The organism is Clostridioides sp. ES-W-0016-02, assembly GCF_020641035.1.
Lineage (GTDB): Bacteria > Bacillota > Clostridia > Peptostreptococcales > Peptostreptococcaceae > Clostridioides.
Genome location: NZ_CP061361.1, coordinates 2554813 through 2612483, shown reverse-complemented (window position 1 = coordinate 2612483; position 57671 = coordinate 2554813). Strand labels below are relative to the sequence as shown.

Below are 57671 nucleotides of genomic sequence, written 5' to 3'. Positions count from 1 at the left end.
ATACAATCAATGGAGACATAATATTTATAGATATGCTGGTATAGAGCCTGAAAAAGCTATAAAAGATTTGATAGACTCAACAATGAAGTATATAGGTGGAAAATATTATTGGGATAGATGCAAAATACCACATCTTGAGAGAACCTTAAAACTTTTTTTATGGTATGCAGAAATGAGTATATTGTGTAATTCAGAGTATGAAGTTGTATATATAAGAGAAGATTGTAAGATTGATTATTCTAATAAAACATTAGGAAATTTAGAAAAAAATATATTACATATTGACAATTTAGAATTGACAGATGATTTTGTTCTATCAAGTAAGAAAAAGGGTGTAAGTTCCAAGTTAAAATTTAAAGTCAATCAAGAATTTGATTTACAACTAAAATTTAAAGCATATATGGAAAACCGTGGTGTTTTAGAAATACATATAGGAGAAGAAATTTATACGTTCTTAGGGGATGAAAAACCTTCTTATAATATAGATTTAAAAATTCCAAAAGAAGTTAAAGACGTAGAGATTTTATTTTTTTATGATAATGAGGAATCTTTTATAGATATAGCTGCTTTTAGAATAAAAGATATGTTCAATAAATCAGTTAAGATAAAATATATTGGAAAACTTGGAAAAACAAATAAAACTGTAGAATATTTGATAAATATGTTAAATATTGCAGGTGAGTCTATAGAAGATACACAAGTTAAGTTAGGAATTCAAAATTCAGTACAAGTTGCATATGCACTTGATACATTTAAAGATTATATGTTTAAACATCATAATAATAAAGAAAAAGGTAAGCGAAGAGTAATTAAAAAATAAAAATTATTTAAAATACTATCAAAGATAATCGAAGGGAAGAAATGTTATGGTAAATTATCAAATTCAATATAAAGAAAAAGTAAATCAAAATGAACTATCTGGACCACCAAATGAAGCAAATGAATTTTGGAGAGTTGTATGTGACATGCCAACTTTACAATCAGCAATATCAACTACCAAATCACTAGTGAAAAAATATGGGTATGAAAATTTTCAGATATGTAAAGTGACTAGTATAAGGGTTGAAGTTCATGCAGAGTAAAAAAAAATTAAATAAAATATCTACAGGATATATATTTAGTGAGGAATTTAATGGTACCATGAATCCTCTGTGGGATGTATTTCCAAGTGATAACAATAGAATCACCTTTACAGGTGATTCTATTAAAATACTTGAAAATGATGATAAAACAGAATTATTGATACCATGTCCCAAAGAATCTGGATATGTATTTCAAACATATATAAGGTATGAACCAAAAGAATCTAATGGTAATGGTGGTTGTATAATAAAGTCTATTACTGAAAATTATGTAGAATGTGAATTATCATCAGAAATCGAATCAATATATTATTCATATTTAAAAGTAATATATTCTGATAATTTTGTATTAAACCTTAGAGCATCAAAAGATGGATTAAATTGGGAAGATTTTGGAAGTACAAAATTGTTAGATTCTAACTCAATAGGATATTATCTAAATGACAGTAAAGATACATTAGAAATATTTAATTGTGAAATGTATAAGAATAACTTTATAACATTTATAGGAATTGATAAAACACAAAATATCAAAATATATGACGAAAATAATAAAGAAATAGTGACAGATGTAGATATGAAATATACTGAAGATTCAGTTATTGTTGATTTATCATCAAAACTTTTTCCAATAAATCATGTAAAGGTAGAAGTTGAAAGTGGAGGAAGATTATCTGATACTATAACTATAGACAAGTTGTATGGTGGAGATGTATATTCATTTGAACCAGAAATTAGATTTATTGTCAATGAAGCTAATATGGATAATGGTGACTTTGATTTAGGACTAGTACAAGGTAAAGATAGAGTTTATGAGTTACAAGTAGTAAATGCAGGTGATTTTACTAAAACTGGAACCTTAAAAATAGTTGGAGTTTCTAGTTATGATAGGGGAGATAGTATGGCTTACTTGATGCCATATGGGGATTCAAGTGGAAGTTCTGAATTATTTAAAGAGTTGGACATTACTTTATTGCCTGGAACTACAAGTAAATTTTTGATTAAGATAATAAAGGACTCTAGTTGTATAACAATTGATGATAAATATAGTTTTAATATTATATTTATGTAAGGTGGTATGGTAGATGGGTGTAAGAATAAAAAGATATGGAAAAACAGAATATTTAAATGACCATAACCAATTAAAGAATACTGATATAGAGGACCAACATCCAATAAAAGCTATTACTGGATTGAATGAAAAACTAGATGATATAGATAACAATATAAGTATTAATATAGATGATATAAGAAATAACAGAAATGATATAGATATTATTAATAAGATGATAGAAAATGGTGAGATTGGTGGGAGTTCTAGTGGTGTATCTGATATAACTCCATTAGTTGAAAGAGTAAAAGTATTAGAGCAAAATGTAGTTATACTAAATAACAATAATTTAGAACTAAAAGAATTTGTGATTAGTGTATTGAATGAAGTAAATCGTTTAGAAGATGAACTTGTGAAAACAAAGCTTATTGTAGACGAATATCATAAAAATACTAATTTAAGTAAAAATAGTTTCACTGATACTTTGATAAATGACGATTACATACAAAATCTAATTGATTGTAAGATTGATATAAATAATGATAATGTTACATAAAGTGAGGTGATGATATGCAAGGAGTAGATTTAGGATATAAGAATGTAGAAGGAGATGAAATATCTTTTCCAAATGTAACTATAAATGCTAATATAACTGGCAAAGTAAGTTCTGTTATAGAAATAAAAGATGGCTTTAAAGATGGTTTTGAACTGGAATATATTTTAAATGGTAAAAAGATAAATAAAAAACTTACAAATAATATTTATATAATAACAGAAGAAGAAGTGACTAAGCTTCAGGAGGTTTTAAGAACTTTAAAAATAAAATCAACTGATGATTTCAACGCTTCTATTTACTTGTCATTTGTACCAGAGGGAACAACTGCTAAAGCTGATCAGGAAAGTTATGGCAAAAACGTTGCAAGTAATGTTTTAGATAGTAATGAAGATACTTATTGGCAAGCTACATCTAACAATCAGGGTGTTGATGTGATTTTTAGAGAAAAGAAATTTATAGAGTCTGTTACAGTATGTCTACAAGATGAACTTTTAGAAATCTGGGGAGAAAATGAGAATGGTACATTTGTAAAATTAGCTACAAAAAATGGTAGCGATAGTAGCATAATTAAAAATATTGTTGTAGATATACCTAAAAATGAATATAAACATTTATTTTTTAAAACAGTTACATTTACTGAAGGATGGTCTGATATTAGAGATGTATATATAAATGAAGCAAGAGTAGATTTTAGTTTCAAATATAAAAAAGAAGAAATTAGTTTAGGTGATAAAAAGGCAGAGGGAGATAAGATTATATTTCCGAATGCATGTGCAAAATTCAATGGTAAATGTGGATTAAAAATAGAATATTTAGGTGTAAATTATGATGTAACGACAGAATATGAAACAAGCAATAACAAAGTAAATAGCAAAGATAAGGTAGTTTATATAGAAGAACATAATGAAAATGAAATAAATGAAATACTAAAAACTATAAAAATAAAAGGATATAAAAAATTTAATGTAAAGATAACACTAATTAAGAATAATGATGGTTATATACCTTTTGGAATTGTGGCTACAGCCAATAGTGTTTATAGTGATAATACTCCAGATAAAGCAATAGATGGAAATATAAATACAAGATGGATGTCTTCAACTTATGAAGCAATTTTCAGACTAGAATTCAAAGAAGCTACAAATATAAATAAAGTACAAATGAAAGTAAGTGCATCTCCAGCATCACAAAATAATTATGTAATTAAATCTGGAACAACAATAATAGGTCAAAAAACGTTAGTAGTACCAAATAGTATAACTACTGTCGATATTGATGTCACAACTGCTAATTATAATAATATAAGTATAGAGTGTAGTAGTACTAGTAGTTGGATTAATGCATTTGAAGTCCTTTTAAGTGGATATACTGAAAATTTAGATTCTGATACTTGTATAATAAATGATATGCATGAAGTATATAATATACAAGGAATAGATGAACATACTTTGTTATATTTAAAAGGTGATTCTTTTAATGATTTAAGTCTAAATCCCAAAACAGTAACTGCTATAGATGTATCGATTGTTGAAGATGATTTATTTGGAAAATCGTTTAAATCCAATACTGGATTAATTCAAATTCCATCTGAAGAAATAACTTTGAATGGAAGTACAAGTTTTACAATAGAATGGTTTGAGAATTTAATATCAGTTTATGACGCAGCTATATTTAGTACTAATGAAAGACTAAAACATGGACTACTTTTAGGATATTATGAAGGAGATGTTTCAAATCTTTATTGTAGTAGCAATGGAAGTTCTTGGGATATAATTCGTCAAGGAACTTGTGGAGGAAAAACTTTTAATAAATGGATACATAAAGCTTTTTGTTATTCAAAAGAAAATCTTACTTTATACTGTTTTGAAAATGGCATAAAAACATATGAAAAGAAATTACAACAAGAATTATCTATTTACTGTGGTAATAGATTTTTATTTTTCGACGTTTGGACAAATAAAATTAATGCAAATATATCTAATATTAGAATTTCTGATGTGACAAGGTGGATAGATGATTTTGAATTGCCCTTAGAGCCGTATGATTACTCACCTAACATTGAGATAATAGAACAAACAGAACATCATATAATCTTTAATGTCTTAGCAAATACAACTACTATAAATAAGGTTAAAGTATATATAAACAATAAAATAGAAAAAGAGTATATTGATACTTTTGAAAATCTAATATTTGATATTATATATGATGAAAAATATATAATTGGAGAAAATGAAATAAAATTTGTTATAGATTACAATGAAAATAAAAATATAGAAGAAAAAGTATATCATTATAGGCAAAGAATTGATGAAAATACAATGTTCTTTCTAAACGGAACAGACATTGTTGATAGTAGCTATAATCCAAAGGTTATAAATAACAATGGAGTAACAATGTCTGATGGTGGTAAATTTGGTAAGTTTTATAATATGAAAACTGGATATTTGCAAATACAAAATTTTAATCCTCATTTTAGAAACTTTTCAATAGAGTTTTATTTGAAATTTAATGATAATAGTACACAAGATATATTATTTGATACTAGAGTTTCTTCTTATAACAAAGGATATTTAATTTATACAGAATCTAAAAAATTAAGATTCTATCTTAGTGAATATTCATATTCTTCTATAGATTATTCAAACTTCGATAAAAATGTTTACCATCACTTCGCTTTTGAAATTAAAGACTATAAATATATAAAGATATACCATAATGGTATACTTAAAAAAACAGATACTTTGTCTGAAATACCACAAGAACATGCAAGTAACAACATATATATGTCAAAAAGATGTGATGGAGGTAATTATCGTTTTACCAATGAATTAAGTATGTTTAGAATCTCTAATATGAATATATACAATGAAAATTTTACACCAACAAATATTCTATATTGTTACGAACCTATATTGAAGGCAAACCAAGTATCTGAAAATCAATTAATATTATCAATAAATGATAAATCGAATGTAATGAATAAGCTTGAAATTTTTATAAATGGAACATTAAAAAAAACTATAGTAGATAACTTCGATAATATCTCTTTTAATTTATTATTAGATGATTATAGTGATGACTTTAATGAATTTGAATTGCTAATGACATTCAACAATATTAAGCGCATTATAAAAAGATTTAAAATTTATAAAAATAAAGAAAAGTTAATACTTGCAAGTAAATATTTTGAAATAAAAAATGTTTTGTTTGATAAAAAATATACTCATTTTAAGCCTTTCTTTTTAGGTCATGGTAGTGTTAATGTTTTATATTCAACGAATGATAATGAATTTACATATTGCGATATTAATAGTTTCACACAAATAAATTCAAATAACATAAGATTAATGTTTTTAATGGATTCAGATGCTGTAATTGAAGCTTATAAAATTTATCTAAAGGATTGCACTGATACAACTAACATTAACTTTAATGAAGTTTTACCTCCACCAAATAACATAGATAAATTTCCAGTAACTGGTGGTGAGGGACTTAGTAAAGAATTATTTGATGTTATAAAAAGTAATTTTGATATTTTAAACAATAAAATACTAGAAGAACAAAAATATATAAAATATATAAATGATAGAATTATCTCAGTAGAAGATAAAGTGTATGATATTGAATTTGATGTTGATGAATATCATAAAAATACTAACTTAAAACATAATCAATTAACTGATACTCTTATTAATGATAAGTATATAAAACAGTTAATAGATTGTGAGTTAGATATTAATAATGATAATGTCAAGTAAAAAAAGAAGGTGAATAAATGGCTATAGTTGGTGAACAGTTGTTACAGCCAGAAGCTGGATGGCAAAGAATTGATAACATTGATAATAATTTTAAATATATAGGATTATGGAAAAAAGATACAAGTTCAGGGCTTTATAATAACACAGGTATGTTTATACAAGAAAATGCAACAATAGAAGAAGTAAATTCTAGTTATATTACATTTGCTTTTTATGGTTCAAAAATAAGGATATTCCATACTAGATATGCTAGTCATTCTTCTAATATGAAATGTATTATAGACGATATTGAGTATGAAAATTATAATATTCATGGAGAAACTATAAGACAATATCTTGCCTTTGATAAAATAAATTTAGAAAAGAAGATTCATTTGGTAAAAATTAAAAGTGATGATGGTGTCAGATTTGATTTTGATTGTATAGATATAGATGAAGATGGATATATGATAGATTTAATTGAAACCAAACTAACGAAAAAATCTACATTAGAATCTATGGAAATAGGAGATATAATTCCTTGCAGATATACAGCGCCTATTTCTGGAAAAGTAGGATATTTTTCAGAACTTGGAAACTGTAATTGTGAAGGAATAGATGTAGATACTTCATCAGATACACCAGATGGAAAATTTTATTTTATAAAAGTTAATGATAATAAATTTATATCTGATAGAAATGTTCAAGCATCTATTTCATGGAATGAATTAAACAAAAATAAATTAACTTGTAAAATGCTTTCTCCAACTTCTTTAGTATTTAATGGTAAGTCATCATATGTAAGTATACCTATAGAAAAAATTAGGACTACTAAAGAGATAACAATAAAAATAAGAGTATATTTAGAAGACTGGACAGTTGGAGCAGAACATAGGTTTTTTAGTTGTACACAACTTGGAGGTTATGCATGTTGTTATGTTCCAAAAGATAGATATTTTAGAATAGAGATTGCTACAAATCATCCTAATTCTCCAACTTTATATTTTATTTCTGGATTTAATATTGATTCATCTAACAATGGATGGAAGACTTTTTACATACTATATAATGGAGAATCAGTTAAAATATATGATGAAATAACTTTAAAATTGAATGAAAAACGAAATGGTACTATCATATATGGAAGTACAAATCATTTGGTATTAGGTGGAGAAGCAGGAGGAGGTTTTTCTGTAGAGTCAGGTACTCGTTTAACTGGAAAAATATCAGAGTTTGTAATATGGGATAAAGCAATAGAACCAGCAACTATAGAAAATAATCTAACAGGGAATGAAGAAAATCTAATTTGTCTATTTAAATCTACTAATGCAATTGGGGATACACTTTATGATTTATCACCAACTAAAAATAATGCAACTATTTTTAATTGTATAAAAGAATATGACAATAGTAATAAATATCATTACACTATTCCAAGTGGGGGTATAGCGTATAATGATGATATAACAATATCCTTTCCAAAGAAAGCTTTAAAATCAAACGAAAATGATGACTATATTTTAGAACAAAGTTCAACATACAGTACAGGATTTCTTGCGTATTTAGCTTTCAATAAAACAAACATAGATTCTGATGACTGTTGGCATAGTAATTCTGAACCTAACCCATATATTAAAGTGTCATCAAAAAAAGATAAAATACCAGTTTCTGGATTTAGGTTAACTAACAGAAATTGTCCTGGTTCTATCCAACCTCCATCATCTTGTACTGTATATGGAAGCAATGATAATACAGTTTTCGAAAAGATATATGAAACATCAAATTTACCTTCAGGAAATAAAGCTACTTCTTATCATTATTTTAATTCACAAGTAGAATATTTACATTATAAATTCAATTTTCAGCACGCAGATTTATATATAGCTGTAGGTGAATTAGAAATGTTTAAAGAATATGAGTGCAAAGATTCATCTTCAAGCTTAATTAATAAAAATAAAGGTGGATGGCCAATAGAAAATGATTGGGATACATATATAAGAAATAGTGATTTAAAAGGAAAGATAATAGCAGGAGACAATGATATATGGAACTATCGCAATATGATTTCTTTATGTAAAGAGAAGGTTATTACAGGATTAAAAGATATTAACAATGAAAATATAGAGCCTACAAATGGGAATATATTAATACCAGTTCGTGGCAAAATTGAAGATATTGACGATTTGTCAGCAAAAAGATTTAATATATGTTTATCTTCATCTGTTGCTAAAAATACAGGTTTCAGACCTATGTTAATTGCAGAGGGAGGGATATAGTATGGCTAGTGTAGGTAGTACTTTACCAGAGCCAGAACAAGGTTGGAAAAGATATGACAACACAGACAGTAGAATAAAATATGTCAATAAGTGGACTATAAATAATAATGCTCCAACTGCTTATAACAATACAGGATGTATTACAAATTATAGACATGGTGAAAATGGGATATTAGAATTTAGATTTACTGGTACTAAAATAAGATTAATAGTTCCTGGTTCTGATGGTTCTCATACAGATAAGTGTACAGTAGAGATAGATGGTGAAAAATTTATAGCTAGCCAATGTACATCAAATCTTATACATCCTAATTATATTTATCAAATGTTATTTTTTGAAAAGCTTGATTTAACAGATAGTGTTCATACTGTTAAGCTATATATAGAACTTGGAACACCGCCACCTTCAAGTGCTCCTTATGGAGATAATTATTTAGCTTTAGATGCAATTGATGTAGATGTAAGCGAATCTCTATTGCATCATACACTAGAAGAAAATAACTTAATACAAAATATTCAAATTGGAGAATATATACCTTGTGATTACACTTATGAAGATGGTTTTTCAAACTTTGGGACAGGAAAATCAATAAATTTTATTTGTGTTGAACATAATTTAAACCAAAGTATATTAATATCAGATACAGTAATTCCAAATTTAAGCTTTGATGAAATAAATAATAAAGGATTTATTTATGGTAATTTACTAGAAAGCCAACCTTATGGAAATTATTTATGTACTATAAAGTCAATTACAGATAGTCCATTTAATGATAACTATTTCTATTCAGAATATGATAAATACGTTTTAAATAGTAGTTTAAATAACTTAATTACTGCTGGAGATAAAGATATATGGCATCACAATTTAGCATCTATAACGGATACTTTTTCTGATTCAGATAATACTAAGGTAACAATTAGAGGTGGTACAAATTCAGACTCATATAATATAGTTAATACGTCTGCTAAGAATGATGCAAGTGGCTTTAGACCAGTTCTAATTATTAAGAAATTATACTTTTATCCAGAGTTTGATATTAATTATATTTTTGGAGAATGTAATGGCATTATAAATATAGAAAATATATCATTAGATAAAATAATAGATATACCAAAAATAAAAGTAAAAATAATTAATAAAAGTAAAGATATAGAAATATTATATACAAATTTACTTGATGTAAATGAAGGGAGTTTGGATATAGATGTAATTAATACTAATTTATTAGATGGATTAAATATCTTAGAAATTATCATAGAAGATGAAAATAATTATACTTCAGAACCAAAAACTCTAAATGTGTTTAAACATTATGAAGGAATTATTCAATATGCTAAAGTGGTTGTAACTAATAATATACCCTTTGATAAAGAATATAAAAGTGTGAAAGTCAAATTAAAATCTGATGGCTCAATTATTGGTATATATACTATAGATAATACCAATTATAGTATTTTTAATATAAATTCTATTTTTGATATAAATTCTAATAATATTAATTTATTTTTACTAATGGACAAAGATACTATTATAAATGCGTATAAGATAATTTGTGAAGATGAGAAAAATCTTTCTTTTGATAATGCTGAGTTAATACCTTTGCCATCACAAGGTACTGATGAAGATACAAATTCAATAAATAAAGAAGAAGTGATAAAAATAATAAATGAAACTGTTAATCCCAAACTAGATTTAATAAATAAAAATCTAAGCTTATCTGATTTAAAAATTCAACTAAAATATGATAAAGAATTAAATCTTTCTGCTAATTATACATCTAACTATTATATAGATACTAAGCTTGATACAGTAGAAAAAGAAGGTGAATAGTATGGCTAGTGTTGGAGACGCCCTTCCTCAACCAGAGGAAGGTTGGAAAAGGTATAATGATGATTGTATAAATATATTCTATTCTGAATTGTATAAAAGAGTTCCTATGAGTTCATGTTATGGTGGAACAGGTACATATGTTAGAAATGTTCCTTATGACGAAACAGATATTAATTTTAGTTTTATTGGTTCAAAAGTAAGAATAATGTGTGACGTATGTAGCGATAGGTCTGATTTAATTGATATTAATCTTGATGGTAAAGTTGAACAATTTAGCACAAGAACTGGTAACGCTATGAATTTTTCTAAAATAGTATATGAAAAATTAGACCTAGATAATAAACTACATAATATTAAAATATCAATAAATAAAAATAGTGTTGTTGTTTATTTATTCTTTGACTGTATAGATATAGATGAAAGTGGACATATATTGTCACCAATAGAATCTAAATTGACACAACGAACATCAATAGAAGATATGGAGATAGGAGATATAATATCTTGTAGATATACTGCTTCTACTGCTGGAAAAATAGGAGATTTTTCAGAACTAGGAAAGTGCAACTGTGAGGAAATTCCAAGGGATGTATCAAGCTCAACTCCAGATGGAAAATTCTTTTTTGTTAAAGTAGATGATAATAAATTAATAGCAGATAGAAATATACAAAATAATATATCTTGGAATGAGATTAATGGTAATTTAGATATCTTTTATAGAGAAAAAGTGTTTCCTCTAAATATTTGTGAAAGTGATGAAACAGATGAATATATTTTAAAAGCAAGTAGTGTATATGAAAATAGGCATGCTTACAATGCATTTGGTAACAAAATAGGATGGCACAGCGAATTATATAACTATCCACATATATTACAAGTTAGTTTCAAAAGAAAACCTCAAAGAATAAACTCATATAAGTTTCACTTTGGAAATAACGAACAGTTTCCACAGTCAGCAACAGAATGGACGATAGAGGCTAGTAATGATGAATTGACATGGATAATTTTACAGACAGTCAAAGAAAATCCTGCTCCAAAACATGATCAAATAAAAAATTATATCTTTAAAAATGAAATTTTTTATAATCATTATAGAATAAAAATAACAAATTCAAATTCTAACTCTGGATGTGTAGCTATAAAATGTTTAGATTTTTTTTATAAAAAATTCTCTATGTGTTTACCAGATGGAGGAGTGTCTTACAATAATGATATAACAGTATCTTTTCCTAAAAAAGCTTTAAATGCAAATGAGACTGATGAATATATACTTTATGCAAGTGGGTCTCTTAGTGACGCACTTCTTACATATAAAGCATTTAATAAAACAAACATTGACTCTAATGATTGTTGGCATAGTCCTAATGAAGCAAATTCATATATAAAAATATTTTCAAAAAAAGAAAAAATAATTTCAAATGGATTTATGTTCACTAATAGAAATAGTGATTCATTCCCTCAAGCTCCTAATTTATGTATCGTGTATGGTAGTAATGATAACGAAAAGTTTGAAAAAATATATGAGTCATCAAGCTTTCCTCAAAATGCTAGAGCTGTATCTTACCATTATTTTAATTCTCAGGTAGAATATTTATATTATCAATTTAATTTTAGTGGAGCAACAGGTTATGTAGCTGTAGGTGAGTTAGAGCTGCTTAAAGAGTATGAATATAAAAAATCCTCTCCAAGTCCAATTAATAAAAATCAAGGTGGTTGGCCAACTAATAATGATTGGGATAAATATATATGGAAAAGCAATTTAAATGGAAAAATAGAGTCTGGTGACAATAACATATGGAATTATAAAAATATTGCATCTTTAACAGATAACATTGCTATTTTATCAGTTGTAGATGTATGGGGAACAAGACCAAATGGAACCTCAATTGCTGTTAGAGGATATAATGATCAATTCGTAAATGATAGTAGTCCTAAAAGGTATGGAATAATAAATAATGCCTATACGGCTTCTAATGTAGGATTTAGGCCAATATTAGTTATAGGTGGTGATGCAGAATGGCTGTTATAGGGGAACAATTACTTCAACCAGAATCAGGATGGAAAAGATATGATGAAGCAAATATACAAGCTATAATAAAAGGAACATTTTGGGGAAAAGAGAATTTCAATGGATTTTATGGAGGGTCAAGTATTTGGCTTAAAAGTATTGATAGTAGCTATAAATTTAAATTTTATGGAAATAAGTTAAGACTTATATCAGATAGAAATACAAATAGACCTCAAAATAATACTAAATTAGTAATAGATGGAGTTGAATACATTTGTAATACATATGGTCAAACAAATGGTCAAATACTTGCCATTGATGTAGGTAATTTAGAAGATTCTATACATGATGTTGTAATATCTCCAGTTAAAGAGGGTCTTGCAACTATTGACTGTATAGATATAAATTCAGATGGATATATTCTTGATTTAGCTTTAGAACGAAACAAAACCATTAATAAGTTAGAAGTTGGAGAATATATTCCATGTAATTACAGTTACTATGATGGATTTTCAAGCTTTTATACTGGTAAAGATATAAATTTTATTTGTGTTAGCCACACTGATAGACAGTCTATATTAATCTGTGACAAAGTTATTCCAGATTTATCATTTGATGAGATAAATCAAAAAGGTTTCATATATGGTAATGAGCTAGAAAATCAATCTTATGAGCATAATATTTTAAAAATACAATCCTTAACTGGAGGTTCCAATAATAATGGTTTATCTGAATATGATAAGTATATTGTAAATTCAGACTTAAATGGACTAATAACACCAGGAGACAAAACTATTTGGAATTGGGATATTTGTAGTATTACAAGTTCTATATCAGCATCTGATAATTCTAAAATAATAACTAGAGGATACTCTAGCCTTACAAACTATTCAACAAACAATACTTTCAACAATAAAGGTCCAACTTTTGGGTTTAGACCAGTATTGATTATTAAACATTTATATGTTTCTCCATCATTTGAAATAAATCAATTTGGAAATTTTGATAATTGTTTTAGTATAGCGAATATAAATTTAGATATATCAATAAAAATTCCTAAAGTAAGTGTTAGTATAATAAATACAACTAATTCCAAAACTTTTATTTCTACTGAATTAATAAATGTTGTAGATAATTCTCTAAATATAGATTATACATTTAATAAAGACGATTTTGAATTAAATAAAGTAAATGTACTAAAGATTACTTTAACCGATGAAAATGAGTTTGAAACATCTATAGAAATAAATACATTCCCTATCGAAGATAAGCTGCTTATTTTTAACAATTCAATAACCTCTACTATCATTGAAAACAAACATAATAAAGATAGAATGATTGTCTGCGCTAATATAAAGGATAATTGTATTGTATTATACTTAAATAATAATAATTACATTGAAGCAAACCTTGAAGATTATGTCAGTGTAAATAAAAATACGAAATTAAAATTTTTATTAGATAAAAATTCTGATTTAATATCTTATGGATTATCATTTATATAAAAAATAATTAATACTAAAGCGAATGAAGTATAAAAAAGGAAATCTAAAGTAAAAAATAATTATCGTGATTTGCAAATAAAATATAAATTAAAATCTACAAAATAAATATAAGTGGTAGTATATTAAATAATGTCAAGATATATAGTGTATTTAATTAATCTTGAAGAATTATAAAAAATAAAGATGATTAGAAGGAAAGAAATAATCATGAACATATCAAAAAATTTGCTTAATGAACAAGAATTCTATGGCAAAAATATCTATCTATTGGGAACTTCAGAATTTGGACCAGTAAACACTCCAATAAAAATAAATTCAATTTCTCACATGAATTCAAACTTTGGGAAAAAAGGTTCTTTAGTTGAAGCCTATAAAATTATAAAAGAATCCAAATTAGACTGTAAAGTTTATCTATGTAAAGTTACAGGAGCACATGCAGAAATTTATCTGGATGTAAAATGTGCTAATGGAGAAATAATAAAAAACAGTATACACATTAAATCAAAGTATGCAAATGAAATATATAATGATATTGAAATAATGATAAATCAAGATGACTTACGGGTAGTCTATCCAAAAAATTTAGGGGATTATGTATTAAAATATCCATATAAAAATTATCCTACTTTGTATGATTTATCAGAAGCTATAAATAAAGATTCTCAAAAGCTAAAAGGGATGATAATTTGTAGTATTTATTGTGATTCTTATATAGAAACAAAGGATTCTATAATTGAAGTAAATCAAAGTACATATAAACTTAGTGGAGGATATAATGGATTAGATTGCAACAAAAATATAATGTACAATAATTTAGATAGTACATATACTATTTTAGAAGGACTTGATGTAGATATTATTATGCCTTTAGGAGTATATTATGATGATACATTTACAGATGACAGAGAAAAAATAGATAAATATTATGACCTAACAAGAGACTATTTAACTATTAAAGATGGAGAACGATACTTGACTTTTTATGAACAATTGCTTAATTTTTGTAAAGTTCAAATGAAAACAGGTATCATAACTCATGGTGTTATTGGACTTAATCTAACTAATGAGATTTGGATAGATGAGAAAAAATATATTGCTATACTGGAATATTTTAAAAAAGTAAATGAAGTATCAAAATTTGATAAAAATTATGAACAATTGGTAAGTGTAGTAGCTGGAGATGTATATACCACATATGGTACTAACATTGTAAATGCAAGTATAGTATATGCTCCCCTTGTAGCAAGTTTAGATATTATAGCAAATACTACAAATAAGGAAGTTCCAGAATCATTTTCACTATTTAATACCTTTGATACTTCAACAATAGAAAAAATGAATGAACTTGGATATGTATCATTTAGATTTAGTCAGTTACATAGAAGGGTAGTAGTATCAAATGGAATTACAATGAGTGAGCATACAGAATATAAGTATTTATGTAATGTAAGAATGATTCAGTTGACCATGTGTTACATAAAAAAGATGTTATATTCATATATAGGTGAAAATATAGATGCTTTGTTATCATCTGGATATTTAAAAGAAAACTTAACACAATTGTTAGATGAATTAAGGGAGAGAGAACTTATAAGTGAATATATAATAAATGAACTATCTAAACGTAAATCAGGAGAATTATATTTAGACTTAAGTTTAAAGACAGTATATATGTTAGAGTATGTTAAAACCTATAGTGGTTTGAGTATAGGTAGGTGAAAAAGTGAATACAGAATCTATTCAAAATAATAAAAATATATTTATAACTAAAGAATACATTAATAACTTTGAAAAGATAGAAGAAATACTAGAATATATTTTAAAAACAGAATTAGAAGATAATTGGGGAGTAATTTCCTTTGAAACAATAAAAAAAGATGAGACAGATAAAATTATACTGCCACAAATAAATTACTGTGTAAAATTAAGAGAAATATCTAAAGGTAAGAGTTATAAGCCAATGTTGACTGATATAATTGATGAATTAGATGAAAATAAAGAAAAAACAGGTAAAGTAATTAAAGTGTATAGACAAAGTTTTGATTGCATACTAGAATTTAGATTTATAGCTAAAACACAAAAAGAATGTAGAAGACTTATGGAAGCTTTTGAGGACATAATAACATCTTACACAGGATTTCTAAAGAAAAAAGGTCTTGGGGATATTTTCTTTTTAAAAGAAATCTCAACTGAAGATAACATAAGTTTTGATGAAAATACTTCAGTTAAAACATCTGAATATTTTATACGATTAGAAAAAGTAAAAACTTTAAATGTAAATAAACTTAAAAATATAGAAATGAAATTTTCTGTAAAGGATAGAATTTAGCCAAGAATAGTATAAATTCCACTTGGTATAAAGTCTATAATATCTACAAAATTTAAAGGGGGAAAAACCTTTATGGCAAACTTAGGAAATATGTATCCTAATCTTCCAGGAATGTTAGTCGAATTTAAAGATGGTGGTTCTGCACTTAGATTTGGTTTGGATGAATATAACACTGATAGTATGTTGTTACTTGGGACAGCAGTTGATGGACCAGTAATGGAGCCTGTAGCGATAGATGATTCTTCTATAGAATTACTATTTGGTTCAGACACTAATTTAAATGGAATTCCAAATGGTTCAACATTAGTTCAATCATATAAGCAAGCTAGAGATGCTGGATGTCAAGATATAAGAGTAATGAGAATCTCTGGTACATGCGCAACGTCAAATATAAGTGCACCATCTCAAGTTGTTGAAAAAAATAAAAAGATAGATGAGGACTTATCAGTTACTCAAGGATGTGAGAAAACTGATATAAAACTAAGTGGAAAAGGGATTATTGCAAGTTCAATTAGAGTTTATGTAAAAGGAAAAGAACTACTCTCTGGATTTGTATATAATGAATTTCTTAAAAGCATATCAATAGAAAAAAATGCTTGTGATGCAGGTGTACCTGTTTCAATAGCTTATAATTATAGATATTGGGTTGAACAGAAACCAGAATATTTAACTTTGAATCGTGATAAAAAGATTTTTTTATCTAATATTCCAAATGGCGCTGCTATAGTAGTTACTTATGATGGGAAATCTATAGATAAGTATATTGAAATGAATGATAATGTCATAACAATACCATCTTTAGATGAAGGAGAAAGAGTAGTTGTAAGTTATAGGGTAGAAGTTGTAGGAGAAGAAATAGAAACTCAAGTAGATGGAAATATTTTTATGACTGCCACATCAAGTCAAAAACTACTTTTAAGTAATACTCCAGTAGATGGAACACTTACATTATATGTTGGAGGAAGTAAAGTATTAGATTCAAATTCTTTTTCAATAGATAAAAAGTCAAAAACTATAACTCTTAAAAAAGAATGTTTTCAAATGGGACAAGTAGTATCCGTAAGTTATTATATGCCAGTTAAAGAGAAGATAGAAAGAAAGATAAGATTAAAATCTAAGTTTGCTGGAGATATGTATAATTTAGGTCAAGTAAAAGTAGAAGATTTGAGAGACACTTTTGGCAATTATATAGGAAAATATGTAAAAATCATTAAGCCAGAATCTAAAATGAGTATTGGTGAAGAACCTTTAATATTATCAACTCTTGACTACTTAACTTTTGGAGCATTAGTAGATGCAATAAACAATTTACAGACAACATATTTTGCAGAAACGGATACACCAGAAGAACTTACAAAAGATTTAATAAAATCAGCTACATATTTTATAGGCGGTTCTAATGGTTTAGATATGAATAAAGAAGATATGTTTAAGGCATTATCAGGAGAAAGAGATAGAAATGGATACATAGTAAAACAAGGTGCTTATCAATTGCTTGAAAATTATAATGTAGATTGGATAGTTCCTTTAGGTGTTTATGCTGATGATAAACTATTTGACAGACATCAAGATTTTGCATATGAACTTGCTTTATTCTGTGCAGTGTTATCCTATAGAAATAAATCTACATATGGTGTAATAGCAATGAATCCATTAAAAGATACATCTCTATCAGGTGTCCAATCACACTCTAAATATTTAACACAATACAGTAATGAATTTTTAATGAAGGATGATAAAGGTACTATAATTACTGATGGTCAGGGGAACTTTATAGACCTTGGAAAGTTTATATCAGTAGTTGCAGGTCCTACACCTATAGTGGAACATAAGGTAAGTTCGCTTAGAGAAGGAAATCCAGCAGTACTTTATGCTGCGTTCAATACAAGTATTTTACCACATTCATCTCCAACAAATAAGATATTAAGTGGTGTGAAATCACTAAAATATTCTTTTTCAAATGCACAATTAAATGATATAACAGGGAACAAATTGGTTTCATTCAACTCTAAAAAATTAAAGGGTAGAACTTGCTTAAATAAGGTTTTTGTAGTAGATGCTCCAACATCTGCGAAGAAAGATAGTGTATATTCAAAATTATCTACATTAAAAGTTATGAGAGTAGTAACTGATAATATAAGGGAAGTGGCAGACCCATTTATAGGGGAAGCAAATACAATAGAACAGAGAAATGCACTAAGTGCAACAATTGCAAAAAGACTAGATGCATTATTATTACAAGGAGTTATATTAGATTATAGTTTCAATCTAATAGCAACACAACAAGATTTAATATTAGGACAAGCTAAGTTGGAAGTTGGTATAGTAGCACCACAAGAACTTAGAAAAATAACTACTATAGTAGGTCTAAAAAAATAAAAACGGAAGAAAACCATTCGTTTATATTTAATAGTTAGGAGATATCGTTATGTCAAGTCCGAATATAAACACACTAACATCATTTTCTGGTGCTGATTTGGTTGTAAGCTTTGCAAATCAAGTTATTGGAGAATTACAAAAAATATCGTGGAGTATAGAACGTGAAAAAAAACCAGTATACACATTAGGAAGCTCAGATGCAAGAAGTTTTTCAAGAGGTAAAAGAGAGATTAAAGGTTCCTTAGTATTTGCTATGTTTGACCAAGATTCTCTAATTAAATCTATGAAAAGCGTTTTAAAATCATCAGAATCTACAATATTTACAACATCAGGAAAATTAGCTATAACAGAAGAAGAAAACTTTATAAATGCAGTAGAGATGTTGAAGTGGAATATAACAGCACAAGATGCTATAAATTTAAGTAGAAACATGGATAGTAAATCTAAGTATAATGAAAGTAATCCTAAAGTAAGTGACGAAAATTTTGAAATACCTAATGGCTTTAGCCCAATAAGGGATAATAGAATAATTTATTTAGATTCTTTACCACCATTTGATATAACAATGACCTTTGGAAATGAGCAAGGTCAATGTGCATTTCAAAAGATATATGATGTTGATATAATAGATGAATCTAGTGAGATCTCTATTGATACAATTGTTTTAGAGAAAAAGTTAAATTATAGAGCTAGAAAAATATCACCACTTATACAAGGTGTATATTCAAAAGAAGAAAATTAAAATAAAACATAAAATAAAAGATGTAAATAGATAAAAGTAAAAAATTATAAGGCCTCATGTAGTAAATATTTACAGGTGTATTTTATGTATTTAAAAGCTACATGTGGTTTTTCTAAATATAAATCACAAAAGAGAGGTAAAGTAAAATGGATTTAGATAATACTTTTTACAAAGCATTTTCAAGTACAGATTCTCTCGCATTTGTTTTATTTCCAGAATCTAAGCCCATTCTTTTAGGTAGTTTAACAAGTATATCATACTCAATTCAAAGAAATAAAAAGCCAGTAACATCAATAGGAAATACAAAAGTATCTGGATATACTAGAGGACCTAAGGTGATTTCTGGAAAAATGGAATTTACTTTAATAAATCAGAATCTAATAAGTGATTTGACAAATAAGATTTCAGCTTTATCTAATAAAAAGAAGATTAGTTCAGACGAATTGCCTCTATTTGATGTAATGATAGTATCTCTAAATGAATATAAATATGTCACACAAATGATGATATATGGCATAGATATTATCAATGATAGTCAGATTATTTCTATAAATGATATTTTTATAAAAAATACAATTCACTTTGTAGCAACAGATTTAAATGATTTTATGAGTTTATCAAGTGATAAAACAGTATCAAATAATACAAGTAGTTCAAATGTATTCTCGAATTCAGTGTTTTCTTATGATTTTACTATTGAGGGATATGAATATTCTAAAAAAAGTAATTTGAAAGGCGTTAAATATGACAAATTTAAACTTTGATACTATAGATAAAAAAGAAGTAAATAAGAGAGATTATAGTACATATAAAGAAGAGTTTTATGGAAGTTCTGATGTATTAATTTATATAAATGGAAGACATAATAAACAGATATCTGCAATAAAATTTTATGTCAAAGAGCAAAGTAAACCTATCTATGGATATACATCTAGGGTATTTGATGATATAGCTGTAGGAAATAGAATAGTATTAGGATATATAAAAGTTCCTGTTAGTAATGCTCTCTCAGATACATCTAATTGTTTAGAACAAAATATAAGTATCTGTGACGACTTTATTTTAAATAAAGAAGAAAAAATATATATACCAGATTGGATATATGGATATGATTTAAGAAATCTAAATGATAATTATATATGTAAATATGATGATAACTTCTTATATAAAAATAAATGTAATTTAGATGACAATAATGTATCATTTCTTTATGATAAGTCACTATTTTATGTTGATTTTGGAAGTAAATACGATATTAGAGTACACTCTGTACAAACAGCTCTAGTGTATATGGGATATATGTATAAGGAGCTAAGCTTTAGTGAATTAAAATACGGTCATTATTGTGTATGTACATTTGATATGGTTAAGGCTTTTCAAAAAGAAAGTGGAATTATACCTACAGGAAGGTTATGTGAAAAGACTTGGAATTTAATATTTAAAAAATTATATTCTAATTATAACATCATTATTTTGAAGAATAATGAAAAAGAAATCTGTATTAAAGATATGCAAGAAGAAAATCAGTATAAATCAGATTGTAATTTAAAAGCTATAAATTCTTTTGTTTATGATGAATTAGAATGTGATTACAACTTGATAGATAATTTAATAGATGATTACAATTACAAAGAAAATAAGCTGAAATATGACTTAGAAAATTCAGACTATCAACCTTCCTTTAATCCTAATAATATAAATACGCTTAGAAAAAATAATTTTTCGATAAGTCTTATATATGGAGATAAAAAAGAAAAATATAGAAAAATAATAGGAGTATCACCTGTATCAGTAAGTCAAGAAATAGATACAACAGGAAATCCTATATACGATATATACGAATTCATAGCAAAGGATGTAATTGAAACTAATAATTAAATAGTACTTGGAGGTGAGTAAATGAATTATGATGAAAAAGAAATAGAATTATTAGCAAAACAGGCCAAGCTGGACTTAGAATCTCAATATGGAAAAAATATAGACGAAATTGATTTATATGCAGATGTTTTTAGTGAGGACAGTAAAAATGAAGAATTTCAAGGTTTAGGGCTAGAAGACACTCCATTATTTGAAGGAGGACCAGGAACAATTCAAGTACAAGCATGGAAAAAGAAGTGGTCTGGTTATGATATTTATATGATTGATATTTTAAATAAAAGGTTTATATTTAGAACGATTAACAGATTTGAATATAAGCAGTTATTATCTATTCAAAATATTGACACTTTAGAACGTGAAGAAATTATATGTCAAACAGTTACATTATGGCCAGAAGAGTATAATTGGAAAGATACTACTAAGTCCTTAGCAGGTTTACCAACTTCATATTCTGAAGTAATTATGGAAAAATCAGGATTTACAAAAGAATTTACAATAGAGGTAATATAGTATGCTTTTAATAAAAGATATTATAAATATAAAAGAAAAAACAGGATATAAAAAGTTAATTCATATTAAGTTTAGTACACATGAATATATATTTAAATTAATTAATTTAAATATATACATAAAAGCTGGTATTATTTCTGATACATATGAAGAGTTTAATGATTTTATATGCCAATCTGCATTAATATATCCTGATAAATTTGTTTTTTCAAAAAGTCCAATAGCAGGATTGGCAGATGAAATATCTAAAAGAATAGTTTATGAATCTCATATTTTAGATGAAAGTTCAATAATAGATTGTTTTGAGGAAAGTAGAAGTAAGCTTAATTCTTTTTTAGAACAGAGTAAATTATTTGTAAAAGCAGCATTTCCAGAAATTTCTCTTAAAGAAATACGAGACTGGGATTATGAAAAGCTTATGGAAATGACAGCTAAGTCTGAATATATTCTTAAATTAAGAGGCGTAGATGTGAACCTTGAATATGACAAAGATTATCCAAATAATAAGTCTAATAAAGAGTATATGAATAATCAGAATGACATAAATAATTTAAATAAGGAAAACCTAGAAAATAATTACATAAAATCTAAAAATTATCGTTTGGATTCTAATAAATTCTCAAATACAAGATGGGATAATCCAGAAAAGCTAAAAGTATTAAGGTGTAGAAATGTACAAAAATTAAATATAGGAACTAAATATGCAAATTTAGATTTTTTTAAAATAGAGAATAAAAATGATAAGGATAATATTACTAATTCAAAACATATAAAAGATAAAAAGAGAGATTACATAAGAAATAAAGATAATATCATAAATAGTACAAATAGAAAAAATTCTAAGATAAGCGATTTCTATGTTAATGAAAATTTGAAGAATTATAACGACGATATATCAAAACTTCATTTACAAATAAGAGATATTTTAAATGGAGCAGGATATAAAAATATTGATATAGACTATATTCTAGGTGGAAAAGAATCAAATATAGATTTGAATTTTTATGAAAACAGACTTGAAAAATTTAAAATAAAGATGTTAAAAATGATTGGAGATATTATAAATGAATAATTTAAATAATATTGAAGAAGCCTTTTATAAAGAAGAATATGAAAAATTTTTATTAGGGAGAAGAATAAAAGCTAAAGCATCTTTCAATAATATCAACTCTAAATTAAATGATGAATATTGTAACTTAGAAAGTAAAGATAACATAGTAGAAGATGATATTTTTACAAATAATAGTGAAGTATTAAATATGAAAATATCTGCTCAATCTCCTTTAGATACTGATATAGATTATGGTGAAAAAATTATAAAGAATCTATTTAAAAATATAAAAAATTTAAACATAAGAACTACAATACAAGACGATAGAAAAGACATAACAAGCGAGGAAATTGAAAGTGTAATATCTAAAATAATTGAGTGAATTTATAAAAGTGCTTGTGAGTTAAAGAAGGTGAGTTTATGAATAATAAGTCTAATAAGAGTTCAAACCAATCTTATTATGGAGCTATTGCTCAGGAAATAACTGATAAAGATAGTCAAGAAATAGTCAATATGCTATACAAAGAATCAACACTTAGAAACTTAGATGGTGAATATAAACCTTTAAGTTATTACGAATATATTCAATATGAACATAGGCTCAAATATAAAGACAATCTTGATAATATTTTTAGAATAGGAGACTGTTGTTTTAAAATATTACCAGAATATATAAGTATAACTTCTATAAATGATAGTGAGAGTCTTAATGAGAATAGGATGGCAAATATAGAACAATCTAAAAAACAGAATATAAGAAAAGAAATATTTGTGAACTTGACGATAAATGGTATAAATCAAGTTAATGGATATCAAGTAGAATCGCCATTTGATTTCAAATATTATGTAGATGGATTAAGAAATTTAATTTGTCAGTTTAAATATACTCCATTTGTTCCAGTTGAATGTAAAGTTGTAAATGATGCAAATAGTATAAATAATGTAGCCTTAAAGAGTATGTCAGTTGAAACTGTAGAGGGTTTTTCTGAGACTCTAAGAATCAAAATAATTATGGAAGAATTTAATGTAAAGTCTTATTTTAATAAAGATAATATTTCATTAGATAAGCATATAGATTGGGATTTGTATAGATTTTATACTCAAAAAAATCTTGAAAATTCTAACTTATCAAGTCTTAAAAAGATACAGTCACTAAACTTCACTGGTAAATTTACATTTAAAAAATTACATTTAAAAAATATTGATTTTAATAAAATAAAGAGCAAAAACATTATAATGAATGAACAATATTTTGATGAAATATTGAGTAGTGAAGAAAGTGTATATCTTACATATATCAATTTTAGTTTAAGTAATACATTTTCGAACATAGGATTAAATCATGATGAAATACCAACAAAACAATATATGGGATTTAATAAAATTGACTTTGTCTTTATATTTAAAACAAGTGATGAGAGTATAATAAAAAAATTCAACAGATTAAATAATAAAAATACAAGTTTTGAAAATGAAGATAGAGATATTATAAAAGTGGAAAATGAACTTGTAAATCTGACTGGAACAGAGTACATAACCATAAAAGATGTTCAAGTAGACACTGTATTTGGATTTTGTGGATTATACAATATAACCATTAAATGTAGAAGTTATGATATGGATAAAATTCAAAATATGAAACCAATAGGCTTTAGACCATTTAATAGAGCTATAGAAACATATGAATATGAGTACAATGAAATTCCTGAGGGGAGACTAGGTACAGAAGAGGATTTTATAGATTATACATCTAAAGGAATAGATAATAAAACTATGCAGGATATTTGTGCCTCCAAGAAACTTGTATATTTGGAAATGTATCCAAATCTCAGTCTACCAAAATATAACGAAATAGACAATGCTATACAAAAAGTAAGAAATTTTAGATTTAAAAATGGAATTAAACAAACTTCACTTGTAAAATATCCTAGAACAGATATAGTTATGGGCGAAATAGCGAGAAATGAAAAATATAGTGGTTTTGTTGAACCAGACTTTTATATTATATATCCTACTAAATCTGAATGTAATAAAATTGATACACAGTTAAAAAGCATTAAATCAGATATAGTTGTAGAGCCAGAATATAAATATGGATATGAACCACAAAACATAGGTGAATTGGATGATGAATTTGAAAGAGAATTATCTTCTGACAAACACTTAATATTTAAGAATGAAAACTTTAATAAAATACATGGAAATGAGGTTGGAAAATTTAATATCGAACAAGTAAAGCCAACTCAATCTTTTAAAGAGTTTCCTAAAAATAATCGAAATACAGTTGTAGAAAATATGCTAGTTGATGAATTTTTATATTCGCAAAAAGGTACACTCATTAGGGCATTTCCAAATTTTATATTTATGTTATGTGATGAGGGTATAGATTGCTTTGATGGACAAAAAAGTTGGACAAATTACTATATATATAAGTCTATTATAGATATAAAAATATCACAAGAAGTTGATTCTCCTATATCAAGTGCAAAAGTAATTATTCCTAATGATTTTAATAATGAAAAAAATTTAGATGGTGATAGTATTGGTATAAAAAATGACACTGTAAATATGTTTAATAAAAATCAATGTATATTATCAAAAGTGTTGGAAGGATATAAAGAAGACTCAAGAGATGAAATTAATTTAGAAATAGTGAAAAAAAGAAATAAATTAGATAGCCAAGACATTTTGAAAGAAGGAACTAGAGTACATATACGAATGGGATATGGTTCAAATCCCTCAAAATATCCAATTGTGTTTAATGGTACTATAATTGAAATGAACACTTCAAAAGACACTATTTTAATAGAGGCAAAGTCAGATGGATTAGAGCTTACAAATAGATATCTAAGTGAAGATATGAATTTTTTAAATGATAATATAGATTTAAAGAAAGATGCAAGTAATATAATATTAGATTTAATGAGTAAGAGAAGTTCTAAAATAGAATACCAAAATATTGAATATAAGGAAAAGAATCTTAAGAGTAAATATGATGTAGAGCATTTTGGCATGTATGATTTTAATTCTATAGAAGCTTACAAAAAAGTTCAGAGTGATATATCTAAAAATATGTATCTAAGTAATTATAATGGGATATACCTTAGTGATATTCACAGTGTTAACTATATAAGTGAATCAATTTATGAGTTTTTACCAATAGGTAAAAAAATATGGGACATATGTAAAATGAGCGAAAAATCTATGCCTGAGTTTGTAGTATATCCAAGACCATTCCTATTTGAACATAGATTATTTTTTGGTTTACCTATTTGGATGTACAAATTTGATATAAATAAGTTTAAAAATGATACCTATGAGTATTCTAAAGCTTTTTCGCAAATGCATATAGTAGACTTTAATGACTCAATTATAGCCAATAATATAAAAATAGATAATAACAATTTAATAACAAATACAAGAGGAATTTATAATGTATTAGGGACTTTAGAATCAACACCATTTATAACGAGTGATTACAATATGAAATGGTCAAATCAAAAAAATAAAGTATTAGACAATTCAATGATACAGAATTTTAATATATTTTCTACTTTAGAGAATGAAAATTTGAAATGCAGAGAATTATATGCAAATAACAGGCATATGTCTATAAGAAACTGTGTATCACAACTTCAAAATTCATGGCAAGAAACTTACAGTGGTGAGTTGATTATTGTGGGGAAACCACAAGTGAATGTATATGATTTAATAGCAATTAATGATTTGTTTGGAGGACTATCAGGTGTGTGCTTAGCAAGGAAAGTAACACACTCTATAAATATGAAAACTGGATTTACAACATCAATTACACCAGGTCTATTGACTGCAAACTCATTAAAATATAGTGGCATGAGTAATATGTTAAAATCATGTAATAAAATATTGTTTTCTGTAGCAAATATATTAAACAATGAAAGCTTAGTAAGTTCAAACAATACAACTGATACTTCTAAACTAACGAGACTAGATAATTATAAGAAGCTAAATAGTATATTTACTGCACAATATGAAATGTTTAATTATAAAAACTCTATAATTAGATATCCATTATATAAAGTTTAATTCATATAGGAAGTTTAACCTAGAGTGGGAGGTAATTAATATGAAGCTTAAAGATAAATTAATAGATAACATAATAGATCCATATTCAAAGATACTGTTTACAACTTCTATAGGTAAAGTAATACATTATAATATATGTAAAAATACAGCAGATGTATATGTAGAGAACATAAAAGGCAATAGTACAACTTTTTCAAATGTACCTATTCAAAATATAGGAGAAGGAGTTCATTTATCACCATTAGAAAAAGGAGATAAAGTATATATACAATTTAATAATGGTTCTATATTTCAACCGAAAATAACAGGAGTAGTAGAGAAGTCATACAAATCTCCATCAAAAAAAAGACAAACTCATATTAGAAAAGGATGTTTATTATCAAATATAAAGAGAGATTCAAGAGAAATAACTAAAAAAACGAGCGAAACTTGGCTAGACTACGCTAATAAAGATAAGTCAAAATATAAAGATTTTATGCATAAAAATCCTATTGATAATATTGTAAAAAAAATAGAAAAAAAAGGAATTTTTGTAGGTAAAGAAGTTGGTATATACCATCCTGTAAAATCTTCAATTGTAAAATTAAGAGATGATAGTAGTATAGATATATTTACAGCAACCAATGTTGGATTAAGGATAAATGCTGAAAATAGAACTATAGAAGTTTTTGGAGATTTTTCTACCAAATCAGAAAACTGGTCAATAATATCAAATAATATAAATATATGTGCTGAAGATAAAATTACTTTATCTGGAAGTGAGATAGTTATTGATACAAAAAAGATAGAGATAAATGGAGTAGATAAGAATGTTTGATTTTTGTATAACAGATAGTGGAGAGCTAATATATGATAATAATTCGAATAATTTTTTATATTTAAATTCAGATGATTTACTTAGACAAAAATGTATTTGTAGAATAAAGTCTGTAACAAAAGATTGGTTTAATGTAGATTATATAGGTTCAGATATAGAAAAGTTTTTAGGCGAATTAAATAATAAAAATACATTAGACTTAATTATAAAATCTATTGAACAAGCATTACTTTATGATGAGTTAGTTGGAGAAAATAGTTTGTTTTTTATACCTAAAATATGCAAAAATAGGATAGAATTATTAATTTTCATAAAAGAAAAAAGAAATAATAATCCAATTGTTATTAACATGGAAATTGATGTAGTTAGTGGGGTGAAAATCAAATATGATATTAATACACAATAAAAATTTTGAATCTCTGGTTAAAGAAACGGAAGTCGAACTAAATAAAATTGGATTTGACACAAGCCCTGGTTCTATAGCCAAACTTTTTTCTGATATAATAAATAAAAATATATCAGAATTTTATGATGTACTTACAATGAGCCATCTTCAAGCTTTTGTGACTACTGCTACTGGTAGGTTTTTAAATGCTATAGGTATATTAGTAGGATGCAAGAGATTATTTGAAGAATCAGATGAAGATTATAGAAAAAGAATTACTCATCAAACACTAACTTTGGCTAAAGCAAATGAAACTTCAATAAGATTAGCTGTCTTAAGTATCAAAGGTGTAAAAGATGTAATATTAAAAAGATACTCTCATGGACCAGGTAGTATGACTATTGTGCCAATAACTGAAAATATAAAAGATGAAGATTTACTTTTGAATGTAAGAGAAGCATTATTAGATATAACATCATTTGGAGAAAAGGTCATAGTAAAGTTGCCTAATTTTAAATATGTAAAGCTAAATGTAGGGTTGGTATTTTCTTCATATATAGGCGAAATAGAAAAACAAGCTATAAGAGTATCTGTAAGAGAAGAAATCATAAGCTATATAAATTCTATAAACATAGGAGAATCACTATTTATAAATGAATTGACACAGAGAATAATGCAAGTCAGTGATTCTATACTAAATTATTCTTGTAATAGTATTAAGATAAACAATAAAAATTGTTTGTTAATTAATCAGGAGTGCAGATGGGATGAAAAATTTATCGTATCTCCAGATGGGGATTCTGTAGTAATTATATAGGGGACATAATGACTGAAAACATATATTTGGAATTAATAAAGAGTGTTGTAGCAGTTACAACTGCAATTATCACTGTAGTTGGAGCTTGCTTAGGTAGAAAAAAATATAAAAAAAAGAATAAAGAACAATATAAAGCTATAAATAATCAATTAATGTTATATTCGCATCCAATATTTAAAAAAATAGAACTAAATAAAAATATTATAAAAATACATTTTACACTCGAGAATAAGGGAAAAGAAGCTGTTTTTAGAGAAATATTGATTAATCATATGGATATATTTAAGGTTCATGCTTTAAAACTATGTAAAAAAGTGGACTCTGGAAAGATAGTAGATACAGATGAATTATATACAGAAAGTGTTTATACATTAAATAATATTATTGCCGATTTGAAAAGTTTTTATAATGATAATAATCGTTATTCGCAAGAAGAAGTAAATGTACTTGATATAGTGATGGATAAGTATAATCATTGGAATTCAGATAGACAGCATGAAATAGTTGCTAGGATTCAAGAAATTTGTGTATCTGCTTTTTATCCAGATATATACAATAAGTCTATAACGGTATTTGATACATTTCTGTTTGTTATGAATGACATTATGTTTGATGCAAATAAAACATTAAATAATTTAAATGGAGACTTAGTAGGGCTAAAATTTAGAGGAGTGATTATCTAAATGCAAGAAAGCGATTTTGCAAGATATACAGAAAAAATAAGGTCAATGCTTCCCTTTTGGTTTGAAATGAAGAAAAAAACCAATAAGTCTATTGGGATTGAGTTTTTAAATATATTTGGTATAGAGTTGGATGAAATAGAAGAAATGCTACTTTATGCTTCAAAACAAATGTATATTGAATCAGCAGATGAAGAGTTTGTTGATTTGGTATATAAAGCTTTACTACCAAGTAACTTTAATATAAATAATATTTCTATGGTGTATACAAATCAACTCATACTTGAAAGAAGTTGTGATTTGTATACTTTTTTTGGAATAAAGAGAAATGAAAAAAATTTAGAAAATAACATAAAGCAGCCAGATTATTATTTTATTGATGAAAAGAAGAAAATAATTTATGTTAGAGAGGCATACGATAAAGAAGAAGATTTACCTTTTGGTAAAATAAAAATAAAGTTTAATAATAAAGAATTTTTATTTGAGCTAAGTCTACATCATGTATGGAACTTTTTTGATGAATTTGGTTCTTTAGTAGGATGCTCTAGGCTTAAAGGTGAGAAGAATCATGATTATAAATTGAGAATTCTTGATGTCTTTAAAAATCCAGCTAATTCAACAAAGCAAGGTCTTGCTAATGGAATTGCAAGAGAGCTTGGAATTAGAGAAGTAAAAGAATGGAAGAATATGGGCGAAGATTTTATTATATCTGAAAAGATGGTATTGATAAATACTATATCAATAGATAACAATATAATAGACTTAAATGATGTCTATATCACTTCTAGAGGAGAAATTCTTTTAAAGGGAAATCCTGATAAAAAAAATCAATCAGCAGTTATTTCTTTTATAAAAAATCTTGAAATGTATCAACTAGTGGATATAAATAATAAAAAATTAAATATAGAATTGTATAATTCAGATGCAACTCCAACAAGTCTATTAATTGATTATGTAACAAAGATAAAAGATGATACTTCAACTTTCTGGAATGATTTTAGATATGATGAAGATATTTGGGTAAGAAAAGATGAAGATTATGATAATAGTTTTTCATTTTTACCAACGTTTCTTGATTCCAGTATAAAAGGTTTTTCAAAATATGGATATTATAAAAAGTAGATTGGGGGTGAAAAAATGGATTTGAACTTTGAAATTAAACTTATTATAGAGAATACTGAAATAAATAAGTTGATAAGCTTTAATAAACATATAATTAAAAAAAATCTAAAGCTATACCCACACGAAGAACTTGAAGTTGATTCAAAAGAAATAACCAAGTATTTTGCTAAAGAGTTAGATAGATATAGTATTGAAAATAATATACATATAAGTAAATTAATGGTTGATGGATATGAAATAGAGTCGTTAACAGAGGGTGTATATATTTTTTTTAAAACAGAAAATACAGAATCATTCTCGCTATCTCCATCTATAGTTGCCGTATTGGAAGAAGAAAAAAATGTAATTATAAAAGAAAATAAAGTGCTAAGCTATACTAAGTTTAAATTGCCAGAAAGAGTGGAAATAGTTCCATATATGAATATTAACATAGCAAGTAGAATGAAAGCATTTCAGTCTGGGATAGGAGATTATAATGATTGTAAGTTATATAAATCAGAAGATACTACATATAAAAAGACATTTAAACTACTAAATAAAATATATGGAATAAGAGCAAGTAACAAGGTAAAATATAACACTATAAAATTTTATTATAGATATAAGATGGAAGCTAAAACTAATTACATTACTTATGATTCTAAAGTAAGTATTAGAGTAAGTGCAAGAGAGGTATCCCAAATTAGAGAAAAAATTGAAGGAGAACCATTTGGGCCAACATATAAATCTGAACTAGATTTAGACTATGTATTTGATGAGCATACTCAAGTAGCAGATATTTATTTATATAGTTTGATACCAGAATTAAAAAATAAAGATTATTCAAAGAGATATAAATTTGATATAGAAGTTTACAATATAAAAGGACCAGTAAGAATATATTCATATACACATGGATATAGGGATTTTTTAGAAGACAATAAAGCTGATGCCAACGTTAAATTTAGTGAATATGGTTATTTTGACCATAAAGTGTGTATAAAAGCTGTAGAAGTTATAAGACAAAAAGAATATATTGAAATATTTCCACCACTAGAATATGATTCGCTTGTTGGAGCCATAAATGGAGATTTTGAAGTATCAGAAAATGGAAAGAAGGATATGGTAGATACAGCTCCAGTTTTTGAAGCTTCTCTTGATGTCTATGATAGAAAATATTATTGTATAATAGAAAAATTTAGTCCAGAAGAAGCATATGTTTTATATGAGTTTGATAATCAAGTAGATGAAGAAGACTATACATTAATTAATGGAGACAAAATAAAATTTTATTCTGATTCTATAATTTCAGATTCAACTGAGTATAAGGAATTTTTAGGACAAGTTGATAGAGGAGAGTTCATAATTGATGATAATAGAAAGCATACCTATGTTTATGGTCTTACAGAATTTAGTTTAAATTCAAATGAATATAAAAGGTTTGAGCTTGTAGTAGAAGCTAGTATAAGTGATGTGATGATTTTAGATTATCCAAAAGTGCTTACTATAAGATATGGATATATTGATGATATTATAATTGTATCCTTGAGAACATTACAAAATGCTTTAGCACGTTGGTGTCCAAGTATACATAATGGATATTATTATTATAATCAAGAGGAGTATTATTTATATAATAAATGTAATATGAATGGTCAAGAAAAAATATTACAGGATACCTTTAATAAATTTAGAATACTAATTAAGATTACTTTGAATGTATCAGAGCCAACAGGGCAATTTGAAAGGTATGATATTAGAAAATTTAATAAAAAAGACTTATTACTGGATAGTTCAAAATTTGTATATAAAGATAATATGTTATGGCCAAAACCAATAAAATACTATAACGATTATTATTACGATTTTCTGGAAGAATATATTTATGAAACAACACCTTTTTTATTTAACAAAAAACCTACATCCATTCAAGAAATATCATGGATACAAAAATCCAATGAATTTAGTACTGTAGATGTATTTTATGTAGGTCATAATGATATTTATGGAGAATGGATGCAACCAGTTAAATTGATTTATGGAGAGCCCATTCCTTTAAATTTAATATTGTGTAAAGTTTTTAAATTAAGGTTTATACTTAAACCTTCTAAAATGCCCAAACTACAACATAGAGAGTTAATTTATGAATGTGAATCTGATTGGAGAAACTTTATTGATTCTTTCCTTAGTTTTAATTTTTATTATAGAGAAGAAGTATTGATGCCGTTATCGGATAATTCCATATCAATATCAATAACTAACATAATTGATTTAGGGGATACAATAGAAACCACAGAGAATTTAAAATATATAATGCCATCAATGAAGTTTGATGGAGAAGTAGAATTTTATGTACAAGATGATAATGTATTGCTTAATTTAGAAGGAAAACTAAATTCAGATAAATGGATTCAAGTAGAAAATAATACCAAGATTGAAACTAAAAGATTTGTGAGATTTAAAATTGTTTTAAAAGAGGGAGCAAAACTATATAGTTTAAACCTAAAAGTTGGAAGATATGAGTATACAGGAATGAATTTAGAGACTTTTTTACCCTCAATAGGGGATATAAAAGTTAAAGCCACTTACAATCCTACAGAATACTCATCTAAATATGAAAATATAATATCTTATAATCTACCGTATGATACTCAACCATATACAATTATAAAAAATATTGAAGAATATGCAGAAACAGTTGCAAAAGCTAATAATTTTAAACTAGAAAATATAAAAAGTATAAAATTTACTAAGGTAGATGTATATTCTGAAGAATATAATATTTTATATGATGGAGATGATAAAGTAACTAAAAAACCAATAAAAGCACAATCATTATATTTATCTGAAAGTGATTTTATAGTAGAATCAGAGCAAGATGGAATAATATTTAAAGTTCCTTACACTAAAACAATAAGAATGTCTCCAATACCACAACAATATTCACCTATTATCATATATGAAATTGGAATAGAAGAACCATATACTCAAGTATTTTTTGTGAGTGAAACAGGAGAATATTCACTTGAAAGTGAAGAAAAATTTGAATCTCTTGGGTTTAAAACTTTATACTTACAAAACATAGATATAGATGAGACAACAATAGTTATTACAATAAATGAGGTATTAATGAAGGACTATACTATTGAAAATAATGTTATAGTTTTTGAAAAAGAGGTTCCTAAAGGAAAGATAATAAATGTTAGATACAAGATTAAGAACTCTTTTATAGCTTTGTATGACTATGAAAAAGATGAAGTTGAAATAAAATTACATAAATTTGAAGAAAAGTATCCAAATAAAGTGAAGGTCTATTTTGAAACTCATAAAACATCTTCACTAAAAGAATTAAAGCATATATCACTAAATCCAATCTACAATACCCTATACAATGGATATATATACATATCAGATTATACCTTAGAACCATACTTTTTAAGGATATATTCAGAAACCAACTTTGTGTTTGCAAATGGAAAAGATGATATAAGCATCTTAATATCAGTAACAGATATGTATAATAATCCAGTTGAAGGTGCTTTTGTAAATATAGAATCTGCTCTTGGAACAATTGAAAAATTAAATGATAGAACTGATATTAATGGAATAATTCCATGTATTTATACAAGTTGGACAGGAGATTGTATAGATGTTATAAAGGCAATTGCTAATGAAAATGCTAAAGATGAAATCACTATAGTAAATAGAAAAATATAGATAAGCTACAAAAGGGGTATGTTTTATGGATATTAATAAGTTGAAAACATTAAATTATAAGATAACAAATGGGTCTAATCTTCAAGGCGTTATTTTAATAAAAGAAGGAAACATAAATTCTCTAGGAGAAGCATATAGAAAAGGTTCTATTGAAGAAGAAACTTTTTTAAAATTATCAGGAAATGTTAATTTTAGTATTTTAAATAATATAATATATTTTAATTATTATGCAAATGATTTATATATTGGAGAAGACTCTTTTGATTTTATTGTGACATTAGAAAATGGAATGACATACATTCAAACAATAGGTATTTTAATTGAACAAAAAATAGTGAGTGTAAATACAAAAGAAAGATTTATAGAAATATATTTTGATAATGAACAAGATAATAGAGTAGCTGTAAATATATCAAGTAATATTAACCAATCTATAGAATTACCAACTACAATAGTTTATAGTTCAACTGATAAAGAATTTAATATTGATAAATGTGTTGAAACTAATGATGCTATAAATAATTTTAGTGAAATAGCGTATCCTTTATATGATTGTAAGGTTGAGATAGTAACTAAAGCTACTAATGAGACCGTAAATAATGGGGCAAGTATAAAAGTCGTTAATAACGCAAATATATCATTTATAAAGAGTAAGAAATTTTTAGGTGATGAATACGGGAAAATTGTATTTAAAAACTTTGTAAATAGAGAATATAATATTGATTCACCTACAAAAGAAATTGTTTATATAGTTTGGCATGCAAGAACAATTGTAACTGAATATAAACCCAAAGATGATATTATAGTAAGTCAAAGACCTGATGTAAGTATACCTAATTTCAAGTTACCTATTATGGACTATCCACAAGCACCAAAAGATGAATCTATTTTAGAAAAAGAAGAATATGTATCTGGAGATTTATTTTCTAATACAAAAGTACATAAAGAATTTGATAATAAAGGAAATAAATCTATTAAACTTGGAAGAAATGTTCCAAATGGAGCAGTAAATTTAGCTTATTATTATAATACAACAGCCTCACTAGATGATACTGTTTCTGTAATAGAGACTAATACAAATAATGTAACATTGCATTTTGTTGAAGATTGGATTCACAGAAGAGATTTAGCTACAAAAAATGATGATTACTTTCCAGAAACTATTGAATTTACTGGTGAAAAAGGCACAGAATTAGAAGGGTATTGGGGTGTTTTATATAGAGATTTTGTTATGTGGGATGAATCTACAGTTACTGATTTTAAACCAGAGCATAAAGTTCAACATGAGGAATTTAAAGGTCTATTAGCTAAAAGAGTGCCTATAGACAAGATATACAATGATGGTGATAAGTATGGTGTTTTAAATTTGACAAACTCTATATTTGAAGCTGTAAGCTTTGTGGAAACTGAGAATGAACTTATTGATTATAACCCTAAAACTTATAATGCATATACACGATATGAAGGTTTGGTTAGAAAGTTAAAAGTATTGTATAATGGGTCAGCTAAATATAGTGGTGTTGTAAATAAAAAAGATGAAATATCAAATATACATCCAGAACAGGAAAGAGAAATAATAATGTATCCAGATGAAAGTGGTCTTTTACATAGAATTGATGGAGAATATTTGATAGATGACGATTTATTTTATATTACAAATAAATTTAAGGACAACATACCACTGTATTACAGATATAAGTTAAAGTATAAAATTTATGATAATGTCGGATTAGATATAAATGGTTTGTATAATTCAGAAAATATAAATCTCATTTCAGAAAATAATTATCCAATAGATGAAAATGAGTTTAAGTACAAGGTCTTTATAGAAAAAACTAAATATGAAAATGTCTATGATGCATATCTATATACATCATTTGTACCAACTGTAGAAAATCCTATATATGTTATGTATGATGGATTGACAGAAGAAGCTTATGGAAAAGATAGTGTAAATCCTTTAGAAACTAAAGCAGGTATACTTGAAAAGATAAGTCCAATTCAATGTTGCGATTTAGATTCATATAGAGTAAATAGGTTTCAAGATATAACAAATAAGTCTTCTATAGAGGTATTTGAATATGAAATATTGGAAGACAAAAGAAGTAAAATACAAATTGAATACATTATAATGGCGGATGAGTTAGAAATAGCTCCTATTACAAAGGAAATAATAAATAAAAAATATGCGTTATACTCAGAACTTGCTAGTTTTAAGAATGAGGACATGATTATATCTGAAAAGGATACAAATGGATATATGACAGCAAGAGAGATGTTTATGAAGTACTCATCAGTTGAAGACAGAGATAAAATAAATGAAAACTCAACTTTTAGAGTTAAATATAATCTTCAAAATTTAGATACTATGTATTCAAAAGATAAGACTTTGATATATACAGCATCAGATGGAAATGGATTTATATATGGAAGAACATATGAAGATACTGGATTTCCAGAACAAGATTCAACTACTCTTGGAGATATTAAAAATACTAATATGTTAGATAAAGATTCTATATATAAATCAGCGAATGGAAAAGTTTATAAAGGATATTCAGTAGTGTGTAGAAATATAAATCAAATTGTTGTGGGAACTCCTCTAGAAAAAGAGCCCCTAAAAGGTTGGTTTCCAACTATTAAATATGCTTATTTTAGTAAAAAATATGAAAGAATCGATAAAACAATAGAAATTATATATTCCATACCAGAATATGATTTACAGATATTTGGAAAGTATGACAAACCATATATTGACATATCTGGAGAAAAAGGAAGTTTTGTTGGAAATAGTACTATTAAGGTAAAAAATACTCCAATGTATATAGAAGTTGATAATAGCTGGAAGCCAACTAATTTAAAAGTTTATAAAATGTTAAATGATAAAGATAAAAAAGAACTTGAAATAAAAGGATTTAATTTTAAGTATGGATTTATAGAGATTAATGATTCAGTAAGTGATAATGATAAGATATTAGTAGATTATACTTATGAAGAAAAGAATCTTCATTACAGAGGCTATTATAAAAACCAAGATAAAGATAGCAAAATTATAGATTTAAATTTAAATCCAAATATGTATAGTTTTTATACAGACACTTCTAATGAACTAAATGAGATGAGAAATTCTTATGATTTATTTAATCGAACAATTCACTTTTTTTTAAAACCCATGAGAATAATAGACAGAGGCACAGGTGAGATTTTAAAGGACAACTATTTTTGTGTATACCATAAATTTGATGATCAAGAAGCTTTAGAACCATTTGACTTACATATAGGTAGAATTTTTGTGAGGCATCATACTTCATTAAAATCCACAAATTTAATAGATACTAGATTGAGAGGCGGAGGTATTATCAAAGAAATGGAAGATATACTTCGTCGAGATTTAGAGCCTGAAAGTGATTATTATTTAGATATTGGTACACTTGATGGTAAACCATATCAAGAAAACTCTGTAATTATAATAAGAATAGATAGTAAGCTTCTTTATAAAAATGGAGGAAGATTTTCTGAAGAAGATATAAAAAAAGCTGTTCAAAAGTGGGCTGCTTATGGTAGCTATCCTATTATTGAATTTGTAGATGTAATAAGTGATGATGAGTTACCTCAGACTAGCATAGAAGTCAGTAAAAACATAGATAATCAAAAACATGTAAGACCAAGTATATGGATAGAAAATGTAAACTATAATATATAACTGTATTTTAATAATTATACAAAATATATTTAAATGAAACTCGTTATAAACAATTAAATTAAAAGATTAATAACTATAATTTTAAAAATATACTACTAGATTAAATGAGGTGATTTTATTGGGTGTTTTACCTTCAGCAACATTGCTTACAAATGAATTGAAATTGCATGATTTCAAAGGTGTTAAGTTATCCGTTACATTTGGAGATGCTGATTTAAATGATGGATATTCATATGCAAAAATGAATTTTAGAGCAAGTGACATTAAATTTGATTGGTGGATAGATAAACCAAGATTAAATATTATAACAAGTGAACTGACTTTAAATGATAAAAAAGTTTGGAGTGAGTTAAATCATGGTCCTAATAGTGGATTGAATGCAGATTGCCTAGATGGGTATCATGCTGTTGATTTTAAAGATAGATTGGGATACAACCATTTTAAACATGCTGCATTGGTGTCCCATAAAAGATATATTAAAATAGCCACATTTACTCCAAGAAGAGTTGGAAATGTACCTGATTTTTCTACAGATGGTAAACTTCCATATCAGGGGATATTTGCAAATAGTCTAGTGGCTAAAATGAAAAATGAAGATTACATTGATGAATTTGTTAAATCTACATCTAATTATATCGATTACACAAAACCGAATATAGGAAAATTCGACCACACTGATATGATGACAGAAGGAATTTACAACTCCATATTTAGAGGGTCTATAACTTTTCTTAAAGAAAACAGTCCAACTACTATGGATATTCATATTGGTTTATTTGAAGACCCTACAAATACAAATAAAGATGGATGGACTTGTACAAACAAGTTTTTTTATGTATCATTACATGATGAAAAATTACCATTTTTAAATGAAGGTTTGTCTTCTGAAGAAAATTTAATAAAAGAAGATGAATTTAGAGAACAAAAAAACAATGGTGGAAAAATTAATTTTGATAAAACTATAGCTGATAAAATAGAAGATTCTATAGAAAAATCAAATTTAGAAAAAGAAAATATCTCAATGTATGCAAGTGTAACTTCACCAAGCGAAAATCATGCACATGAAAGACCTCTTGATTTAAGTGGATATAAGACTCCTCCAGACCCTAGTAAAAATGACTATAAAGCTGAACAATTTCCACCATATAAACATGAAGGGGATAGCTATCAAAAAGAGATAGATATACTAAGGTTATATCATGTGAAGTCAGATTCTACTACAGTTGATGGTGTGGAAATAGTTACTCACAAATTTGAATTATACTTAGCTATAGATGAAAAAACAGAAGTACATATACAGCCATATATGTCCAGTTCTTGTATAGTTCATCAATATCAAAGCCCAGTTACAATATCTGGACTTCCTGAGACAAATCATTTTATAAAGCCAAAGTCAATTTACGATAATAGATATTCCCATATTAGACATAGACATTATGATTATGAAGCTAGAATGGATAAGATTGATAGCGAAGTAGAGGAAATTTGGGATACTTTTGACTATTATGTTGTAATAGCTCAAGGAAGTGATAATGCTAGAAAAATTCTTATGACAGATGATAATGGAAATGTTTTTTGTTCAAATGATAATATGGAAAGGCACACTGATTATAGGAGAAATGGTTCAAGAGTTTTAGTTAGTGATACAAATAAGTGTATTAGTGAAAGTTCTGTTACAACTAGGGAACTTGCTCAACTTAAAGAGGTAAGAGCCAATGTTCAAGAACAGTTAGACGAACTAAGAGATGATATTGATGATATAAAAAGAGACATAATCAATATAGAAAATGAAATTAAAAATATTAAAAAAGATTATGTCAAAAGACGAGGAGATTCTATGTATGGAGATTTAACTATGATTCAAAATTCTAAGATAGTTATAACTGATGAAGGAAATAGAAAAATATCATTACGTGGAGATATGGAAGGTGCTCTAAATGCTGATAGTGATGGAGAGATTGACCATTTTTGTTTATATGATGAAGCTATTAAGTACACAGATCATAATAAAAAGGAGAGGGTAGGTAGACGAATATTATCATATAGGCCTCAAGATGGAAATGGTGGATGTGTGTGGTTTTTTAATAATTCTATCCGTCTTGGAGATGGATTTGGCCTACCAGGTCCTAAATTTTCATTATCTTATTGTCCTCCTGGAGACTATCCTCCATTTAAAAAACCTAAAGTAGGTGATATATGGATAAAGCATATATTGGATACAATATCAGAAAGTAAAAAAGAAGATAATGATAAATACCCTATAGGTCTTTATGTTTGTACTAAAAGTGATGATGATGGAAGTAGTGGTAAGAAATATAAAGCAGAATGGACTCCAATAGCACAAAAAAAATAGTAAGTATACTAGATAAAGGGATTGTTTTAATTAAAATTGAAACAATCCCTTTTATAGTAATCACATATCTTATTTTCGGCAAACTTAAATTGCAATATTTATTTATATAAAAAATTATTAATATAATTTAAAAAATGTTAAACAAATTGCTATATAGATAAGGTATATTAAAAATAAAAGTAAGTTTACAAAAGTAAAATGATATGCAAAAGAGGTGAGTTTATTTGGAACATCCCAAGATAAATATATGTAAATCTACAGAAGGAAATTTGTTACACTATATTTATAGATTTAAAAATATTTCATCAGAAACAGAAATAGAAGAATATATAAATAATCAAGACCCAATTATAGAAATATTAGAAGAAAATGCTGATATAGAATCGACTAACATCAAAGATTTTTTACTTAGTAGAAATGATTTTCCAAAAGGATATGATGGGTATACTGAATTTACGCTACCATTTGAAATAGTAATTCCTTTTAAAAAATTAATTGTGAATTTAAAAAATGATTTATCATCAGCACCTCAAGAAAAAATAGAAATACAATTAAGTTCATATCAAACTATATCAAGAATTTTATTTAAGAAAAGAAATAATTATAATGAATATGAAACATATAGGATTATAACAGAACAATATGAGATTGACGATACAATAAAGATTAGAAATAACAATGGATTTCTAATAAAAAAATCTAATGTGGAATATAATAAAATCACATTAGATTTTTCCATAGATATAGTTACACATATAGATATACATGCACATGGAGTGTTTGATCCAGTAGTAGCTACTATAGAAGGAAAAAATTACACATTATTTTATCAAATGAAAGAAAAGCAAAAGAATAAATATGAATATAGAGTCATAAGTAAATTTCCTAGTGGAAATATAACAGAACTATCAAATCTAGGAATTTGTGAATTATCTGAAAGTCCAGATAAAATAACTCAAATATTAGAAGTAAAAGAAGATGACCCTAAAATAACAAAATGGAAAGAGATAAAAAGAGAAAAAGCATCAAAGGATATAAATATTAATAAAGAGGATTTATACAGCAAAGTAATAAATACAATAACTAGCCAAGAAGTACATTCAGATGATTCTACACTAATAACTGATGGGATAAGATATGTAAAGTTACCAAATATATGGCATAAAGATAAAAGAGAATTATTTTATAGAAAATCTAGAGTTTTTAGAATGAAAAACATATATAAAAACATATCAACAGACTACTGTAAGCCAATAATATTTCAAGATAAATTTGAAGTATTAATTGATAAAATGGTTATCTATAGAAAAGATGTAACGAATTTAAATGAAAACGATCAGAAAAAGCCAGTTGATATAACAGATGAAAAAGTCACCATATTTAAAACATATATAAGACAAGGTGGTAAGTACTATAATGATTATATAAATAATATAGAAGATAATGGTGCAGTTGAGATGGTTGTGTTAAATTCTAGATATCCACTTTTATCAATAAAAGATTACTGTTTGTACTCAAATAAGTACAACTATACTATATATTTATATGATGAGAAAGGAAATATATCAGACCCAGTAGTGGCTGTATTATAGGTGTACATATGTATGATAATATCAATAGTCTTTCAAAAATATATACAGAAAATACAATAACTTTTTCAAGGATAAAAAATCTAAAATGTATAAGTTATAAATTGTATGTAAATGAAAAGATAGGAGAAAGATGGCAAAGTTATTTATTAGCAGAAATACCAAATCCAAAGGTTGAAGTGCTGTTGAATGAAAATAAGGTGCTAGAGTACAATTCGAATCAAAAGTGGGATGTATCTAAGGCTATAAGTGGGACAGTAAGTAAGTCTATAAAAGTGAGTGTAAATAACATAGAGCTAAATAATAGGAATTATACATTTAATTCTAAGTTTAAAATTTTATATATTCATATAGAACTTTCTCCTACAGACTTTGTTGAGATACAATATCAAGTTGATAAGATAAAATACGTGCATAAGACTTTAAATAAATGTGAATACAGTGTAGTACCTGTTTTTGATAAACAATATTTAACAGGGCAGCACTCTTTATTATAGGTGAGTTATGAGTGAAAAATTTACTAAGATTTCAAGAAAAAATATAATAGATAAACTGTATACTGATGAAGATATGATTGAAAATTCATTTGAAAAGGATATATCTTATTATTCAGATAATTTATTTTTTGATAGAGCTTTATTTAATTTTGATAATAATAGATATGCAAATTCCTTATTTATAAATGAATTTAAAAATAAGGAGTATTCTGATGTCCAAAATAGTAGTGATATAAAGTTTGATTTTGATAAAACTTGTATATATTTAAATGAAGGTAGCAGTTTTGGAGAATATAATTCAGTTGATATTTATACTCATGAACATAAAAGTTCTTCATTAAATAATTTTTTTCTGATTGTAGACCAAACTATACCAAATGGTTCGGAAGTAATCTATTATCTAGTAACTGATAAAAAAGAAGTGCTTCAGATAAGAGCAAATAATACTGTACCATATACTATACAAAAAGAAGAAGATATACCTAAAACAGTAAAAGTAAGAGCTAAGATATGGTCAAATTTAGCAGGAGAATCACCTAAAATTAATGCAATAGCACTTCTCTATAGTGATGATTTTACAGAAGCTCAAATGGGGCTAATTAATCCTGATTTAGGAAGACTCCCAGATACTGAATATCCAGAATTAAATGATGTAACAACTATATTAAGAGATTCTAAAAATGATGATAAATTGATAAAAGTAAGTAATGCAACTGAAGACATAGTACTTAATTATGCTGAAGAAGGAAATTTAGATACAATAAATATTTATGAAACTGTATCAGGAGATAAAAAAGAAGATATTTATCTTATATATGATGATTACGAAAATAGTGATAAAGAGGTTGAAAAAGTCTTGATGCAGATCATAAGTAAGAAAAAATAGTAATGTATATAGACAATATGGTGAGTTGGTGAAATATGAGAATACAACAGAAAAAAGAGAATATTTATGTAAAAGGTTTAGATAAAGTTGATGCGTACTTAATAAATATAATTCAAAGATATTTTGAATATGATGGTAAAAAAATATTAGGGTCTAAAGAGCAAATCATAGATGAGGTTATACAAAGAGTTAAAGAAGATTTAATATTACCTGAAATTCAAAATTTATTTGAAGAGTTTTTGTTAAAAAAAGGAATATCATTTGATGAAAATAAAGTGATAATAACTAATAAAGATTTAATAATTATCAATGGTCAAATAAAAGAAGAAAAAAATAATGAAGGAATATAAAATCATAATATAAACATAAGGAGGAAACTTTATGCACAGTTTTGAAAGAGATAAGTATTTCATTTCAAAAGAAAGTTTAGAAGGATATACTATGGAAAGTGGTATTATCATAGGAAAACAATTAACTAGAGAATTAGAATTAATGGATGAAAATATGTATGAAGTTCATAAATTATCTCTGTGGACTAAGTTGCTAAAAGAAGGAATTAGACCTATTAAATGGAATAAATCAGAATGGAATGGCACTAAGATAGAGTTTGAAGTAATGAAAACTAAAGAAGATGTAAAAATGGCTGTAAATGAGTTAATTAATCTATCTAATAAATGTCATGAAAAGTATAAATTAAAGGCTGGAATGTAATATGCCAAATACTTCATTGAATATAAGTAAAATAAAAGATGAGATTATAGAAGCTGTTGTAAGAGAAATAACATCCAATTGTTCTACTGATGAGGAAAGAGAAATTTTAGAAAATGAATTTGAGACAAAAATTAAAAATAATACATTGATAACGAGCTTAGATGAGCATGAAATAAGTATTAATTCTCAATCAATTAATAAGACTATGAACGAACTGTATATAGATTTACTGACTAGTTTTGGTGTAGTTAACTCAATGAGTGAGTTGATATCAAAGTATGATAGTATGAGTACATCATATATAAATAGTATAGCGACAAAGATAAATCAAATAAAAGATAAACTAGAGAGTTGTAGATATTCTACCTCATTTAAACATATGCCTAAATTTATAATAGAGAGATTTAGAAACTCAAACAATTTCGATAAAAGTAGAAGTATTCAAAAAGATAGATATGGTCAATGGATACCAGAAAAGTGTTATGTTAATTTTGATGAAAAGGAAAACATATTAACATTACCATTTTTAAAACGAGATAACATGTTAAGATATGATAATAAAGTCTCAACAGCATCTTTAAATTATAAGTTTCAGCTTGGTGAAGGATTTATAAAATCTTACAATAATGGAACATCTCTTGAAAATGCTATAGATGGAAATCCAACATCATTTTGGAGTGATACTATACTGTCAGATGCTCCATTAAGTGTTTCGTTTGAAAATAATAAACCAAAAGCTCTATATGTAAGAGATAATTATTTTTATGGAATAGACTCTGGGGCAGTTTGTGACCTTGAACTTAATTTTGAATCTATTAATAAAATAAACGAAATAAACATAACTCCATTTACAAAATATCCTATTGATATAGTTGCTATAAGATATAAAATGACAGATGATGAAGATGAAGTGTTGATAGAGTTAGTAACACCAGATAATAAAGACAAAACACTAAAAAGTGTTTTTACTAGAGATAAAGTTACATTTAGATTTCCAGAAATAATATGTAAGAGGATATACATATTATTTACACAGAAACATTATATAAGAGAAACATATGTATATAATCCAACTGAGGTAAATAAAAATTTACTTTGGTTTAATAATGAAAATGATAGAAAAGAAAAAGTAAGTAAAGCTGTATTTAAACCAGTGTACTATGATAGAGAAATGGTTAATTCTCTATGGCAACAAATGAATGATAGAATATTATCAGATTCTTATGATGAGCTACTATCTAGAATAGTTGGAAATGACAAGTTGAATCACAAGGTATTAAAATATGAATACAACTATGGTTTATATGATTTAGGATGCTATAATAATCATTTTGATAGAACTGGCTTTTATATAAGCAAATCTTTAAATTTAAATTCTAATATAAAAAGTGTACAGATAGTAACTGATGAACTACATCCTAAAAATTCACTTGGAAAAACTGTCACCGACATAGAATACTATATTACAGTATCTGATAATCCAGATGCTAAAGATTGGATTCCTATATTGCCAATGAATAAGGAGATTATAGAATCTGAACTTTTATTTATAACAGGAAGTACTAGAGCTTATTTTAGATTTGAAGCAGAAATCGTTTATAAAGTAATGAAAGATGGAGAAGAGATACCTTTAGATAGTGAAGGATTTTATATACATAAAAATCAAAAAACTGGATTTTTTTGGTGTATTCAAATATTTAATTATGATTATAATGCAGTATATAGTATAAGTTATAAGCCTGTAAGGGGCAGTGATTCTGTAGATTTTGCATCAAAGTTAGAAACAACTATAGAATCTTTTAATGGAGAAAATAAATCAAATTTTGAACTTAAATACAGTCCATTTACAGAGTCTACAGTGGATTATTGTGATGTAAAAGTGGTAGACACATTAAATCAGAATATTAACTGTGAAATAGAAACTCTAAATGTGACAGATATATCAGAAAATGGAAGTAGTTATAAGAATTTTGATAATTTAAATGACAAACTTCAATTTTATATATTTAAGAACTCAATCTATTTTAATAGAGAGATAGAGAATAAGTATATCATAGATATATCATATAAACATTTAGTATCAAAAATAAAGTTAAAAGCATTATTTAGAAGAAATACAGTTAAAGATGGATGGTTAACACCTGCTTTAAAAGAAATAAAATATATGGTAGATACATTTTAAAGGTGATAATATGAATAATTATAAATATAAAAAGCCAAATATATTGTTTGAAGAAAGGATTAAAATTCTAATAGATGATTTAAACAAAGATTTTGATTCTGGAAAAATAAAAACTAAAGCAGAGTATTTTTACGAATTTAAGAATATGATTATTGATTTTTATAATAAACTTGGAAAACCATCATTTAAATTCTATGAGGCAGTATATATACCATCATTTTCAAACTATAGTGATATGTTAAAAAAAGCTAAATATGATATGCATGTCTTAATGTGTAGTTGTGAGAAAATAGGAAATGATTTACAAGTATATTTTAAAGATGTTAAAGAAGATACTGGTATATTAATGAAAAAATTAAACTGCATAGAAACAGAGATAAATGAACTAGATAAAAAAGTAGACTCTTTGAAAACAGTAAGTAATATGATTTATTCAGATGACTTTGTAAAAGTTAGTAATAGAAATAACTTGAATAATACTTCTTGCAGTGTATTATATGGAGCATTAACATTAGCAACAACATCGAGTAAATGTTTAAATGACAATATAAATATACAAGTTTTAGATATATCAAATGGCTTTCCTGGAAATACACATGAAATATATCCATCTTATAATAAAATAAAATATATTGGAGAAGATGACCCTCATATATATTTATCAGATATGTTAGATGGAAATGATGATACTTGGTTTGAGTTTGAAATGTATAATTTAGAATCTGATGTAAAAATAAAAACTGGAATGGTTGGATTTAAGTACAAAGAAGGTATAAGTTGGATAAGTGATGATAGAGTTTTAAAACTACATTTTAAAGTTTCTTTGGAGATACCTGTTAATATCAATTGGTTCAAAATTTCTGGTATACCAAGGCCAAATGTTAATCTACATAATCCTATAATAAAAAGAATAGTTGTAAGAGATAAATATGAAAATGCTCAAATATTACAATTAAATCAATATCTAGATGAAGAGCATATAATAACATTTGAATCGAGTATAGTTAAAGAAATTATAGTTGAATTAGAACAAGAGGACAGTAATTTTACTAAAGTATGTAGAGAGTATTTTTTAAATATAAATCCAACTAGAATTCCATATTTTTTTTATGACAGTGAGAAAGATTATGTACAATTTGATAAACCTCAAAAAAGTATAGAATTAATAGGGCTTAAATATAATCATGATGATAAAAATATAATTTATCCATCTACAAAAACAATAAACAATTTTTTGACAAGAGAGTATGTTAAATCTCAATTGTTTTATAAAAAGATAAGTGAAGATATTTATAAATTTCAATATGAAGAAGTAAGTGCAAGGAGATATGTTATAGGCATAAAAAATATTGATCTTAAATACAAAGTTTATGATATATATGGAGTATATCTATCACGTAAATTTTTATCAAATGAAAATATAAGGTCAATTACTTTAAATTCTAAAGATTACATACCTAAAAGATTTATAGAATATACAGATAAAAACAACAAAATTGATGATTATATTAAATATTATATAAGTTTTGATGATGGTTCAGTATGGACTAGGATAAGACCAAGACATAGAACTCAGTATGGCTCTTGTACAATAGTAGTAAATAGTAATGTATCAATTGTAAATAGAAATAAAAATGTTACATATGTTGATATGCTTAATGATGTAAAAGAATTTAGATTAAAAATAGAGTTATATAGACCAGAGGAAATAATTGATGAGTCACCTATAGTATATAGTTATAGTATAGATGTAGGTTCGGAGGAAATTATATGATGAACATTCAAGAGTATCAATTAAAAATTAAAGAAGAAGAGATAATAAAAAGGCTTTTGAATAATGGAGATTTAGTGACTTTTTATGAAGTAAATAAGTTTATAAGTGAATTTTTTGAAAAGAAAATAATTGGTTTGCCTTATTTTAAGCCAATTACATTATTACCATATCAAAATTCAGATAAAGAACAGTTTAATAATATGTTTAAAAATATAGAAGATGATTTGAAATCTATTTATGAAGTACATAATAATCATGTAGAGTCTTTTATAGAGACTGTAAATAAATATGATTTAGAAATAATAAATATATATAATGAAGCAAATAAGATTATTGCTTATTCAGAAATAGCAAATGAATTTTCAAGCCAAAAAATGGCTTATTACCCCTATGTTATAACTTTTAATACACTTGAAGATACAAATACTATAAACTTAGTAAAAAATAATATACCTAAGTCAACTTGTGAAATAGATTATAATACATCTACACTTAGAAATGAACTTCATTCAACCCCAGATGATAAAATAGATTTAAGTAAGTCAAATTTGAAAATATTATTAAATGGGCAAGAGATAGGTACAAGTTCAAATCTAAATTTAATATTAAATGAGGCTCTTAATGAAAACATATCATTAAATATAATGCCAATTAAAAATGAAACTCAAATAATTACAATTGACTTAGTGTTAGATGATATTAAAACAGTATCTAGAATTGAGTTGAGCGGTTACTCACTACAAGATACCATTATAACACTATTAATTTCTTCTGATAATAAGAATTTTAAAGAGAAGTTTAAATATCATGGAGAAAGAAATAATATATGGAGATTTAACAAAGAAGATATTTTATCGATTAAATTTATAATTGAAAAATATGAAATTGACCAAGAAGAAATAGATAACTTAAGTTCATTATTTGTATTAAACAATATTTCACTTTACAATGATAAGTATTCTAAAACTAGTGTGTATACAAGTAATAAAATTAAAATTGATGCACCTATATCAAATATAACATTAAATCCTAAAAATAAAATACCACCTATGACGAATATATCATATTTCATAGGTATAGAAGATAAAAATAATAGTGTAGAATGGAAGAATATAAAGCCAGGTGTAGCTTTAGATTTAAATCTTCTATGCAAAGAAGAAAAACTACTTAATTATTATACATCTGATTTATTTGGAAGACGTGACTTTGATATAGAATTAAAAAATTTTCTGTTTTATATACAACAACTTCCAGAACATGTAAACTTAAATTCTATTGAAATGAGAACAGGACATTCACAATGGATGATTGAGAGGCTGAATGTAAGTGATAAATATAATCAAGAATATCCAAGTTCATTGAAGGTATCTATAAATGACTATGCAAAACATAGAGTTACTGGAATAGCTCCAATGGATGCAAATATGATGGAAATAATGTGTAAAAGCGTATGGAATTATATGGTAATGAGTCAATATGTTAATTGTCTTGAAGATACTGTAATAGAAAATAAATATTTTAGTTTTGACAAAGACAAGGAAGTTTTTGATGTAGTTGTACTTGTAAATGGAAGACAAGTATTTAAAAAAGATAATAAGTATGCATTTAAGTTAAAAAAGGGAGAAAATAAAGTTCAAATAATGTTTTTACTTGGTGAATTAGATTTATCCGAGCCATTAAAAACCATCAAGCATAATTTTAATCTAATGTCTTATAGTGATTATATATTTGCTGGTCCAAAAATGAAAAGAATAACGTATAATTCTCTAGTGAAAGATATAAATCCTCATTCTCTTAAATATTATGCAATAAAATCTATAGATAATATGGACAATATAGTTACAAAATTTGACCCTAATTATACGATTAGCCCAAATGACCCTATAAATATTGAATTAAGAGAAAAAAGGAGTCCACAATACCAAAGACCAGATATAAAAATTAATACAGCTGAGTATTTTAGAATATTTATAAAATATAGACATATGTTGCCATCAACAATTGAAAAGTTAAAATCTATAAATGATGATAGCTTAATAAGATATAGAGTAATGGCTAAATTATCTACTTCAGATATATCTGTTACTCCTGTAATCAATAATATAAAGGTGGTGGCTGAATAATGTCAATAACACTATATGCTAAATCATCTGATAAAGAAAATAAGGTTAGTTTAAGTTGGGAGAATACATCAAGTTCACCTCACTTGTACAGAGTATTTAGAAAAAAAATAGGAGATGATTTTGGTAATTCTGTTGATGAAATATTTCAACCTATTTCTTTATGTGAACTAGAAAAATTAGAAAGTGACATAAAGGTATTGAATATACATCCAGACATAGGAGAAGAAATTAGTTTTAAATGTTATAGAGGTATTACATGGAGTATTAAGAAGTCTGCTTCTTTAAAAAAATGGATGGAAGAGCCTTGCAAAGAAGATGCAAGAGGATATGGTATGGCTAAGATAAATGTAACTCCTGTATCAAACAAAGAATTTTGTGAAAATCCAGATGATTTTTTAAAGGATACTAGTGGTATGTACATTTATGATGTAATAGTTATCGGATTTTCTAGTGGTGAAGATTATACTAATGAAAATAAGTTAAATAAGATAGCATTAGATTCTATATTTGAATTTATGAATACAAATAGAAGTGTTATTGCTAGTCATGATTTAATTTCATCCATATTTAGAGAAGATGAAAGTTTAAATAAGTTAAGGGAGTTTTTTAATGTAAAGATTGGAAAATGGAAAGGAGAGAATATATTTTTTGATAAAGGCTATGGATTTACAAGTTCTGTATGGGGAAATGAAGTAGTTGTAAATAAATTAGATTCAGTTGCATTATATCCATGGAATATTGTAAATAAAGAAGAAAAGATAAAAATATCATATACCCATACTACATCTAATTTTGCACATGGAGATATATGGTTTAATATAATACCACAAAAAACAGAAGGAGAGTCGAATTGGTCTACTTCACAAGAAAGAGCTGCTTCATATTATCTTACAACATGGAATAATACTGCCATGATTCAAATAGGACACAATATAAATGATATTGAAGATATAGAGGAAGATGAAAAGAAGATATTGGCAAATACTATTTTTAGAATGAAACAACTAACTGAAAATACGTCTATTGAAGACAAACCTGGAGATACCTCTATTCCAATTAAACCAAGTATAACAAATCAGTATACTACTGAAGATAGAAAAGTCATTTTGGAATATACTTCTAAAGATACAGGGAGTATATATCAATATTATGTAGAAGGAATAGATTTAAGTACAAAAACAGTAACAGAATCGAACATAGCCACCACAATAGTTACTACAGGCATAAAAGAGTACAATTGGTGTTTACATCCTGTAGAAAGTGATATTAATCCAATTATTTTAAATAATTCACATATTGTATACAATAAGACCCAAAGAGAAACAGTGATGACACAATCTCTACAAAAAGGATATTATATGTTTAGGATTTATACAACTGATTATTCAGGTAATAAATCTAAAGTAGAAAGTAAGATTTTTCATGTAGATGGTAAAGTAGACGAAACTTCAAACAGGGTATTAGATGAAGTTCCAAATGCTGTAAGATTTAATAATAGGTATAGGGGGCCACAAGAAAGTTGTAAGACAAGTTCGATGTACAATCAGATAGATTATAATATAAGAAAGTTAAGTGGTAAAATAGATAGATTAGGTGTAATGAAAGAAGAAGTGCTTATAGACTCAAATTATAGTTATGGAAGTTTTGTAGATATAATTGACAATATACAAGAAGAGATAGACATATTTTATGATGTAAGGGGAGATTAGATGAATAAACTTATCATTAATAACTTACCAGTATCAAACAGGAATGATTTTGGATATAAAGCCATAAACAAAAGTTCAATGCATAATGATAATCAGAATAATATGCTAAATGATATCCTAGATTTATTCAATAAAACTAATGAGATAGAACGTACATTAAATAATAAGATAAGTTTGATAAAACTTGAAAATGCTCAGTTGGAAGCTGTAAATTTAAACTTGATACAAAAGTATAATCAATTATTGAATAAGTATATTGATATACAAAAGTCTAATAAATCAAGAAGAAAAATAATATTACCTCAAGATTGTAAGACTGAGGAGAGTACATTTGGAGCTATAATAAACAATGTAACATCAGATATAACTATAAGACCTTCAAAAAAGATTTCAAAATTGGCTGTTTTTGATGATATATCAAATTCTATGTTTATTCCCAAAAGTCTTTCGGTTAAGACAAAAATTACTAGTTTTGGTGTCATATCAGAACAGGATAATGATTTATATGCACCTTTTTCTAAAGATAATAATCTATATTGGACAAAAAGAGTAGTTACAAGTAATTTCGTAGATTTTTTAGATACAGAGTATGAAATTACTCTTCCAGAGGATATTATGACTACATTAGAAATGAATGAAATATATATACATCCATTTTTATGTAGTGTAAAAAATGTATATGTAAGGTTTGGAGATTCCAGCTATTGGGAAGAAGTAGAGGGAATTGAATATCATTCAGCAATAACACAGAATAATTTAACAAATGAATTTTCAAATTCAGTTAGAGCATTTAGAATAAACTTTCCTAATAAAAAAGTTAATCAAATAAAAATAGTTTTAAGAGGTTATAATTATGAAGAATGTGAAACAAATCTAAGAACTTTTGTTTATGGTATAAAATCCTTAGGAGCTTATATAAATTATTATAATAATTATGAATCTTCTACATTTAGTTTTAAGTGTAATATTGATGAAAAGAAAGATGTAATGATTACAGGTATAACGCCCCACTTTAATAATAGCAGTGACACTGGAAAATATTCTAAAGACTTTATATTTGACGTATATTATGAAGATAAAGGAGAATATCATCATAAAATAGTAGATACTTTTCCATTTAAACCTCCTACAAAAAAATTGATGTTTAAATGCAGAATAGGTGAAATTTATAGTGAAATAAATATAAAGAGTATTGATATAAATTATACCTATTATGGAGATGACTTGTAGTGTTTTTAAGTGTGAATGATTGTATTTAACATTTTGCATATGATATAATTAGTAGTACAAATTTGGGGGTGGTTATTTTGATAGTGCTGATTTAGGATTTATAATAAAATATTTTAAGGTTTATAATAAAATATTAAAAAATTTTGTCTTTATTGAAAGACTTTTTTTTATTTTTAAATTGTCAATTGTGACAATTGACCTATATACTTTTATGCTTAGATTTATCATTAATAATGATAGATAGAGCGACATTAAAGATTAGGAGGTGAAAACTATACATTTATTATACAAAAATAAAAGTGAAATTAAAACAGTAACTAAAATAGTAAATCTTATTTTTAAAATTATTGATGAGTTAAAACTATTTGCTAATAATGTGGTGATATGTAATATAAATAAAGATGACTTAAAATATTATTTTTTGAAATTTGATTTACAAAATAAAAACTTGTTGTTTAATATAAAGCTTTACAATTCAATTACAAAAACAATTGTTATAAAAAGTTATGTGTTAACGGACTTGATAAGAGACTGTGAAACTAAAAAAATAGAATTAAAATTGAACTATGATGTCAAAAATATGATATTAAAATCAAAAGAGAATGTACATAAAGATATTACTGAAATTTATATATGATTTTATCAAGCTTATGGGGGGAGAAATATGAATTTTACTATTGATAAAAATATAGAAGCAAAGCATTACACTACAGGCGGTAGAGTTCCAAAGCCACCAGGAAAAGGAGAGGTAATGATATGTCAAATATGTAATAAGCCAATAATGCCAGAACAATTTTCAATAGATAAATATAAAAGAAAAAAAGAATTTAAATGGCATATACATCCAAAATGCTTTGAGTACATAGATAAAATGGCTGATAAATCAGTTCCTGGTTTACTTAATGAAAGAAGATATTTACTTGAGTAAATTTTTCTTGTATAAATGTATAGTTTTATAATCTTAATGGATAAGAAATGATAATATAATGCTAAGAAGGTATATAATATGGAGAAAAAAATAACTTATAAAAATAATATGCAAAAGTATGGAATGAGTGAATATCAAAGAATACATGATTTGGTATATGAGTTACAAGCTGGTTCAAGAGATGCCGCACAAGAATTAATTAATTCATTTAGAACAATGTTAAATAAGTATGTCTCTTTAATAGTGTATGGACAATATTCTATAGAAGATTACTCAATAAGAAGTTTTATTAAATTATTTGTAGAGGAAGAAAATGAACGACTAAAATTAAATTCATATTTTGTGAATGGCCATGGTCAAAGGGTAGCAGATAAGACAGTTGCAAAAATAGTTGGTATATTTTCAAATAATGACAAAGAAGACATACAACAGGAGATAAGCGCTATTTTTTTATCTATGTGTCATAAATATAAAGATACAAAGCCGTCTTTTCACAATCATGTCAAAAGAAATTTTCATTATTATGTCTTTAGACATTTAGAAAAACTATCTAAAGACCCAATAGCAAGAGGTCTATATTATCAGAAAAAAATATGTAAGATATATGATTCTGACCAACAATTACCTATAGAAGAAACAATTTGTGATAAAAATGCACAAAAAGAAATAGACGAAGTGCTCGATTATGTCGAGCTTTTTTATAAGTTACAATTGTCAATTGCGATAATTGAAAAAGATGTAGCTATAAATATATACGATGATGAATTTTTAAATAATAATTGGATTAATGGAATTACGTGTTCTAATATTTTTAAGGATCTTACAACATTTGAAAGACGAATATTAGTAATGTGGTATATGAAAGATAATACTGATTCAGAAATAGCAGAGCTATTTGGTCTTTGTAGAGGGACAATAAATAAAAAAAGAGCCTGTGCAAAATCTAAATTGAGAAAAGCTGTAAGATTGATTAATTATTTAAAGGAGTAAGAATTATTACTCTTATAAGATTTAGACCACTCTAATATAAAGAGTGGTCTTCTTGAGTATTATTCTAATTCGTTCGCAATAGTATTATAAAAATTTGCTGATTCTATTAGCATTTGTTTAAAGTCTGCAGACCTTTCATTGTAATAGGTTCTACCTTTTTCAGTTATTTTATAGAGCTTTTTACGTTCTTTTTTTGCTGCAACCTCAATAAGACCTTTTGTGAGCATTTTTTCTATTATTGGATACATAGTTCCATTACTAGGTTTCCAAGATAAATTAAAACTACCTATATAATCTGTAACTTCCTTTCCATAAACACAATCGTCTTTTTTTATCATCAAATTTAACGTGTACAGCTCTAAAAATATACTACTAGAAAATTTATTATCATTTTCTTTTGTATTTACCGCTTTCATACCCATTGTTGAATATTTCATATATTTTCTCCTTTTAAATATTATTTTACAAATTCTGATACAGTTTTAATAAATAATTTACATGATAAATAATTTACATTATGTATTTGAATAATATAATTGAATATACACTATGAATTTTAACTTATATTTTTTGTATAGTTTTTACACGTACTTGATTATTATTATATAACATCCAACAGTCGCAAACAACAATTAATAAGTTAGAAGATATTTAGTTTTTAAGCTATAAATAAAATTTCAAATAAAGGAATGGTGAATAAACATGTGTAATACCAATATACAAGAAGAAACTATTTTAGAACAAATAAAAAGGATAAATGAAGAAGATAACAATATAGTTACCAATATAGTAGATAATTTTATAAATAAGCTTTATGATGAAATTAATAATAATGAAAATTTTAGTCTAAAACATGGTTTTTTAACTATAGGAAAATTACTAGTTATTTTAGCACAGTCATTATGTGATAATGAAGAACATTTTTCTAAAGAGTGTGATTTAGCAAAAGATATAGTTTTAAACAAAATTATGGAAGCTATTATGCCAAAAGTTGATTGTGGAAAAGTTATTGATGAGGATTTTGATATAGAAGATTTATCAATAAGAAGAATAATGCTTACACTTGGAATAGCTATAGATTATATTATTTGGAAAACTGATTTAACAAAAAAATATCAAGAAAATAGTATTAAGTAGTTATATACCAAATAAGAGTTTTGACAAAGTAATATTTTGTATGGCAATATAAAGAGTAGATAAAGTATTAGGAGGAACATTGAGTGTTAAAAAAGTGGTTTGGTATTATGAAAAAGAGACAAAAAGTTGAGGCAGCAAAAGAAGAAGGTGAAATAATATTAAAAAATGAAAAAATTTTGTATGAAGAAAATTTAATTGATAAAGAAAAAAAGGTATTATGCTGTAAAGAGGAAGTTGTAAGTGAAGAAAATGAGTCTTTAAACCAAGAAGAATATTTGTCTAATAAAGAAGATAAAGTGTTACGCAAAGAAGAAGTGGTATGTGATAAAAAAAATAAAGTCTTATCTGAAGAAGAATTAATAATCAACAATGATAAAGAAGAATTAATAGTTAATAATGATGATACAACTTTAAATAAAGTAGAAATAATAATTGATGATATAGAAATAATAGAAAAAAGTATAAATAGCGAAGAAATACTAATTAATAAAAATACTATAGAATTAGATAAAAATGAAGTATTTATTACTGATGAATCTATCAACTTAAATAAAGAAGAAATACCGCTTGAAAGTAAAAAAACAGATTCTAAAAAATTTGAAGAAATTGAGCGAAGTGAAAATAATATTTTAGTAACAAACACTACTGAAGTTGAAGAAAAGCAAGTAATTGGTATAAATGAATATTTAACAGAAGAAGATTTAAATTACATAAAAGAAATAAAAATAAAACGAGGAAGAAGTATAAAAGCAATAAACTTATATACTAAAGAAGAGAAGACTTTTGATACTCATATTCAATGTAGTAAAAATCTTAAGGTACCACTTGGCTACATAAGAGAAAATTTAAAATATGGATATATGGATTACTTTGGAGAAGCTATAAATTATTTAAGTAAAGTGTTAAATGTAGAAGAATACTGTAAAAATGAGTGGAGCTATCTAGAAAATAGTAAATCTCCATCTGAGATATTTAATATTCTTAATGACAAAATATTTAGTACAAGACTTTCTGATAAAAGGAGAAATGAAATTTTAACTAATGATAAGATTGAAACAATAAAAATGAATTATAAGTTTGAGTGTATTGATGAAGAATATGATGAATATTTTAAAAAATATAAGTCTATAATCAAAAGAGGTGGAAAGAAAAAGATTGAATTAGTAAATAAAAAAGGCGAAGTATTAGAGATATTTAAGTCTTTAGAAGAATGTTCTATTTATTTGCAAAAAGAAAAAAATGAAGTTATACAAATGTTAAAGTATGGAGATACAAAAATAGGAAGAAATTTCATAAGATATAGTTTAAGAAATATTTAATTTCATTTTAAATTCAT

General features: G+C 25.9%; 43 protein-coding genes (1 of these 43 running past the window's edge). 42 read left to right on the top strand and 1 reads right to left on the bottom strand.

All coding sequences use genetic code 11. The features are described 5' to 3' along the window. The 40 genes from IC758_RS12500 to IC758_RS12305 form a co-directional block, all read left to right on the top strand. Positions 1 to 820 carry the final stretch of a hypothetical protein gene (locus IC758_RS12500; RefSeq protein WP_227860506.1) on the top strand. 2075 nt of this gene lie to the left of the window's left edge, so the window shows 820 of its 2895 coding nt (coding positions 2076-2895); its start codon lies off the left edge, out of view; the stop codon is at positions 818 to 820. Positions 821 to 866: 46 nt separating this feature from the next. Beyond that, a complete protein-coding gene (locus IC758_RS12495) occupies positions 867 to 1082 on the top strand; it encodes a hypothetical protein (RefSeq protein ID WP_227824096.1) in 216 nt (71 codons plus the stop codon). Further along, positions 1072 to 2154, top strand: a complete 1083-nt coding sequence (locus IC758_RS12490; RefSeq protein WP_227835387.1) for a hypothetical protein — start codon at positions 1072 to 1074, stop codon at positions 2152 to 2154. Before IC758_RS12495 ends, IC758_RS12490 begins: the two co-directional genes overlap by 11 nt. A 13-nt stretch (positions 2155 to 2167) precedes the next feature. Then, positions 2168 to 2689: a hypothetical protein gene (locus IC758_RS12485; RefSeq protein WP_227835388.1), complete on the top strand. Its 522-nt coding sequence runs from the start codon at positions 2168 to 2170 to the stop codon at positions 2687 to 2689. A gap of 14 nt (positions 2690 to 2703) precedes the next feature. Further along, positions 2704 to 6450, top strand: coding sequence for a LamG-like jellyroll fold domain-containing protein (locus tag IC758_RS12480; RefSeq protein ID WP_227835389.1), 3747 nt, complete (start codon positions 2704 to 2706; stop codon positions 6448 to 6450). A 17-nt stretch (positions 6451 to 6467) separates the two neighbouring features. After that, positions 6468 to 8705, top strand: a complete 2238-nt coding sequence (locus IC758_RS12475; RefSeq protein ID WP_227835390.1) for a LamG domain-containing protein — start codon at positions 6468 to 6470, stop codon at positions 8703 to 8705. A 1-nt stretch (position 8706) separates the two neighbouring features. Beyond that, a complete protein-coding gene (locus IC758_RS12470; RefSeq protein WP_227835391.1) occupies positions 8707 to 10539 on the top strand; it encodes a hypothetical protein in 1833 nt (610 codons plus the stop codon). Position 10540: 1 nt separating this feature from the next. Then, positions 10541 to 12568, top strand: a complete 2028-nt coding sequence (locus tag IC758_RS12465; RefSeq protein ID WP_227835392.1) for a discoidin domain-containing protein — start codon at positions 10541 to 10543, stop codon at positions 12566 to 12568. Further along, positions 12556 to 14052, top strand: a complete 1497-nt coding sequence (locus IC758_RS12460; protein ID WP_227835393.1) for a hypothetical protein — start codon at positions 12556 to 12558, stop codon at positions 14050 to 14052. The genes IC758_RS12465 and IC758_RS12460 overlap by 13 nt, the downstream gene beginning before the upstream one ends. A gap of 207 nt (positions 14053 to 14259) precedes the next feature. Then, positions 14260 to 15771 (top strand): hypothetical protein, encoded by a 1512-nt coding sequence (locus IC758_RS12455; RefSeq protein WP_227860505.1) that lies wholly within the window; start codon positions 14260 to 14262, stop codon positions 15769 to 15771. 4 nt (positions 15772 to 15775) lie between these two features. After that, complete coding sequence (locus IC758_RS12450) at positions 15776 to 16381, top strand: hypothetical protein (protein ID WP_227824087.1); 606 nt, start codon at positions 15776 to 15778, stop codon at positions 16379 to 16381. A gap of 72 nt (positions 16382 to 16453) precedes the next feature. After that, the gene (locus IC758_RS12445; RefSeq protein WP_227860504.1) at positions 16454 to 18760 is read left to right on the top strand and encodes a phage tail protein; all 2307 of its coding nucleotides are present in this window, start codon (positions 16454 to 16456) and stop codon (positions 18758 to 18760) included. A gap of 49 nt (positions 18761 to 18809) precedes the next feature. Beyond that, positions 18810 to 19502: a hypothetical protein gene (locus IC758_RS12440; protein ID WP_227860503.1), complete on the top strand. Its 693-nt coding sequence runs from the start codon at positions 18810 to 18812 to the stop codon at positions 19500 to 19502. Positions 19503 to 19648: 146 nt separating this feature from the next. Then, positions 19649 to 20266, top strand: coding sequence for a hypothetical protein (locus IC758_RS12435; protein WP_227824084.1), 618 nt, complete (start codon positions 19649 to 19651; stop codon positions 20264 to 20266). Next, positions 20247 to 21380: a peptidoglycan-binding domain-containing protein gene (locus IC758_RS12430; protein ID WP_227845665.1), complete on the top strand. Its 1134-nt coding sequence runs from the start codon at positions 20247 to 20249 to the stop codon at positions 21378 to 21380. Before IC758_RS12435 ends, IC758_RS12430 begins: the two co-directional genes overlap by 20 nt. A gap of 21 nt (positions 21381 to 21401) precedes the next feature. Then, positions 21402 to 21890: a hypothetical protein gene (locus IC758_RS12425; RefSeq protein WP_227824082.1), complete on the top strand. Its 489-nt coding sequence runs from the start codon at positions 21402 to 21404 to the stop codon at positions 21888 to 21890. A 1-nt stretch (position 21891) separates the two neighbouring features. Continuing rightward, positions 21892 to 22962, top strand: a complete 1071-nt coding sequence (locus tag IC758_RS12420) for a hypothetical protein (RefSeq protein WP_227851566.1) — start codon at positions 21892 to 21894, stop codon at positions 22960 to 22962. Beyond that, positions 22955 to 23323 (top strand): hypothetical protein, encoded by a 369-nt coding sequence (locus IC758_RS12415; RefSeq protein WP_227851567.1) that lies wholly within the window; start codon positions 22955 to 22957, stop codon positions 23321 to 23323. Before IC758_RS12420 ends, IC758_RS12415 begins: the two co-directional genes overlap by 8 nt. Before the next feature lie 38 nt (positions 23324 to 23361). Beyond that, the gene (locus IC758_RS12410; protein WP_227860502.1) at positions 23362 to 27006 is read left to right on the top strand and encodes a hypothetical protein; all 3645 of its coding nucleotides are present in this window, start codon (positions 23362 to 23364) and stop codon (positions 27004 to 27006) included. A 40-nt stretch (positions 27007 to 27046) separates the two neighbouring features. After that, positions 27047 to 27823, top strand: coding sequence for a hypothetical protein (locus tag IC758_RS12405; RefSeq protein WP_227824078.1), 777 nt, complete (start codon positions 27047 to 27049; stop codon positions 27821 to 27823). Then, on the top strand, positions 27816 to 28229 hold the full coding sequence (locus IC758_RS12400) for a hypothetical protein (RefSeq protein WP_227824077.1): 414 nt from the start codon (positions 27816 to 27818) through the stop codon (positions 28227 to 28229). Before IC758_RS12405 ends, IC758_RS12400 begins: the two co-directional genes overlap by 8 nt. After that, entirely contained in the window at positions 28210 to 29025 is an 816-nt protein-coding gene (locus tag IC758_RS12395; RefSeq protein WP_227824076.1) for a baseplate J/gp47 family protein, read from the top strand. Before IC758_RS12400 ends, IC758_RS12395 begins: the two co-directional genes overlap by 20 nt. Positions 29026 to 29033: 8 nt before the next feature. After that, positions 29034 to 29708, top strand: coding sequence for a hypothetical protein (locus IC758_RS12390; protein ID WP_227824075.1), 675 nt, complete (start codon positions 29034 to 29036; stop codon positions 29706 to 29708). Then, positions 29709 to 30827 (top strand): Low copy number virion structural protein, encoded by a 1119-nt coding sequence (locus tag IC758_RS12385; RefSeq protein WP_227860501.1) that lies wholly within the window; start codon positions 29709 to 29711, stop codon positions 30825 to 30827. Positions 30828 to 30842: 15 nt separating this feature from the next. Then, positions 30843 to 34523 carry an Ig-like domain-containing protein gene (locus tag IC758_RS12380; RefSeq protein ID WP_227860500.1) on the top strand — a complete coding sequence of 1227 codons (3681 nt, stop codon included), beginning with the start codon at positions 30843 to 30845 and terminating at the stop codon, positions 34521 to 34523. Positions 34524 to 34548: 25 nt separating this feature from the next. Then, a complete protein-coding gene (locus IC758_RS12375) occupies positions 34549 to 38226 on the top strand; it encodes a virion structural protein (RefSeq protein ID WP_227860499.1) in 3678 nt (1225 codons plus the stop codon). A 118-nt stretch (positions 38227 to 38344) separates the two neighbouring features. Beyond that, positions 38345 to 40579 carry a hypothetical protein gene (locus IC758_RS12370; RefSeq protein WP_227860498.1) on the top strand — a complete coding sequence of 745 codons (2235 nt, stop codon included), beginning with the start codon at positions 38345 to 38347 and terminating at the stop codon, positions 40577 to 40579. Between the two features lie 224 nt (positions 40580 to 40803). Then, on the top strand, positions 40804 to 42171 hold the full coding sequence (locus IC758_RS12365) for a hypothetical protein (RefSeq protein ID WP_227860497.1): 1368 nt from the start codon (positions 40804 to 40806) through the stop codon (positions 42169 to 42171). A gap of 8 nt (positions 42172 to 42179) precedes the next feature. Then, on the top strand, positions 42180 to 42665 hold the full coding sequence (locus IC758_RS12360) for a hypothetical protein (protein WP_227824069.1): 486 nt from the start codon (positions 42180 to 42182) through the stop codon (positions 42663 to 42665). A 7-nt stretch (positions 42666 to 42672) separates the two neighbouring features. After that, positions 42673 to 43551 carry a hypothetical protein gene (locus IC758_RS12355; RefSeq protein ID WP_227830660.1) on the top strand — a complete coding sequence of 293 codons (879 nt, stop codon included), beginning with the start codon at positions 42673 to 42675 and terminating at the stop codon, positions 43549 to 43551. A 35-nt stretch (positions 43552 to 43586) separates the two neighbouring features. After that, positions 43587 to 43901: a hypothetical protein gene (locus tag IC758_RS12350; protein ID WP_227830659.1), complete on the top strand. Its 315-nt coding sequence runs from the start codon at positions 43587 to 43589 to the stop codon at positions 43899 to 43901. Between the two features lie 31 nt (positions 43902 to 43932). After that, the gene (locus IC758_RS12345) at positions 43933 to 44262 is read left to right on the top strand and encodes a hypothetical protein (protein WP_227830658.1); all 330 of its coding nucleotides are present in this window, start codon (positions 43933 to 43935) and stop codon (positions 44260 to 44262) included. Position 44263: 1 nt separating this feature from the next. Further along, complete coding sequence (locus IC758_RS12340) at positions 44264 to 46444, top strand: virion structural protein (RefSeq protein WP_227830657.1); 2181 nt, start codon at positions 44264 to 44266, stop codon at positions 46442 to 46444. Between the two features lie 10 nt (positions 46445 to 46454). Next, positions 46455 to 48218, top strand: coding sequence for a hypothetical protein (locus IC758_RS12335; protein ID WP_227824064.1), 1764 nt, complete (start codon positions 46455 to 46457; stop codon positions 48216 to 48218). Further along, a complete protein-coding gene (locus IC758_RS12330; protein WP_227860496.1) occupies positions 48215 to 50341 on the top strand; it encodes a hypothetical protein in 2127 nt (708 codons plus the stop codon). The genes IC758_RS12335 and IC758_RS12330 overlap by 4 nt, the downstream gene beginning before the upstream one ends. Further along, entirely contained in the window at positions 50341 to 52050 is a 1710-nt protein-coding gene (locus IC758_RS12325) for a hypothetical protein (RefSeq protein ID WP_227835737.1), read from the top strand. Before IC758_RS12330 ends, IC758_RS12325 begins: the two co-directional genes overlap by 1 nt. Continuing rightward, complete coding sequence (locus IC758_RS12320; RefSeq protein WP_227824061.1) at positions 52051 to 53280, top strand: hypothetical protein; 1230 nt, start codon at positions 52051 to 52053, stop codon at positions 53278 to 53280. 265 nt (positions 53281 to 53545) lie between these two features. Then, positions 53546 to 53917: a hypothetical protein gene (locus IC758_RS12315; RefSeq protein ID WP_227835408.1), complete on the top strand. Its 372-nt coding sequence runs from the start codon at positions 53546 to 53548 to the stop codon at positions 53915 to 53917. A gap of 27 nt (positions 53918 to 53944) precedes the next feature. Further along, entirely contained in the window at positions 53945 to 54208 is a 264-nt protein-coding gene (locus tag IC758_RS12310) for a hypothetical protein (protein ID WP_227824060.1), read from the top strand. Between the two features lie 78 nt (positions 54209 to 54286). Beyond that, on the top strand, positions 54287 to 55198 hold the full coding sequence (locus IC758_RS12305; RefSeq protein WP_227824059.1) for a helix-turn-helix domain-containing protein: 912 nt from the start codon (positions 54287 to 54289) through the stop codon (positions 55196 to 55198). Between the two features lie 59 nt (positions 55199 to 55257). On the opposite strand, the gene IC758_RS12300 is transcribed toward IC758_RS12305, so the two are convergent. Continuing rightward, a complete protein-coding gene (locus IC758_RS12300; protein WP_227824058.1) occupies positions 55258 to 55635 on the bottom strand; it encodes a PadR family transcriptional regulator in 378 nt (125 codons plus the stop codon). Between the two features lie 265 nt (positions 55636 to 55900). On the opposite strand from IC758_RS12300, the gene IC758_RS12295 reads away from it, so the two are divergent. Continuing rightward, positions 55901 to 56335 carry a hypothetical protein gene (locus IC758_RS12295; protein WP_227824057.1) on the top strand — a complete coding sequence of 145 codons (435 nt, stop codon included), beginning with the start codon at positions 55901 to 55903 and terminating at the stop codon, positions 56333 to 56335. Between the two features lie 83 nt (positions 56336 to 56418). Further along, positions 56419 to 57654: a hypothetical protein gene (locus IC758_RS12290; RefSeq protein WP_227835409.1), complete on the top strand. Its 1236-nt coding sequence runs from the start codon at positions 56419 to 56421 to the stop codon at positions 57652 to 57654. The last annotated feature ends 17 nt before the right edge of the window (positions 57655 to 57671 follow it).

Bases quoted from the DNA above. Each gene is read 5' to 3' on its own strand.
- IC758_RS12495 (WP_227824096.1), top strand. From the start codon at position 867: ATGGTAAATTATCAAATTCAATATAAAGAAAAAGTAAATCAAAATGAA.
- IC758_RS12490 (WP_227835387.1), top strand. From the start codon at position 1,072: ATGCAGAGTAAAAAAAAATTAAATAAAATATCTACAGGATATATATTT.
- IC758_RS12485 (WP_227835388.1), top strand. From the start codon at position 2,168: ATGGGTGTAAGAATAAAAAGATATGGAAAAACAGAATATTTAAATGAC.
- IC758_RS12480 (WP_227835389.1), top strand. From the start codon at position 2,704: ATGCAAGGAGTAGATTTAGGATATAAGAATGTAGAAGGAGATGAAATA.
- IC758_RS12475 (WP_227835390.1), top strand. From the start codon at position 6,468: ATGGCTATAGTTGGTGAACAGTTGTTACAGCCAGAAGCTGGATGGCAA.
- IC758_RS12470 (WP_227835391.1), top strand. From the start codon at position 8,707: ATGGCTAGTGTAGGTAGTACTTTACCAGAGCCAGAACAAGGTTGGAAA.
- IC758_RS12465 (WP_227835392.1), top strand. From the start codon at position 10,541: ATGGCTAGTGTTGGAGACGCCCTTCCTCAACCAGAGGAAGGTTGGAAA.
- IC758_RS12460 (WP_227835393.1), top strand. From the start codon at position 12,556: ATGGCTGTTATAGGGGAACAATTACTTCAACCAGAATCAGGATGGAAA.
- IC758_RS12455 (WP_227860505.1), top strand. From the start codon at position 14,260: ATGAACATATCAAAAAATTTGCTTAATGAACAAGAATTCTATGGCAAA.
- IC758_RS12445 (WP_227860504.1), top strand. From the start codon at position 16,454: ATGGCAAACTTAGGAAATATGTATCCTAATCTTCCAGGAATGTTAGTC.
- IC758_RS12440 (WP_227860503.1), top strand. From the start codon at position 18,810: ATGTCAAGTCCGAATATAAACACACTAACATCATTTTCTGGTGCTGAT.
- IC758_RS12435 (WP_227824084.1), top strand. From the start codon at position 19,649: ATGGATTTAGATAATACTTTTTACAAAGCATTTTCAAGTACAGATTCT.
- IC758_RS12430 (WP_227845665.1), top strand. From the start codon at position 20,247: ATGACAAATTTAAACTTTGATACTATAGATAAAAAAGAAGTAAATAAG.
- IC758_RS12425 (WP_227824082.1), top strand. From the start codon at position 21,402: ATGAATTATGATGAAAAAGAAATAGAATTATTAGCAAAACAGGCCAAG.
- IC758_RS12420 (WP_227851566.1), top strand. From the start codon at position 21,892: ATGCTTTTAATAAAAGATATTATAAATATAAAAGAAAAAACAGGATAT.
- IC758_RS12415 (WP_227851567.1), top strand. From the start codon at position 22,955: ATGAATAATTTAAATAATATTGAAGAAGCCTTTTATAAAGAAGAATAT.
- IC758_RS12410 (WP_227860502.1), top strand. From the start codon at position 23,362: ATGAATAATAAGTCTAATAAGAGTTCAAACCAATCTTATTATGGAGCT.
- IC758_RS12405 (WP_227824078.1), top strand. From the start codon at position 27,047: ATGAAGCTTAAAGATAAATTAATAGATAACATAATAGATCCATATTCA.
- IC758_RS12400 (WP_227824077.1), top strand. From the start codon at position 27,816: ATGTTTGATTTTTGTATAACAGATAGTGGAGAGCTAATATATGATAAT.
- IC758_RS12395 (WP_227824076.1), top strand. From the start codon at position 28,210: ATGATATTAATACACAATAAAAATTTTGAATCTCTGGTTAAAGAAACG.
- IC758_RS12390 (WP_227824075.1), top strand. From the start codon at position 29,034: ATGACTGAAAACATATATTTGGAATTAATAAAGAGTGTTGTAGCAGTT.
- IC758_RS12385 (WP_227860501.1), top strand. From the start codon at position 29,709: ATGCAAGAAAGCGATTTTGCAAGATATACAGAAAAAATAAGGTCAATG.
- IC758_RS12380 (WP_227860500.1), top strand. From the start codon at position 30,843: ATGGATTTGAACTTTGAAATTAAACTTATTATAGAGAATACTGAAATA.
- IC758_RS12375 (WP_227860499.1), top strand. From the start codon at position 34,549: ATGGATATTAATAAGTTGAAAACATTAAATTATAAGATAACAAATGGG.
- IC758_RS12360 (WP_227824069.1), top strand. From the start codon at position 42,180: ATGTATGATAATATCAATAGTCTTTCAAAAATATATACAGAAAATACA.
- IC758_RS12355 (WP_227830660.1), top strand. From the start codon at position 42,673: ATGAGTGAAAAATTTACTAAGATTTCAAGAAAAAATATAATAGATAAA.
- IC758_RS12350 (WP_227830659.1), top strand. From the start codon at position 43,587: ATGAGAATACAACAGAAAAAAGAGAATATTTATGTAAAAGGTTTAGAT.
- IC758_RS12345 (WP_227830658.1), top strand. From the start codon at position 43,933: ATGCACAGTTTTGAAAGAGATAAGTATTTCATTTCAAAAGAAAGTTTA.
- IC758_RS12340 (WP_227830657.1), top strand. From the start codon at position 44,264: ATGCCAAATACTTCATTGAATATAAGTAAAATAAAAGATGAGATTATA.
- IC758_RS12335 (WP_227824064.1), top strand. From the start codon at position 46,455: ATGAATAATTATAAATATAAAAAGCCAAATATATTGTTTGAAGAAAGG.
- IC758_RS12330 (WP_227860496.1), top strand. From the start codon at position 48,215: ATGATGAACATTCAAGAGTATCAATTAAAAATTAAAGAAGAAGAGATA.
- IC758_RS12325 (WP_227835737.1), top strand. From the start codon at position 50,341: ATGTCAATAACACTATATGCTAAATCATCTGATAAAGAAAATAAGGTT.
- IC758_RS12320 (WP_227824061.1), top strand. From the start codon at position 52,051: ATGAATAAACTTATCATTAATAACTTACCAGTATCAAACAGGAATGAT.
- IC758_RS12310 (WP_227824060.1), top strand. From the start codon at position 53,945: ATGAATTTTACTATTGATAAAAATATAGAAGCAAAGCATTACACTACA.
- IC758_RS12305 (WP_227824059.1), top strand. From the start codon at position 54,287: ATGGAGAAAAAAATAACTTATAAAAATAATATGCAAAAGTATGGAATG.
- IC758_RS12300 (WP_227824058.1), bottom strand. From the start codon at position 55,635: ATGAAATATTCAACAATGGGTATGAAAGCGGTAAATACAAAAGAAAAT.
- IC758_RS12295 (WP_227824057.1), top strand. From the start codon at position 55,901: ATGTGTAATACCAATATACAAGAAGAAACTATTTTAGAACAAATAAAA.